The following is a 56,389-nucleotide window of genomic DNA, read 5'->3' on the forward strand; positions in this document are numbered from 1 at the left end:
AACACCCGCAGATCCGGGTTCATCTCCAGCAGCATCTCGGTGGCGGTCAGCCCGCCGATCTCCGGCATGTTGAGATCCATCAGCACCACATCAGGGGCCAGTTCCGCGATCTGATCCACCGCTTCGCGCCCATTGGAGAGCGTGCCCACCACGGTGATGTCATCATAGCTTTCCAGAATGCTCTCGATGCCTTCGGCGACCATCGGGTGATCGTCGACAATCATGACTTTGGTGGCGGGGCTGTCGGAAGGGGCGGTCATGCGCGGGCCTTTCTACTGTTGTCGGTCCCCTCGCTTTCAGGGGGGAGAATGTGACTTAGCGGGACTTCTGCCACAATCACGGTTCCGGTGCGAGATGAGAATATGCGCAGGGTGCCTTCCAGCTGCTCGACCCGCTCCTGCATATTGCGCAGGCCAAGCCCGCCGCGCTCTGAGGGCGGGGCATCCTGAGGCAGGCCGCAGCCATTGTCGGCGATGCGCAGGGTGGCACCGCTTTTGTGGCCGCGCAGATCCATGGTGACTTTGCTGGCGCCGGAGTGGCGCTCCACATTGGTCAGCGCTTCCTGCGCGATGCGATAGAGCGCAATCTTGGATTCCTGATCGAGCCGGTTGCGGAACACCACGGTCTGAAAATCCACCTCAATGCCGGTGCGCGCGGCATATTCATCCGTCAGCACCTTCAGCGCGGGCCCAAGGCCCAGATCATCCAGCACACCGGGGCGCAGATCACGCGAGATGCGGCGCACCTCTTGAATGGCGCCTGACAAATGGTCGATGCCTTTTTCCAGCGATTGTAGGCCCCGTTCATCGCCGGATTTCACCCGTCTGCGGGCGCTGTCGAGCGCATAGCGCACGCCCACCAGCAGCTGGGAAATCCCGTCATGCAGCTCACGCGCCACCCGGCCGCGCTCTTCTTCCTGCGCGTCAAACACCCGCTGGGTCAGGGCCTTCAGCTTAGTGTCTGCCAGCCTGCGCTCGCGCACGGTGATCACAAAGCCGGAGAAGAACACCAAAAGCAGCGCGGCCACGGTGATCACGAGGATATAGAAGGAGGTGCGCTGTACACGCTCTTCCACATCCGCCCGTGCAGCGGCCACGCTTTCCAACACATCGTCAATGAACACCCCGGTGCCGACCACCCATTGCCAGTCCTGCAGGCCCACCGCATAGGTGACCATGCGCGCGGTTTCATTGGTGCTGGGTTTGGTCCAGTCAAAGCTGTGATAGCCGCCGCCAGAGCGCGCGATCTGAATGAGCGGATCCGTGATTTCCGTGCCGTTGAGATCGGTCAGACCCCGCCAGTTTTTGCCAATTAGATAGGTCTGGCGCGGGCTCACCAGATTGGTGCCCTCATAATCAAAGACAAAGAAATAGCCATCCTGACCATAGAGCATGGAAGAGAGGATCTGGGTGACCGCCAGCTTGGCCTGATCGTCATCCGGCGCGGCGCGACCATAGATGTTCACAAAAGCGGTGCGGGCAATCGAGATGTAGTTTTTCAGTTCTGCCTTCTTGGCTTCGATCAGCTGGGATTCCAGCGCGCGGATTTCGCGTTCGGCCAGTTGGCGCGACTGGTTGGCCACCAGCACGGAAATCGCCGCCACCGCCAGCAGAAGCGGCAGGGTCGCCAGCAGGAAGAGCTTTTGCCCATAGGAAGGGCGCAACAGAGACAGGAGGAGGCGCATACCCGATTCGTTACGGAATTTTTGTAGCGAATCAAACCCAAGAATCACGTGATACAACTTATGCGTACAGAGATTCGCAGGCCGTTAACCCCAGACTGGCCAGTATTTTTTACCATTTGCCGCATTTCTACGCGGTAGTGGGTATTTCTTCTACGTAGGGGCAAGGCTAGGCTCTCCCCACTTCAACGATCCGCTCGGACTCTCTGGAGGGAGGGCCGGGCTGAACAAATTCTGGGAGGAATACATAAATGGATCGTCGTTCTTTTCTGAAGACTTCTGCTCTGGGCGGCACCGCAGCCGCGGCAACCACTCTGGCCGCACCTGCATATGCTTCCGGCAAGCGCACTCTGACCATGGTGACCTCTTGGGGTCGTGGCCTGGCAGGCGTGTTTGACGCCGCGCAATACGCTGCAGACACCATCACCGCGATGTCTGACGGTGACCTGACCGTGGAAATCAAAGCCGCTGGCGAACTCGTTGGCGCATTTGAAGTATTTGACGCCGTGACCGCAGGTCAGGCCGACATGTACCACGCCGCTGACTACTACTTCGTCAGCCAGCACCCAGGTTACGCCTATTACACCTCTGTTCCGTTCGGCATGACCGCTCAGGAACTGGTGAACTGGTACTACCACGGTGAAGGCGCGGCTCTGCATGACGAGCTGGGCGAAATCTTCGGTCTGAAATCCTTCCTCGCAGGCAACACCGGCGCGCAGGCAGGTGGCTGGTTCTCCAAAGAGATCAACGGCCCGGAAGACTTCCAAGGCCTCAAGTTCCGTATGCCAGGCCTCGGCGGCCAGGCGCTGGGCAAAATGGGTGCATCTGTTCAGAACCTTCCAGGTTCCGAGGTGTATCAGGCGCTGGCATCCGGTGCGATCGACGGCACCGAGTGGATCGGCCCATGGGCTGACGAAAAAGCCGGTTTCCAGGAAATCACCAAGTTCTACTACACCGCAGGCTTCCACGAGCCAGGCGCGGGTCTGTCCCTGGCGACCAACCGCGAAGTCTTTGACAGCCTGTCCCCTGCGCACCAGAAGATCATTGAGACTGCAGCAGCAGCGTCCCACCAGTGGAACCTCGCTCAGTTCCTCAATAACAACGGTGCCGCGCTTCAGCGTCTGCAGGCCGGTGGCGTGAAAACTCTGGAATTCCCAGACAGCGTTTGGGACGCCATGGGTGCAGCTGCGAAAGAGACTCTGGACAGCTACATGGACGACGATCTCTTCGTGAAAATCCGCAGCTCGGTCGAAGCAAGCATGAAGGCTTCTTCTGGCTGGCTGGTGAAATCTGAAGGTGTGTATCGCGCGCAGCGTGACCGCATCCTGGGCTAAGCCCATCTATCGCTAAAGACATTGACCCCTCGGTACTCACGCCGAGGGGTCTTTTTCTAAAATCTGTCCGGCGGTCTGGCGGTGCCGTCATTTCGAACAATAAGGGGATGAGGGGACAATGCTGGACGGTCTGGTCTGGTTTTTTTCCAACATTGGCCAAGCTTTTGTGAACGCCGTTTACGCGATCACACATCCAAGCAGCTGGCTAAGCTGGATAGGCGGCCTTGAAACCACCGAGGACAAACAGGCGCTGATGCGCTTTGTCTACTACGGTGGCTCGGTCGAGTTTTTCTTTGTGGTGTTTACACTCTTCCTGATCGTGACCGCGGTCGGGTTCTGGCGGAACGGCTTCATGTGGGGCTGTGTGCGCGTGCTGGAAGGTCTTGCCAACTCGGTGGGCCGTTTCTTTGCATGGGCGGGCCTTCTGATGGTGCTGCAGCAGATCGTGATCGTTTTCATGCAACGGATCTTCACCGTGGCGGAAATCTCGCTGATCTGGAAGGCGGACTGGCTGACAGCGGATGTGAGCTGGTGGGCGGAAGAGTTGAAGCTCTATAACGCCATGATCGTTTGCCTCTGTGCGACCTACACCTTTGTGCAGGGCGGCCACGTGCGTGTGGACCTTGTCTACTCCACGATCAGCCACCGCGCCAAACGTGTGATCGACATGCTGGGCTCGCTGATCTTCATGATGCCAGCGGCTGTGCTGACCTGGATGTACGGCTGGTTCTTCATGTGGCGCCACCTTGTGACACCGAAGGTTTCGGCGTCTGACAAGCTGACACTGCTGGAGAAAAAGGCGCGTATCCTGAAATGGAACGTGGAAACCATTGGCTTCTCGCCAAACGGGTTTAACGCCTATTTCCTCTTCAAAGTGCTTCTGGTGCTCTTCGCCGGCATGGTCTTCTTGCAAGCCATCGCCTTCTTCTACCGCTCCTTCCTTGAATTCAAAGAAGGTGCAGGCAGCGCAGGCAAATACCTCGACCGCGACACGCTGGGCGAAGGTGAAGAAGCCTACGAAGGCACACACTGATCTAAGGGGCAGAACTTATGCTATTTGGACTTGATGGGGTCGAGGTCGGCCTGATTATCGTCTTCCTCTGCCTCTTTGGGGGCATTCTTTCCGGCTTCCCGGTGGCCTTTGCCATTGGTGGGGCAGGGGTGATCTCTTTCGGGATCATTGCTGCGCTCGACAGCGCCGGTATTCTCATTCACCAGGCCATTGATACGGGCTCGGCCATGTATGGCGATCTGATCTCGCAAGGGATCAAGGCCGATACAATCTCGATCTTCCGCTACCCGGATTTGCCGCGCATTGCGGAACCGGTGTTCCCGGGCGGTTGGGAACAGGCCATGGACCGCAACCTGAGCTTTATCGTGAACCGGATGAACGAGCGTGTGCTTGCCGGTCAATCGATTGAGACCCTGCTTGCGGTTGTGATGTTTGTTCTGATGGGCATCACGCTGGAACGCTCCAAGATCGCAAACGATCTGCTGACCACAATGGCGCGCGTCTTTGGCCCGCTGCCCGGCGGTCTGGCTGTGTCGGTTGTGGTTGTGGGTGCTTTCCTTGCGGCCTCCACCGGTATTGTGGGCGCAACCGTTGTGACCATGGGCCTGCTGTCGCTGCCAACCATGCTCAAGCACGGCTACAACCCGAAGCTGGCAACAGGTGTGATCGCAGCCTCCGGCACATTGGGACAGATCATTCCGCCCTCCATCGTGATCGTTCTGCTCGGCACGCTGGCAGGCGACCTCTACTCTGCAGCACAGGAAAACCGTGCGCAGGTGGCAGGCTGTTCTGACGCGCTGACCTTTCTGGGCGAACCGGCGGTTGTCTCTGTGGGCACATTGTTCCAAGCGGCGCTGATCCCCGGCATCATGCTGGCGGTGCTCTATGGTCTCTATGCCTTTGGTTATGCCCTGCTGAACCCGAAAGAAGCGCCCGCTGTGGAATTCGGCGAAGCCTCTGGCGAAGCCATCACCCGTGGTGAAAGCCTGACATGGTTTCTCGCGGTGCCTGCGGGTCTGATCGCGGGTGTGATCCTGCTGGGGCAGGTGAACTTCATTGGCGACCAGAACGTCACCGTGGACAGCTTCTCTGATGCGGGCAAAACCGCAAGCTTGCGCACAAACGTGAGCGAGGAGTGCCGCGCCTCCATGATTGATCTGCACGGGCAGCTGGCATGGGATACCGCCGTGGCCGAGCAGGCAGCGATTGATGAGGCCGGTGGTGTGGCAGAAGCCCGTGCGCTGACCGAGGACGAACGCGCCGAGCTGCGTGCCGAGAAGATCGCCGCAGCTGCGCCGATCGGCTCCGGTATCGCGATTGGCTTCCTGCTGCTGGCGTTGGTCATCACCACCGCACGTGGTGTGTCGCCAAGTGCCGACAGAACGCCTCTGATGGTTGGGGCGGCCGGCATCGTGCTGGCGCTGGCTGTGGATACGATCCTGATCTCGCCGGTGACAACACCGGGCTGGACGCTGATCTATCTGGCGATCCCGCTGGCGCTGACGCTGTATGGCGTGCGCTATGCGGCCGGTCTGCTGGGCAAGAATGATCTGTTGCGCGTGGTCTTCCCGCCGCTCGTGCTGATCATTGCGGTGCTTGGCTCGATTCTGGGTGGCATCACCAACCCGACGCCCGCAGCGGCGCTGGGCGCAGGTGGCGCGATCATGCTGGCGGCCTACCGCAAGCTGAAGGATCAGGAACGCTCCGGTGCGATCATCATCTGGGCCACATTTGCGGTGATCATCATGATCCTCGTCGGTGTGAACTTTGATCTGCGCGTGAACCAGGCTGAAGTCGAAGTCGAGAACTACATCGCCTTCTTCGTGGCCAAAGGGACCTACCTCTTTGCCATGTTTGGTCTGCTTTATGGCTGTTGGGTGCTGTTCCGCGGCAAGGTGCTGACACCGATCGTGCGCGAAACGGCCAAGGTGACCTCCATGGTCTTCACCATTCTGATCGGCTCCCAGCTGCTCAATCTGGTGGTGATCAGCTTTGGCGGGGAACACTATATCCAGCAGTTCCTGCAGTCCTTTGACAATGAGTTCAAAGTCTTCCTGATCGTGATGCTGGTGCTGTTTGTGATGGGCTTCGTGCTCGACTTCCTGGAGATCATCTACATCGTGATCCCGATTGTCGGCCCGGTCATCTACGGCGGCACCTTTGATCCGAAATGGGTGACCATCATGATCGCGGTGAACCTGCAGACCTCGTTCCTGACGCCACCCTTTGGCTTCGCGCTCTTCTATCTCAGAGGCGTGGCGCCCAAGGAGGTCACGACCGGGCATATCTACAAGGGCATTATCCCCTTCGTGCTCATCCAGGTCGTGGGTCTGGCGATCCTGTGGTACTTCCCCTCCATCGTGACGATCCTGCCGGATCTGCTCGGCGGCTGAGGGTAAAGCAAAGACACAGAATTTGGGGGGCCTTCGGGCCCCCTTTTTTTGTGGGGGGATTTGTGTGGTGCTTGAAGTGAAGGAGTTTTGGGGGGAAGGTCGGCAACGAGCCCAAAGTGTCGGATGCCGCAGAGCCCTCAAATGACCAAAGAGTGCTGGAAAGCAGCCACTTATATCTTGAGGTGCCGTCCAAACTGTAACGCAGTTAGACGCCCTGGTGCTGGGCACCATCCATCAAATCTGTCATTTGCGAAAGCTGTTGGCACGAGATCTCGACGCACGAGCACCACACATACAAAATCGACACTTCCTGCTAGTCATAGATGCCTCTCATTTTGTTGCGGATGCACGACTGGATGTCGTCCCAAAAAGTTTCATCTTGATATGCCACGAGCCTCAAGATCTGGACCTACGCGCGCCTCAAAGCGGAAATCACTTGCGTGGAAGAAGATACGATGAGAACCTGCTGATAGAAATAGGTATGATGATTGCCGCTTAAGGAGAACGGACATCGCGGGCACGCGATCCGGTTTTGTTCGAGAATGTGCCGTTTTTTTCTTTTTCTATTCTGGCTGGTTTTACTAGTCGGCTGTATCTCGGTTAAGTTCGAAGGCAGTTCTTCCGGCCAAACCAAACGCGCGTTGCAGGAATCGTTTCTGTTCAAGTCGGCAGATATATTTTACCCCAATGGTGTGCCGGACGACCCAGCTGACTTGCCTTTGCTCAAAAAGGCCCAAGTGAGAGAGATTGAAGATTTCCTCAAAGCGGCTCTCAACGCCAACCAATCTGTCTTAGGTGTCATTGGTGAAAATGTGTACAACAGAGAGCCTACAAGGGCCTTGGCTGCCAAGATCCGTGCATCGAACACCGGCTTTCCAGTGGTTTCTGTCAATCGCAACGGTGTGATTACAGTGGACACCAAGATCGTGCAAGCCGCCTATCGTAGTGCTTTGGCAAGCAATCTGCGCGAAGCTCAGGCTTTTGACGATTTTTTTGGAGAGATCGAAGCACGCAGCGACCGAGAAGTCATCGCGGAATTTTTGCGAATAAAGAAGATTGTGGATGAGACACGAGGGCGCTCCTTGATCGGAGATTTGAGCACTGGTCTGGAGGACGACAGTTGGTCAGTCCTAACCGAAGCCGCCTTCCTGACAATCGATTTGGAACAGAGCTTTTTTGGTGTTTTATCTTTTATGCTTGCTCATGAACTGGCCCATGTCGAATTGGGTCATATCGATTTGCTCGATACGGAAGCCCTCACGTGCAAGAGGCTTGTGGAGGTCGAATTGGAGGCAGACGAAAAAGCGTTGGAGACAACTTTTTTCAGTGCGCAGGCTCAGCTCTCACCAGCCGGGGTATTCTTTTTTCCCGATATGTTTGCGTCCAGGCTGGGCGCAAGTGATTTTTTTAATTTAACCTATGAATATGCAAATTTTAGCGGTGCTGGTGTTCGAGGTTGTGAATATCCCTCTCGAGAAGCGCGCATTGCAGCACTGGAAGCGTCATTTGGTCGGCTGACGGAGAAACGCGCTCTAAGCCCCTTAGGGATATTGGAAGAAAACTAGAAGAGAATAAGGATAGACAGCAATGTTTCAGCAAGTCGCTAAAACTAGGGGTGCTTTTTTGATTGCCATAGTTGCAGTCTTGAGCCTGTCTGGATGCACTGTAAACGTGAACGGTAACGTTGAGGGTGCTTCGACTTATGCCAACACTCGTTCCTTTGCAATTTCGATTCAACGGGAAGAGTTAGGCGCCGGAGCCAATCCACTCTTAGCATCCGCCGTTCCAACGGGAGAACGCGGCGATGCTTATGTCTCCGAAGTGCTTATCCAAGCGTTGCAGGATCTCGAACTTGGCATAGAGGTTCCAAATCTAAATGAAACCAAATACATTTTGCCAAACGAGTCTTGGGCGACAAGTGTACGGCTTTTGACACCAGATCTGATTGCCGCACATAATGCTGAGAGTGCCGTTGGAAAGCTGCCAATGGACCGCATTTATGGGCTGCGCTATGTTGGGAGATACTATTCTTCCGAAGACTTTGTGAACTTCCGCATCAGTTCTGAGCTCTATTCGAGAGGGGCCGGCGAATCTGCTTTTACAACTCCCTTTCGAAGCAATGACTACTCGGGAAACTTCTTCCTAGATATTTTTGAATCCAGCGTAACAAATCGCTTCTCCTTGCGGAAAAATATAGATGTTTAACGCGTCTTACTTCACAGCCCAGAGCATTCTCACAGCGCTCTGGTTGATGTGTTTTGCAGCCGCGGTTGTGATCGTTGAATCCTATTTCTATCAGACAGTACAGCTAGAGGGACACCTTGAGCCTGTACGCGTCTTGCTAGAAGAAAAACGGCCGGATGTTCTTGTACCAGTGATTAGCATCTATTCTGCTGTTATCATAGCAATCTTGGCGTTCTGGTTCACCAAACCATTTCCTGCCGCATCGACGGATTCAAGCCGCGCAATCCGTCGCATAATCGCCATTGTCTGCACAATTCTCTTCAACGCTTACATAATTTATTTGCTCTCACGAGGCTATTTCAACGGATTCAACTCAGTGGATACGACATTGGCACAAGCTGTCTCTGCAGCTAAGTGGTTAGCGTTTTTGGTCACCCCTGTGAATATTTATTACTTCGGAAGCAAATAAGACGGCACTTAAACGTACGTGCGCTTGCTTCAGTTGAATTTCTCTGTCCCTTGTATAGCCTCGTGAGATGCGCTCAGTTGCTGACTGAAGCAATTCACCAGATGTGTTCATCAGTATTTGGTTCAATCTAGTGTCGATGGTTGGGTTGTTGTTGTATTGCCTGCCCCCCTAGTTCCGGCTTTGCTAGTTCGTCCTCGCAGTGCATGTCCCAATCCTCTAATGAGTTTTCTTCTGTGGTCGCACAACGCTTTAAGCAGCCTTTCAGAGATTTGCACCGAATGCCTGTTTCTTTCACAGTGCAGACACCTCGGGATCTTCAGCAATCAGACAAGTTAACGAAATTTCTTCAATAGGGCGGGGTAATATACGCCCGTCGGCATATTTTTTGCCTTAGCATTTGATTTAATCTCAAAATCAACCTAGGCTTGAAGTGCCGCGTGTTGATTGCGAGGACTGAGGTTAAGTGGCGATCTCAGCCTTCTGTTTAAAAAGTATTTTGAGTGTGAATTTTGGGGTCTGAGATGGCAACAGTGTTTGAAGCGTTGTCAATGGCCATATCTTGTATTACCGGGCGTGATCACCCCCCTTTGAAAATACAAGTTACGCCAGCGTTTCTGCCTCAAACTCGTGAGGAGACGCACGATGCCGTTGGTTCTGACAAAAGACGACTGGAACGGGATTTTTCCGAGTGCGCCAGATGATGTAATCTCAGCGTTTGCCGACAATCCTGATCCTCTGGATAGGGTCGGCATAACAGAAAACAAGCTACGGCTTGGCTATGCCTTGGCCAATGTGGAGCATGAGTGCGGTGGCTTCACGATTAAAGATCTCACGGAAGATCTATGGTATTCGCATGAGCGCATCGCCGCAGTTTGGCCCAATCGCTATCCTAGTGCCCAATCCGTGCGTGACGCGTTTGGTGTGGAACGGGGATGGCAGCTGAAGGCGTTTGATAAAATCTATGGCGAGCGCATGGGAAATCGCTCGAACACGAACGACGGCTCGCGGTACATTGGTCGTGGCGGCCCGCAGATCACCGGAAGAGATGGTTACAAACAGGTGGGCGAGCGCGCTGGTTTGGACCTTGTGAACCAGCCTGAGCTTGCCACCAAAGCGGAACACCAACCCGCCATTCTCGCCGCGTTCTGGGATTGGAAGGGCTTGAATGGGCCGGCGGACGCAGGCGACTTCGCTAAGTGCGTCAAACTGTGGAATGGCGGTCGGAACGGCATGAAAGACCGCATTACAAAGCTTGAGGGCAACGATCCGATCATCAGTCGTTTGGAGAACGTGTCCAAAGTCATGCCGTTTTTGGACAAAGAGCCTGAGGCAAGGTCTTCAGCGGTTCCGGCGTCGCCTGTCGTGCTTATGACCCACCATCAGCGTTTTGAGGCATTCTTTCTGTCTCTGAACCTCGATCATTTCAGACCAAGTGAATTCGCCTTTCTCGGCAACAGCCATGAAACGGAAGGCGCAAAAGGGTTTAACCTCAACGCTCTGCCGCCAGAGGAGATCTGGCCAAACATGATCCCCACCGCGCAGATCATGGATCGTCTGCGCAAGGTGCTCGACGCGTCGATCCGACTGACCAACGTGTACCGGAACAAGGACTACAACACCGCAATTGGAGGAGCGTCAGGAAGTCAGCATATGAAATTCACCGCCGTGGATTTCTATTGCCAGAACGGACGCGGCCCGGAACATTGGGGGGCACAGCTAAAGGCATTTCGCAGTGCGGGCGATTTCAAAGGTGGCATTGGCATCTATCCCACTAGGCATTTCGTGCATCTCGATACACGCGGCACCAACGTCGATTTTCGGCCATGACCGACCGCACTGAAAAGACGAGTTGATCTGATGAATATTCTTTACGCTCTGATTGCTTTTTCCGTTGTGATGATTGTCATGTCGACGCTTGTTGTGGCTTTGGTCAGCCTGCTTCAGAACGCACGCGGCGTGCGCCAAAGGCATATGCGTTACATGCTGGGCACCTTGTTTGACGAATATCTTTGGCCGGAATTCGGCAAGCTTGTCACCCGCATTGAACAGCGCCATTTCCGTGCCGAAAAAAACCGCCCAAGCGTTCAATCTGAAATGAACCCGAAACGCGCCGCGTTGAACAACGTGGCGGTCGCTTTGGATCTCTGGGCGCTTGCGGGAGACATGCTTGATCCCAGCAGAAAGTACCGAAAACGCCACAATATCGGAATGGCATCGGGTCTTGGTCTGCTCGCCATTGTCGTTTGGATTGCAGTTCTGGGCATCTTTATTCTCTGTCTGCAACTAGAGGTTTTGTATATTTTTGTTGCTCTGGCTGTCGTGGTTTTCTTCTGGGTCGATCACGTACGTGAGATCGACCGCGAGAGCTTCGCCTTGTGGCACAACGTAAACGACGAGATGTATCGCAAACTGTCCGAGATTGACACGCTACAGGCCTTGCGCCGGAAGAAAGCGAATCCGGATGGCTACATGACGCTCGACGAATCCAGAAATCTTAAAGAACTGAGCGAAAACAAAGACCTCCAGGAACAGGAACTCATCGACACACACGAACGCCTCAGTCGACGGCGCCAGTTCATTGACGAAATCCTCAAGGCCTCAAAGTCATTGGCGACCACACGCATGCGCGCGGATCAAACCAAGCGGGATCACATATCCGTCGTGGAATTCGCAGAGCTGATCGGTCGAACAGAATTTGGTGAGGCGATGCGACGCGCCGCTGTAACCCAGCGTGACAAGGCCCGCGAAGCTACAGAAGAGGCGTTGACGACCCTGATCGAGGATATGGCCCGTCGGTTTGACAACGCCGGGCAGCAAACAAGGGAGAACTTTGCAGAGCTGGCACGGCGGTGGTCTATCGGACTTGCTTTTGTGGTCGCTATTTTTGCCAACGTAGACGCGGTTTTGTTGTTCCGAACGTTCTACGAGGACCCCCAGCTTTCGCAACGTGTGGACGCTGCTTATGAGGCCAGGCTAAAGGAGTTTTCTGAGCGTGAGGCGCGCTTGGTGGAACAAGTCGCTGAGAAGCAAGTCGAGGTCGAAAAAGATGATGCTGGCAAGACTGCGGATGAAGAGGTTGAGGAGCTAAGAAAAGCCCTTTCCGCCGTTCGCGAAGAGATGGCGACACAGGTAGATGAGTTGCGAGAGCTTGGTGTTCCGGTCGGCTGGACACTTTTCCCTTTTTGCAAAGATGTTTCGCAAGCCACGGTATCCAACGACGAAGACACCGGCCGCCTGAGCGTGGTGCAGCCCGGTGCCGACGATAGGTGCCTGGCACTCGCTGAACACATGTTATCTGAGCAAAAGGGCGAGCAGAGTATCATCGTCTCATTCGGCGATATCCGCGAAAACATCGCAGCATTGGAACTCGATTGCAAAGAAACGTGGTTCGGGAAGGCAAAAGAGGGCACATCGTTTTGTGAGTTTCGCAATTGGCAAACCTATTGGGTTGCTTCGAAAGAGTGGCTTAACATGCGATCCGAATTTGGCTTGTCAGCATGGGTTTTTGGCGTCCTTTTCGGCGGGGTGCTCATCGGCTTGGGCGGTCCATTCTGGTTCGACATCTACAGACGGCTTTCCTCGATCGCGAGTGTTGCAAGTGCAGTTGGCTTTACCGCTCAGGCCCGTCCCAAAACCACGCCTGATCAGGTGAGAGAACCCATACCGGAAACAGCCCACCGACCAAAAAATGTAAAGGATGCCTTTGAAACCTCGCTCAAAGCGAAACGTCAGATCGACAGGGCATCAGGACAAGAGACCGGGTTTGAGACACTGGCCAAGCTCAGTGAGCTTGCCGATGAGACCAACGAAGTGCCCACTTCCGTGCATCGCGCGCCGTTGCCGCTCAATCCCGATGGCAGTTCATCGTAGGAGAATGTGACATGGCCAGCCCCCTCCTGATTATCTCTGCCGTCCGCGCGGCCTTGCGGCTCTACCAAGCGGGTGACAGCGCTGTCGCCCAAGCCTATCGCGACAAGACGGTCGTTTTCCGATCTGTTCCAACAAAGTTTTACCAAGAAGACATCACGCCAGCGGTTTTAAAAGAGCGCAGGCGCAATGATGAAACGTGGAACGCATGGATCATACGTTTCGATTTGGACGCCACGTTCGACAAAATGATGACTGGAAGCGATGCGGCCTTTGATACAATCATGCAAGCAAGGATTGCCTTCAACGAACAGCAGTTCAGCGGTGTCGATCTGGTGACGGTTATGGAGGAGGTGGAATACGCGCGTCTGACGCAATGGGCGACGGACAAAGACAAACCGCTCCCACCGCTCACAAGATTTGCACTCAGTTTCGTAGATGTCGCCGCCGAATTCATATCTTTTAACCCGGGTCTCTTGGCCAAAGGCGGATCAGCCGAGCAACTGGTCGGATCTTTCGCGGGTCAGATCAGTTCTTTGTTGCCAGACAATGGCGAGTTTGGCCCACGCCACAGGCTTGGCGGGCGTTTGGCAGGGTTGATCTTCCGGGCGGGCTTGGAAAGCTTTTCCAGCAACAAAGAGGTGTTCATCACGAAAGAGCATCAAGCCGAGCTGGTAGATGCGATCAGCACGCCCATTCTGGATGCCTTCCCGGAAAGCGGAGATTTCGCGCAAGAGATCCACTGGGAGCACGTGCTCGATGCGTTCGCAGGTCCGGCGCTCAACGCAGCATTCGAGGTTGTGGCAGACCATCAGACAAAGTTCCTTGGCTCCAAGTTTGCCAAAGACAAATTGCTCGGAAAACTAAACCTCAGTGTGCTCAACCATCTCAGCACACATGGTCTGGAAGATGCATTCACCCAAGACGGCGTGATTGCGCTCTATCGCGGGGCGTTGGAGGTGATTGCAGAGAACCCTGATTTGGTTTTCCCGGATCTCGAAGCGAACGAGGTGTTTGTCACATCTCTCGTGAAGAATTTTGCAACCACGTTGAGCGATGAAACCCTGATCTCGAAAGGTGACATAGATGACTACGGTCTTGCGTTGTCACTGGCTGCCCTGAACGCCGCCAAAGACAACATCGACCACCTGATCCGCCCCGGCAATGACCGGTTGGAGACGGTCGCATCCGAAACGCTTAGGACCGTTTTGGTAGCGCTTACCCAAGGCCTGGGGGACGGCCAAAGACTGGACGAAATCTTTGGTCAGGAACTGGCACTCGATCTGGTTAGGAACGTGTTGGATCGCGTTGCAAGTGCCCCCGACATTCTGGGCGGGAAAGAAGCTCTAAGAATACTCATCGGCTCCATTCATACAACGCTGGCGGGTAACCGCAGACTTGATGAAGTCTTTGGTAAGGAGACCGCGATCACGCTCGTGGAAACGATCCTCAAAGAGGTATCAGACCACCCTGAACTCATTGGCGACAATGACCTGCTGAGTCTTGTGCTGGGTGGCATCACCAAGGGCCTGGCCGGAGACAAACGGCTCGATGAAATCTTCGGCAAGGAAGGCGCGATCGAGCTGGTACAAACGATCTTGTCGGACCTGCCCAAATACCCAGAGCTGCTCGGCAATGCAGACGAGTTGCGCGATACGCTCGTCATTCTGGGTGGAGCACTTTCGGCCGACAACATCCCAAAGGCCTTTGCGGCCGATCTCATGCGACATGCGCTTGCGGAAATCGCCAGCAACTCTGATCTGGTCCAAAGTCACGACGAGCTTGAAGGCATCATCAAGGCGATCGGCGAAGCGATCACAGCCGACAAAGACACCTTCCTGACGCCTGAAGACTGGAAAACCATCATTGCCTCTGCCTTGCGGCAGGCTTCACAGAATCCTGGCCGGCTTTTCAGGCTTGAACCGGGCGATCCCGCTTCAGAACTCGCTGTCATCGCGATTGAGACACTCCTCGAAGGTGCCGCAGACCAGGTTGCAAGCCGCAGCAAAGGTGGCGTTCTGTTTGGAGACACTCTGGTAATAGCAATTGACGCCACGCTTTCGGCCGTAGCATCCAACCCTGCGCGTGCGGCGATGATTTTCTTGCCCAATGAAGACAACGAAGGGACGATAAGCAAAGTTGCCTTCTACATTGAACAGATCTCTGCGGCCGTCGCAGTGAAGTCTGAAACCGGCCACTTTATGATGGGATCCAAGGAGTGGCTGAGAATTTATAGGGCGATACTGATGCGGTTGATGAACGATCAAGACAAGCTCAGTCAAGAGGAGTTACACCTCGTGACAAGTAACGCAAAGCTTCTGACGCCTAACGGAAAAACCTTGATCTCTGAAATCCTAACAACCCACGTTCCGATCAGGAGCTGAATACATGAGCAAACTTACCTTTTTTATTGTGCTGCCGCTCCTTTTCGGGCTTGTCGCTTGCAATCAACCAGAAGGACGCACCAATGTCATTGGCAATCTGTTTAGCGGTTGCAATCTTCCTTCTGCCACGAAGGACCGAGACAAGTTTGTTGATCGCATGCTTGCCACAAGAGCAGCAATCAGTGCGACTGCTTCGGGGCAGGAAATCGTGGCTCAAAGTGCTATAGATCAATTGGCCGCACAGCGCACAAAACTGGCAGAACGCGCGCAAAAAACACTTAGCTGCGCCACTGGCGGCAAGTTTGCCAATGACAAAGAAAGCCAGATTTCCATGCTGGCGCTGGCAGCCGAAATGTCGCGCTATGCTGGTCGCCAAGGTGACGGACAGGTTGCGCGTACGGCGCGTGATCAAGGCAAAGCGCTTTGCGGAGACAACCCGACAAGCTCTATCCGGCCACTGGATTGTTCCAACCTGGCGATGACACCTGATTTCGCCATCCTGCAAAGCGCGGATGACATCATCTTCGACATAGATATCGTGGCCGGGAATAGGCGCGTGAACGAGGTCGACGCAATAACTTCGCGCGAAACGACCCTGTTGGCGAATGCCATTCGAAACCTATCGGACACATCAGGCCGGATCGACACGCAACGTGCATCAGGTCGGTTGGAGAGCCGGGCCTCTGGTGAGGCATTCAAATTCCAGGTGGATACGTGGTGTGGTTCAGTTCTCGGGCAGAAACTACTTTCCAACACCGTTTCGGACGGCCCCAAAGAAACAGCCATTCAGACGCGCCGTCTGGTGCTGACCGGGGAACGGCCAAGCGCCGAGGTGCGTGCGGTATTGACCAACGCAGGTTTGGCAGAAGACGGGTTGTCCAAGCGCTATCGGGTTCATTCCGCTAGCATATTGAAGGAACTGGGCCTGCCGAATGTCGGGGCGACCACCGTCGATAATCATGAAAAGGTCTGCCAACAACGTGGCGGCTCATGATAAACGTGTCGGAAAGATATCAGGACGCTATGGCTTTCAATGTTCCAAGGCATTTTAAAAACGTATGATTGGTATGTGTTGGCCAAAACACCAAGCTAATTTGTAGAAAACCCGCTGCAACACCCACAAAACCCGACCAGTAGCGTGACCAAAACGAATTGCGGTGAAGTACAGAGCACCAAATCGCCCCCGTAGTGTGCAACAAGATGCTGGCGGTAGTGTAACGTGGTATGGGCTTTCAATCCAAACGATCGTCAATGTGTGGTTGGGAGCGGTCCGTCGGGCTGCATCGGCTTCAAGGCAAGGTTGTCGGCACGATCATCGCTTTCTTGGTTTACCTGCTATCAACTCTCTGAAGGCAGTGCTTCGTTTTTCATCCTGCGGCGGTACTCGTTATGGCAACGTGCATCCAAAAGAAGCCATTGGAACAGTCGCAGCAAAAGTCCGTTTTGTCCGCAAAGCGGGCATTCTCAGGTCTAAAGGCGCCGCCATATTCCCAAAGAAATTCGCGCCTGCTCAACCAGCCATTGAGCTACCCAAAGCCCAATTCTCCCCTCACAGCGCCGAGCGCCCTCACACCTCAGCTCAGTACCGCGCCGCCCGGTTGATCAGGACAGACCCCATCACGTGATCGGTCAAACCCTGTTTGCGCGCGGTGGTGATCATCAGCACAATCGAAATGATCTGCAGGATCGGAAAGGCCACCGAAATGGTGAAACCCAGCGTGTGCAGGAAGGCCGCGCCAAGGCCAAAGCGCGCGCCGTCAGACTGGTGCAGTTCAATCGACATCAGGCGCATGCCCCAGGTGGCAGAGCCGGTGGCGATGGTCACCACACGGTAGGCAAACCCAAAGACAAACAGCAGCGCGCCAAAAAACAGGAGCCCGGTGAAGGCGGTGAACGGCAGCACCAGCACACAGAGCACAAAGATCACGGCGGTGTCGATCAACCAGGCCAGAAGCCGTTTGAAGGTCACATCCTCATAAAACTCCGCCTGAGTGTCAGGATCGGGCAGGGCATAGCTGCGGGTGTTGGCGTTGTGTTGTGACATATCGTACTGGGTCATGACCCTCTCTCCGGGGTGAACATCAATAACAGGCTACTTCAAAACAGCAGCGCGGAAGAAGCCTCCCGCGCCACGATTTTTTAGGATTGCCAAAGCGCGCTTACGCGTCTTCGGTTTCCTGCTTGGCATTGGCCGCTTTGGTGGCGCGCTCGTCCATGAACTGGTCAAACTCTGCCTTGTCCTTGGCCGCACGCAGACGCTCAAGGAATTCCTCAAAGCTCTTCTGCTCGTCTTCCAGACGACGCAGGGTCTCGTCCCGGTAGGAGTCAAAGGCGCTGTTGCCGGTTGGGGTCATCACATGCATCCGACGCGAGCAACTGCGGCTGCGGTGAGATTTCTTGAACATATCCTTGCTCCAGATCATGTAAAACAGAAGGGCCAGGCCAATCGGCCAGAAGAACACAAAACCAAGCACCATGGCGGCGATCCAGGCACCTTTGCCTTTGCTGTCAAGCCATGCCTCGCTTTTGCCAAACCAGCCAAGATGGCGCGTGTCAGCGGAATATGCGGTTGCGGCAGGGGTCATTTGGGTCTCCGAAGTTGGTGTTTCTAGCTACGCTGTGGCGGGGTATGTAAATCCCTTTCACATTACCTAGATTGGCACTGCGGGCCTCTAATGCAAGCGCAAATGTGAATAGTTTTTACATTTTCGACTTATGTGGCTGATTTTGGTTGGATTTTTTATCAGAATGAAGTTTGGATCAGCTGCTGAAGGCGCTGATTTCCGCGCCGGTCAGCTCTTGTAACACCTGCGGCGCAAGGCAAAACACATGGTTGGGCGTGCCTGCGGCGGCCCAGATCTCCTCAAATCCCATCAGATGCGCATCCATAAAACTGCGGATCGGGGAGAGATGGCCCAAAGGGCTGACCCCACCGATGGCAAAACCGGTCTGGCTGCGCACCACAGCGGCATCCGCGCGCGCAAGCGGGCCACCGGCCAGCGCTGCGGCGGCCTCAAGATCGACCTGCCGCCCGCCAGCGGTCAGAAACAGCACCACATCGCCGCTGTCTTGCAGCTGAAAGACAATGGATTTGGCAATCTGATCCACATGACACCCTACCGCCGCGGCGGCCATCTCTGCGGTGCGCGCGCCCTCTGTTTCGCGGATGTCGATGGCGGCACCTGCGGCTTCCAGCGCGGCGCGTACCCGTTTCAGACTTTTGCTCATGACAGGCCCCTCTCGTTTGGGTTGATTTCTAGCGCAGCTCGGCGCAGCTTGTCATCATGAGAGCAGAGGATATCCAGAAAGACGCGCTTCTGGCGCTGGAAACCCGCGTGTGGACAGCCCTGGTGCAGGGCGACGCTGCGGCAGATGGCGCGCTTTTGACGGCGGATTTTCTCGGGGTGTACTCCGATGGCTTTGGCGACAAGGCGGATCACACCGGCCAGCTGGCCCATGGCGCCACTGTGGTGGATTTTCGCCTCAGCGACGTCAAGCTGCGCCAGATCTGCGAAGACGCGGCCCTTCTGATCTACCGCGCGGATTATCTGCGCGTGGGCGGCGCGGATTGGGAAGCCATGCTGATCAGCTCGCTTTGGGAGAGGCGTGACGGGGAATGGCGCAACAGCTTCAGCCAGGACACCCCGCTGACCGGCTATACTCATCCTTAAGGCCCGCGCCTAAGCGCTTCTCATTCTTAAAATATCCCGGGGTAGCCACATCGCAGATGTGGCAGGGGCAGCGCCCCTTTTGCCATCACGCCGCATTGACCTTCGCGGCGTGCGGGTTTCAAAGTCCCCCCATGACGTTTGCATCCCAAATCACCCGCCTGCCACATGCTTATGACGCTGACCTCGGGGCGGAGGCCTGCGCCGCTGTGCCGGGCCTGTCCGGCGATCTGGCCAAGCTGATCACCGGCACCGCAGGCTCGAGCCCCTATCTCAAAGGTCTGATCCACAAAGAGGCGGACTGGCTGCCCGAAGCGCTCACGGATGCGGATGCGGCGCTGGCACAGCTGTTTGCCACCTTGAAAGAAAGCGCACCGGATCAGCGGCCAACGGCGCTGCGCGCGGGCAAGCGCAAGGTGGCGCTGCTGACCGCTTTGGCCGATCTCTCCGGAGCGTGGTCTCTGGAAAAGGTCACCGGCACCTTGACCGAGTTTGCCGATCTGGCCAGCCAGTTGGCGATGGAAGCCACCATCGGTGCAGAAATCCGGCGCGGCAAGCTGCCCGGCGCCACCGAAGACGATATTCCCACGGCGGGCGGCATGGTCACCCTGGCGATGGGGAAAATGGGCGCGCATGAGCTGAACTACAGTTCCGACATTGATCTCATCTGCCTGTTTGATGAGACTCGCTTTGATCCAGATGATTATCACGATGCCCGCGCCAGCTTCATCCGCGCGACCCGCAAAATGGCGGCGATGCTGAATGATCTGACCGGCGAAGCCTATGTCTTCCGCACCGATCTGCGCCTGCGGCCCGATCCGGCGGTGACACCGGTCTGCATCGCCATGGAAACGGCAGAGCGCTATTATGAAAGCCTCGGTCGCACATGGGAGCGCGCCGCCTATATCAAGGCGCGCCCCTCCGCTGGCGATCTCGACGCCGGGGCGCGTTTTCTGAAAACCCTCACGCCATTTGTGTGGCGGCGGCATCTGGATTTTGCCGCCATTCAGGACGCCCATGACATGCGCCTGCGCATTCGCGAGCACAAAGGCCTTGGCGGGGAGATCACGCTGGACGGTCATGACATGAAACTGGGCCGCGGCGGCATCCGCGAGATTGAGTTCTTTACCCAGACCCGTCAGCTCATCGCCGGGGGGCGCGATCCTTATCTGCGTGACCGCCATACGGTGCCGGGGCTGCGCAAGCTGGCCTCCAAGGGCTGGGTGCCCGATGAGGTGGCCGAGGGGCTGTCTGATCACTACCGCTTCCACCGCGAGGTCGAGCACCGGGTGCAGATGGTGGCGGATGCCCAGACCCACCGCCTGCCCAAAGGGGCCGAAGGCTGGGGCCGCATTGCCGGGCTTATGGGGCGCGATATCGACGATCTTCAGGCCGAGCTGCGCGCCCGCCTGACCGAAGTGCATGACATGACCGAAGGCTTCTTTGCGCCGGATGCCTGTGCGCCGGAGGCGGTCAGCGATCACAGCTTTGATCCGGATGTCTTGGGCCGCTGGCAGACCTATCCGGCCTTTCGCAGCGCGCGGGCAACGGAGATCTGGGGGCGGTTGCGACCGGAAATCCTGCGGCGTCTGGCGCAGAGCCCACGGCCTGATGAGGCGCTGCTGGCGCTTGATGGTTTTCTGCGCGGCTTGCCGGCTGGCGTGCAGCTGTTCTCGCTGTTTGAGGCCAACCCGCAGCTGATTGATCTGCTGATTGATATCGTCGGCACCGCACCGGCGCTGGCGCAGCACCTGTCGCGCAATTCCGGCGTGTTTGATGCTGTGATCGGCGGCGGCTTCTTTGCGCCCTGGCCGGGCAAGGCGGCGCTGTCAGAGGAGCTGGCAGAGCGGCTGGCGCAGGAAAATGACTATGAAACCCAGCTCGACACCACCCGCCGTTGGGCCAAGGAATGGCAGTTCCGCATCGGTGTGCATCACCTGCGCGGGCTGATCGGGGCCGAGGAGGCCGGACAGCATTATGCCGATCTGGCAGATGCGGTGCTCGCGGCGCTCTGGCAGCCGGTGGCCGATCAATTTGCCGCCAAGCACGGCCCGATGCCGGGACGTGGCGCGATGGTTCTGGGCATGGGCTCGCTTGGCGCGCGCCGTCTCAATGCCACTTCTGATCTGGATCTCATCGTGATCTATGACGCCGATGGGGTGGAGGCCTCTGAGGGGCGCCGTCCGCTGGCAGCGCGGCCTTATTATGCGCGCTTCACGCAGGCGCTGGTGACCGCGCTCAGCGCCCCCATGGCGCAGGGGCGGCTTTATGAGGTCGACATGCGGCTGCGCCCCTCTGGCACCCAAGGGCCTGTGGCCACCTCACTGGCATCGTTTCAGAACTATCAGCAAAATGAGGCCTGGACCTGGGAGCACCTCGCGCTCACCCGCGCGCGGCCAGTGACCGGCGCGCCCGAGCTGATGGTAGAGGTCGAAGCCTTCCGCCAGGAGGTGCTGAGTGCGCCCAAAGTACCGGAGACGGTGGCGCAGGACGTGGCAGACATGCGTGCGCGCATCGCCGCAGCCAAAGCGCCGGATGGACCGTGGGATGCCAAGATCGGGGCAGGTCGCCTGCAGGATATTGAGCTCTTGAGTCAGGCAGGCGCGCTTCTGGCGGGCAGCCCGCGCCGCGCGGTCACGCAGGGCCTGCAGGCCGGTGTCGCAATTGGATGGCTGAACGGCGACATTGTGACAGAGCTGGCCAGCACCTATCGGCTTTGTTGGCAGGTGCAGCTTGCCTCCAAACTGCTGTCTGGCCAGACCATTGATCCGGATCAGATCGGCGAGGGCGGGCGCGCATTCCTGTTGCGCGAAACCGGCGCGGCAGACATAGAGGCGTTGCAGACGCGGCTGAGTGAGGCCTGCGCCCGCGCGGCGGCGGCGATCACAGCGGCGCTGGCGGACACAAGTGAGATCGCCAAAAGGGAGGCGTGAGATGGATCTTTCAGAGTTTGACCCCAAGGGGCTGATCCGGGAAAGCTACCGGATCGAGGGAATCCAGCTGCCTGAATGCCGCTCGATCTTTCTGGATTGGGCGCTGTCTCTGCCGGTGGGCGCAGACACGCAGGTTGCGATTGAAGCGCTGCGCAAGGCCTATGGCACAGATCATCCGGACCACCCGATGACCGAAGTTCTGAAAGACGGTCAGGTGCAGATGAGCGGCACCCCGCGCCGCCGCGGCGGCTGGCGCAGCCGCGAGCGTGGCTGAAGCGCGCCCAGGCAAATCCACCCACATCGCGCGGGGGAAATGCACGGCTCAGAGGGCTTTGACAATTTTATTCAATTCCCTCGAATCGTCCTGAGCGCGCCCCAATCGCGCCCCAATTGCCGCGCATCTTGATTGACATACAGAACAGGCGAAATCCGCCGAAGGAGTCGATCATGTCTATAAAGCGTGTGTTTGCAGCAATGGTTTTGGGACTGGGTGTCAGCGCCTGTGCGTCCGTGGATACCGCGAGCCGGAACGCGCCGTTTGACGTGCCTCCCACCGAGATCGCAGCGCCTGCGCCGTCTTATCAGATGGCCGGCTTTGAGGTTTCCGTGCCGCGCAGCCTGCGGGTGTCTGAGGCCAATATGTATTACCCCGGCGGTGACATTGTCTGGCGCGGGGATGGCTATGGCGACCGCTACAAACAGGTTCAGGCGATCTTTGAAGAAGGGCTGCGCATTGGCGGCGGCCCGCTGGAAGGCGCCCGTCCGGTTTCGGTGCAGATCGAAGTCACCCGCTTTCACGCGCTGACCGAAAAAACCCGCTACACCGTGGGTGGCGTACATTCCATCGAGTTTGTCATGACCATTGTGGACGCCCAGACCGGCACCGTGCTGCGCGGGCCCAAGCCGATCAAGGCAAGCCTTGTGGGCTATGGCGGTCAGAAAGCCGTTGCGGCTGAGGCCCGTGGCCTGACGCAGAAATACCGCATCACCCAGCATCTGGCCTATGTGCTGCGCGAAGAACTGACCAAAGCGGAAGGCTTTGTGCCGCCCTCACGTGGCGCAACCAAGACCATCACGCCGTTGTCCCCGGTTGGCGGAGAGCAGGTGGCACAGCTGAACTGATCCGTCAGGGCTTTTCACATCCCACAGAACACAGTAGGAGGGCGGCATGTCTATGCCGTCCTCTTCTGTTTCCGCCACCGGTGATCTGCCGGTTGTCCGCCTCAAGCCCAAAGCCAATGCGCGCGCAATCCGTCATGGCTTTCCCTGGGTCTATGACAATGAGCTGGTGACCGACCGACGCACCAAAGCGCTGACACCTGGCACCCTGGCCATTCTGGAAGACGACAACCGCGCGCCCATCGGGCTGGTGGCCACCAACAGCCAGAGCAAGATCTTCTGCCGGATGTTGGATCGCGATGTCACAACCGTGGTCGATCAGGCGTGGTTTGAGGCCAAATTTGCCTATGCGTTGGCGATGCGGGAGCGGCTTTACGACACGCCATATTACCGTTTGATCCATGCCGAAGCGGACGGGCTGCCCGGTGTGGTGGTGGACCGTTTTGGCGACACCGCCGTGATCCAGCCCAATGCCGCCTGGGCCGATGCGCGCCTGGACATGATGGTCGCGGCCTTGGCCAAGGTCACTGGCGTCAGCACCATCCTGATGAACGGCTCCGGCCGTGCGCGCAGCCTTGAAGGGCTGGAAGAGCACAGCGCCGTGATGCTGGGCACAGCCCCTGAGGCACCGGTGCCGGTGGTGATGAACGGCGCCACTTATATGGCGGATCTGACCGGCGGGCAGAAAACCGGGCTTTTCTACGATCAACGTCCCAACCACGGATTTGTCGCCGGGCTTTGCAAAGATGCAAAAGTGCTGGATGTGTTTTCCCACGTCGGGGGCTTCTCATTGGCCGCGCTTGCGGGCGGTGCTTCTGAGGCCATGGCGGTGGACGGCTCTGCCGCGGCATTGGAGCTGGCACGGGCCGGAGCCGCGGCCGCGGGCGTGGCAGCGCGTTTCTCCACCCGCAAGGGGGATGCTTTTGAAGTGCTGACCGCTTTGGCAGAAGAAGGCGCGCAGTTTGATGTGGTGATCTGTGATCCACCGGCCTTTGCACCGTCAAAACCTGCGCTGGAAAAAGGTCTGCGGGCCTATGAACGTGTGGCGCGATTGGCCGCGCCTCTGGTGGCAGAAGGCGGCTATCTGGGCCTCTGTTCTTGCTCTCATGCCGCCGATGTGGCGCGCTTCCGTGGGGCAAGCCTGCGCGGGATTGGCCGGGCAGGGCGTCAGGCACAGCTTCTGCACACCGGCTTTGCCGGGCCGGATCACCCGCTGATGCCGCAGCTCGCGGAAAGCGGCTATCTCAAATCCCTGATCTTCCGCCTGTGAGGCGCGCGCAGTGAGGTTCCTACTGTGAAGCGGCTCTTGCTTGACGCCTGCGTGCTTTACCCCACGGTGATGCGCGAGGTGCTGCTTGGCGTGGCCAAAACCGGCGCCTTTGAGCCACAATGGTCAGCCCGCATTTTGGAAGAATGGGCGCGGGCCGCGCGCAAGATCGGCCCCACCGGCGAAGCGCAGGCGCGCAGCGAGATTGCCCTGATCCGCGCCGACTGGCCCAAGGCAGAGGTCGCATGGCCCCAAGGTTTGCAGGACCGTCTCACTCTGCCCGATGAAAACGACACCCATGTGCTGGCCGCAGCGATTGCAGGCTCTGCAGATGCGATTGTGACGATGAACGTGAAAGACTTCCCGCGTCATATTTTGGCCGAGGAAGGCGTCGCGCGTCTCGGGCCGGATGAGCTGCTGCGCAAGTGCTGGGAAGACGATCCCGACGGTGTGGCGCAGGTCTGTGAAACCGTGCGGCAAGAGGCCGAGCGGCTCAGCGGGGAGGCTTGGGAGATGCGCGGGCTTTTGAAGAAAGCGCGGTTGCCCAAATTGGCGAAAGCGGTGAGCCTTTAGGGCAGGCAAGGGCGCTGCCCTCGTCACAACGGAGTTGTGACTTCACCCGGGATATTTGCCGAATGAGAAGCGCGCTCAGGCTTTTGTGAGGCCCCAGTCGGTCTCAAGTTTCTCGATGGCCTTGATGCGCTCTTCGGTCTTTGGGTGGCTCAGCAGCCAGGCGGGCACACTGGCACCGCGCGCGCCGGTCAGGTGGCTGAGCTTTTCAAACAGCGCTTTTTGCGGGGCGGTGCCAATGCCGGATTTCACCAGCAGGGCAGCGGCATAGGCATCGGCCTCAAACTCATCAGAGCGGGACAGCCGCGCCATCAGCAGCGACAGCGCTGCGCCGGAGATCACCGCGCCCAGCCCGGGCAGAAAGCGGTTGAGCACCATGGCGAGCGCGGTGCGCAGGGCGTTCTGGCCGGAAAAGTCGATCATGCGGCGGCGCGAATGGCCCAAGGCCACATGGCCCAGCTCATGGGCGATCACGCTGGCCATCTCCTCCGCGCTGACCGCGCCTTGACGGTAGCGTTCATAAAAACCGCGGGTGAGGTAGATTTTGCCATCCGGTGCCGCAAGGCCGTTGACCGGCTCGATTTCGTAGATGTGCACGCGGATGCGCGAGAGATCGAGCGCCTTGGCCATATCCTTGATCAGCGGCGTCAGACGCGGGTCGGCCAGTTCCGTGGAGCGCGCCTTGAGCTCCTTGGCGGTGCGCCATGCGGAGAACTTGAAGGACACAAGACCCATGATCAGGGCCAGCAGGATGGGCATGAATTTGATCATGCAGAAGATATGGGGCGCAGAGGGCATGCGCGCAAGCGGCAAAGCGCCCCTTACGTCGTCCGGATGTGGCGTTGACGGGGAAAGCGCGGCGCGCTTAAGGTGACGTCATGCAAGAGATCAAGACAAGTTGTGGTTGTGGCGCGGCCGGGGTTTCCATCCGCGTTGCCCCACGTGTGCGCTTTCGCTGCCATTGCAGCAAATGCCAGTCGGTTTACCGCGCGGCCTATGCCGATGCGCTGATGTTTCGCCGGGGGCAGGTGAAGCCTCTTGATCCGGCCAAGCTCAAGTGGATCCGCACAAAATCGCCTTCGCCGCTGGTGCGGGGGGTATGCCGGGCTTGTGAGGCACCTGTGGTCGCGCATCTGTTTGGCGGCGTGAGCATTGTGCCCGCTGCGACTTTACCTGATGCTTCAAGTGGTGCAGGCGCGTCTATCGCGCTGCCTGAGGTGGCCTGTGACATCTACTATGACACGCGGGTGCAGGATCTCTCTGACGCGGCCCCCAAATATGAGGGCGCTTTGGCGGCTTATGTCGGGCTGACCCCCTCTGTCACCAAGGTGCTGGCACTGCCAGGGCGGGCGCTCTCTGCCGCTTGAGGAGGCAGGCTCAGGGGGCGGGTGGTTAGCGTGTAAGTTCCCGCATGCCGCGCTCCAACCCCTCAAGGGTCATGGGCACCATACGGTCTTCAAAGATCTCGCGGATCATGCCGATGGAATGGGTGTATTGCCAATGGCTTTCCGGCACCGGATTGATCCAGAGGTTGTCGCGCCACTGATCGCGCGCGCGCTCAAGCCAGACCTGACCGGCTTCCTGGTTCCAGTGTTCATTGGCCCCACCGGCATAGGCGATCTCGTAAGGTGACATAGAGGCGTCCCCGACAAAGATGCATTTGTAGTCCGGCCCGTAGGTGCGCAGCACCTCATGGGTGGGGGTCTGGTCGTTCCAGCGGCGCTGGTTGTTGCGCCACACGCCTTCATAAAGGCAGTTGTGGAAGTAGTAATATTCCAGATGTTTGAACTCTGCCCGCGCGGCGGAGAACAGCTCTTCCACCACTTTGATATGGGGATCCATTGAGCCGCCCACATCCAGAAACAGCAACACTTTCACAGCGTTGTGCCGCTCGGGGCGGGTTTTCACATCCAGATAGCCATGTTCTGCCGTGGCGCGGATGGTGCCGTTGAGATCCAGCTCATCGGCCGCGCCCTCACGCGCCCAGCGGCGCAGGCGTTTGAGCGCCACCTTGATGTTGCGGGTGCCAAGCTCCACCGTGTCGTCAAAATTGCGGAACTCGCGCTTGTCCCAGACTTTGACAGCGCGGCGATGACGGCTTTCTTTCTGGCCGATGCGCACGCCTTCGGGGTTGTAACCATAGGCGCCAAACGGGCTGGTGCCTGCGGTGCCGATCCATTTGTTGCCCCCCTGATGGCGGCCTTCCTGTTCCTTCAGGCGCTCCTGCAGGGTTTCCATCAGCTTGTCAAAGCCGCCCATGGCCTCGATCTCGGCCATTTCTTCCGCGCTGAGGTGTTTCTCGGCCATCTTGCGCAGCCATTCCTCGGGAATGTCCACGGCCTCCAGCACATCCTGCGCGGAAATCTCCGCCAGCCCGTCAAAGGTCATGGCAAAGGCGCGGTCAAACTTGTCGATGTTGCGCTCGTCTTTCACCATCACCGTGCGGGCGAGGTAGTAAAAGCTCTCCACGTCATAGGTGGCAAGCCCCGCGCGCAGCCCTTCCAGAAAGCCCAGAAATTCGCGCAAAGAGACCGGCACACGGGCCGCACGCAGGTTTTCAAAGAAGGGTAGAAACATGAGGTTTTACAGCGCCATACGGTGGATGATTAAAGTGACGAACAGCCCAAGCATAGCAAAAATCATTGCGTAGACACCGACATATTGCAAGATATCCAGCCGTTTGCCGCCACGTCTTTTGGCGATGGTGCCGCCCAGAATTGCGCCCAGAAGCGCTCCGATAATCACGAACATATGGTCTTATGATCCCCCTCTGATCGGGCTGAGCGTCGCGATCTCGCGCAGTTTTGCGCGCACCGCCCAGTCCGGACCAAAGCCGTAGCGTGCCCAACCCAGACTGTCCAGACGCAGGCTGGCCGCATCGTTGAACTGGCCCTCAAGGTCCAGCGCTTCGGCCTGTAGCAGCATCAGCGTGGACAGCAGGGCGGCGTTTTCATATTGCGCCGCCGGGGTGAGCTGCGGGCCGATGATGTTGAGCGCTTCGCGGCTCTGGCCGGCGCTGATGGCATAGGCCGAAAGCTGGGTGGCGACAAAGGCGCGGTGCGGCCCGAACCCTTCGGTGCTGCGATAAGCGCGGTCTGCTGCGCGGAACTGTGTCAGGGCGGCGCTGATGTCTTGGGATTGCAGCAGGCGCCCCAGCGCGTAGTGGGAAAAGCCCAGCCGGTGATCACGCCAGCCCTCAGCCTGCGCAATCGCCAGCGCCTGACGTGCGGCAACGCGGCGTCCCGCCGGTGTGGTACCCGGCCCAAGCGCGGTTTGCACCGCGTCAATCCAGCTGCGCGGTGTGGCGGGCAGGGGATTGGAGGAAAGCTGATCGCCGCGCGGGTTGATCCGGGTCAGGATCGCAGGCAGGCGGTTGGCCACCTGATTGCGGCTCATGCCATTGACCAGTGTGGGGTCATAAAACGCCCGCAGGATGGTCATGTCAAAGCCGGTCAGAACCGCGTGGATATTGTCGTCGTTAAACACGCTGTCGGGCAGGCGATAGAGATCATTGAGCGGCCCAAGCGCCTGTGCCAGCTCCTCGTGCAGACAGTCGCGGGTTTCCTGCGGGCTGGTGTCATTGGGCAGGAAGATCGCGATTTTTTCGCGTTTCTCCAGCAGGGCCCAATTGGCCGCGCCGGTGCGGCGGGCAGAGCGGTACTGGTTGAGCGAGGAGATATTTGGGACCACAAAGCAGGCCGCCTGAGGCAGGGCTTTGCGAATGTCGCGGCGGGACACGGCCTGAATGGTGATATTGGCTGTGGGCGCGCTGGTCAGGCTGATGTCGATGCGCGCCTCATTGCGCAGGCGCGACAGCAGCGCGCGCAGATCGGTCATCATCCCGGGCGGTGGCGCACCGGTGACGCGCACGGTGATCGGCCCTTCAAACCGGGTCAGCCGGTCCAGATTGCGCCCGCTCTCAAGCTCAAAGGTCAGATCCAGAAAGTCCCGTGCAATATCGCGGTTGGAGCGAGCCGGTGGCTGTGGGCGCGGGGTGGCAAAGCCTTTGACCGGGGGCAGGGTGGTGTCTGCCACCGCAGCGCGGGTGGAGGTGCCGCTCTCGCCAATCGGCGCGCAGGCCCCCAAAGCCAGGGCGCCCAAAACCGAGGCGACAGGAAGCAAAAATCGAAACATCAGGGCCTTTGATACTTAATAAACGGGGTGACCTTGCCAATGCGATCATAAAGCTGGCGGGCCGTTGTGTTAAACTCTTGGGTCAACCAATACACCGCGGGCGCGTCTTTTGCATCTGCAGCGGCATAAACCGCTTCAATCAATTTGCGCCCGACGCCGGTGCCACGCACCTCAGGGTCGGCATAGAGGTCCTGCAAATAGCAGACATTTTCGACGCGCCATGCGTGCCGATGAAACAGATAATGGGTGAGGCCGACCAGAACGCCGTCTTTCTCGGCCACCAGACAGGAGAAATCCTGCGGGTCGTCCCCCAGCAGCCGCGCGAAGGTCGAGACATAGACCTCTTCCGCCACAGAGCTTTCATAAAACGCGAGATAGGCGGTCCAGAGCCTGCGCCAGTCGTCGTGATCTGAGCGCTCAAGCGGACGAATGCGCACATCATCGGTCGCGGGGGCAGTGGTCATGGGCCTCGTTTGCTCCTTGTGGTCCGCACCTTGTGGTCTGCGCCGGTGGCGCGGTTTGGACAAGTGGTCTGCTCAGACTACGGCAAGAATAGGGACAAGGGACGTGAAATTCTGGGCCAAGCCGAAATTTTTTGAGGTCTTGCGCCTGAGGGTGTGGCTCTCAGGCGCTTTTTTGTCGTTCGCGCGCTTTGCAGCGGGCATATGCCCACGGCAATGTGCCGAGGGGCAGGTGCTTACCGTCCGGAGCGCGCCATAAAGGCCAGACGCTCAAACAAATGCACATCCTGTTCGTTTTTCAAAAGCGCGCCATGCAGCTTGGGCAGGGCGTTTGCACCGTCGCGCTTGAGGTCTTCCGGAGAGAGATCTCCCGCCAGCAGCAGCTTCAGCCAGTCAATCACCTCGGATGTGGAGGGTTTTTTCTTCAATCCGGCGGTTTCGCGGATTTCAAAAAACTGTGTCAGCGCGGTGGTCAGCAGGGACTCTTTGATGCCCGGATGGTGCACTTCAACGATCTTTTTCAGGGTCTCCACGTCCGGGAAGCGGATGTAGTGGAAAAAGCAGCGGCGCAGGAAGGCGTCAGGCAGTTCTTTTTCGTTGTTGGAGGTGATGATGATGATCGGGCGGTGCTTGGCGGTGACGGTTTCCCCGGTCTCATAGACGTGGAAAGCCATCTTATCGAGTTCTTGCAGCAGGTCGTTGGGGAATTCGATGTCGGCTTTGTCGATCTCATCAATCAACAGCACAACTTTCTCATCGCTCTCAAAGGCTTCCCAGAGTTTGCCGCGCTTGATGTAGTTGGAGATGTCGTGCACCCGTTCATCTCCAAGTTGACTGTCGCGCAGGCGGGACACGGCGTCATATTCGTAGAGACCCTGCTGCGCCTTGGTGGTGGATTTCACGTTCCACTCGATCATTTTCAGACCCAGTCCACGGGCCACCTGCAGCGCCAGTTCGGTCTTGCCGGTGCCTGGCTCACCCTTAACGAGCAAAGGGCGCTCGAGCGCGACCGCAGCATTTACCGCCACGGTCAGATCGTCGGTGGCCACATAGTCTTTGGTGCCTGAAAACTGCATAAAATTTCTCCGCCCGTTCGCCAATTTTTCGCTGAACCCTATCGTGAACATATTTTGTCCGCAATGTGCCATTATGAGGTAGTGACATTCCCGCTCCAAGGGAGTATTTGCAGGCATTAGAGAAGGGGGTGGCATGTCTGACTTGAATAGCACCACGGACGTTGACCACGGTAAGGGAGCACAAATGAAAGCAGAAACTTTCCTGCCGGATGACTATCGTCCCGCAGAGGATGAGCCGTTCATGAATGACCGGCAGACTGAGTACTTCCGTCGTAAATTGCTGAACTGGAAAGAAGAGCTTCTGGCCGGCAGCCGCGACACCATTGAGGGCCTGCAAGACAGCACACGCAACATTCCTGATGTTGCCGACCGCGCAAGCGAAGAAACCGACCGCGCCTTGGAATTGCGCACCCGGGACCGCCAGCGCAAACTTGTTCTGAAAATCGACAGCGCCCTGCGCCGCATTGATGAAGGCGAATACGGCTACTGCGAAGTGACCGGCGAGCCGATTTCCCTGCGTCGTCTGGATGCCCGTCCGATTGCGACCATGAGCCTTGAGGCGCAAGAACGGCACGAGCGCCGCGAAAAAGTACACCGCGACGACTGATTTTTTTTGAATTGCGGAAAAAAAACAGCACGTCGGGGCTTTTGCCCCGGCGTTTTTTTGTAGATACCGCCGCAATGAATTTGAGTGAACAGAAAGTTTGCGTCATTGGCGCCGGGATTGGCGGGCTGACGGCGGCTCTGGTTTTGCGTCAGCTTGGCGCCCGCGTGTGCGTGCTGGAGCAGGCCGAGGCGATCAAAGAGGTCGGCGCCGGTTTGCAGATCAGCCCCAATGGTCTGGCGGTGCTGCGCGCCCTGGGGCTCGACAAACATCTTGAGGCACGCGCCGTGCAGGCGCAGGCGGTGGAGCTGCGGGATTACGCCGCCGGACGTCTGGTTGCCAATCTGGATCTGTCGCTGATCAAAGCAGGCTCGCCGTATCATTTCGTTCACCGCGCCGATCTGATTGATCTGCTGGCACAGGCGGTGCGGGCGGCAGGCGTGAAGGTGCTGCTGCTGCAAAAGGTCGACACGGTGCATCCCGGTGCAAACGGGGAGCGCGCCCGTGTGGTGATGGCCAATGGCTCTGAAATGCGCGCAGACCTTGTTGTTGGCGGCGACGGGCTGCATTCGCGGCTGCGCGGCGTGATCAACGGCACGATTGCGCCCTTCTTCACCCGTCAGGTCGCCTGGCGCGCCACGGTGCCCAACACCATGGGACATGGCAATCTGGTGCAGGTCCACATGGGCCCACACCGCCATGTGGTCAGCTATCCGCTGCGCGGCGGCACCATGGTCAATCTGGTGGCGGTGCAGGAACAGATGGGCTGGGCCGAGGAAGGCTGGCACCATGTGGATGCGCCGGACAATCTGCGCAGCGCCTTTGCTGATTTTGGTGGAGATGTGCCGCGGATCATGGCCGAGGTGAAAGAGGTTGGCCGCTGGGGCCTGTTCCGCCATCCGGTTGCGCCCCGCTGGCATCAGGACAACTGCGCCCTTCTGGGGGATGCGGCCCATCCAACGCTGCCCTTCATGGCGCAGGGCGCGGTGATGGCGATGGAAGATGCCTGGGTGCTGGGCGATGCCATCCAGAAAGCCGACACTATTCCCGAAGCGCTCACCGCCTATCAGAGCCGTCGTGAAGCGCGGGTGAAGCGGATTGTCGACACCGCCAGCGGCAATGCGTGGAAATACCACCTCGCCAACCGGCCACTGCGAATGGCAGCGCATATGGGCATGCGCATGGCAACCCGTTTTGCGTCGCAAAAGCTGATGGGACAGTTTGACTGGATCTACAGCCATGATGTGACCAAGGGCTAGAGCTGCTGACCCTTCCCATCTGATCTGCCGCAACTGTCTACGAAAAAAATAGTAGGTTGACGCGGCGCGGGTTATCTTGCTGATTGCGGTAACAGAATGCGCGGCCTAATGTGCCCGCCAAGACCAGCAGGGAGGCCGTCATGACACATATTCTCGCCATCGATCAGGGCACCACATCCAGCCGTGCGATCGTCTTTGACGGCGACATCCGCCCCGGCGCCAGTGCGCAGGTGGAATTCACCCAGCACTTCCCGCAATCGGGCTGGGTGGAGCATGATCCGTCCGACATCTGGACCACCACGCTCAGCACCTGCAAAGAGGCGCTCAGTTCTGCGGGCCTCAACGCCGCAGATGTGGCCGCCATCGGCATCACCAACCAGCGCGAAACCACGCTTGTGTGGAACAAACACACCGGCGAGGCGGTCTATAACGCCATCGTCTGGCAAGACCGCCGCACCGCCGCCATCTGCGACGAGTTGAAAGCCGCAGGCCATGCCGATCTGGTGCAGCGCACCACCGGCCTGCTGCTCGATCCCTATTTCTCCGGCACTAAGATCAAATGGATTCTGGACACCGTCGAAGGCGCGCGCGCGGCTGCAGAGGCGGGCGATCTGCTCTTTGGCACCGTGGACAGCTACCTGATCTGGAAGCTCACCGGCGGCAAGGTCCATGCGACAGACGCCACCAACGCCGCCCGCACCCTGATCTATGACATTCACCAAGGCGCATGGAGCGCGGAGATCTGCGAGATCCTTGGCATTCCCATGTCCATGCTGCCAGAGGTCAAAGACTGCGCCGCCGATTTTGGCGCAACCGATGCCGAGATCTTTGGCGCGCCCATCCCGATCCGGGGTGTTGCGGGCGATCAACAGGCCGCCACTATCGGGCAGGCCTGTTTTGAGGCTGGCATGTTGAAATCCACCTATGGCACCGGCTGTTTTGCCCTGCTGAACACTGGCGACACGCCCGTGACCTCGCAAAACCGCCTGCTGACCACCGTGGCCTATCAGCTCGACGGCAAGCCCACCTATGCGCTGGAAGGCGCGATCTTCATCGCCGGTGCTGTGGTGCAATGGCTGCGCGACGGGCTGGGTATCATCGAGGATGCCGCCGCCACCTCCGGTCTGGCCGAAGCCGCAGATCCGGGGCAGGAGCTCATCATGGTGCCCGCCTTCACCGGCCTAGGCGCGCCTTACTGGAGCCCGCAGGCCCGCGGCGCGGTCTTTGGTCTCACCCGTGGCTCCGGCCCGGCAGAATTCTCCCGCGCCGCTCTGGAAAGCGTCGGCTTTCAGACCCGCGACCTGCTCGAAGCCATGCAGGCGGATTTTGACTTCTCCGGCGACACCGTGCTGCGCGTCGATGGCGGCATGACCGCCTCGGACTGGACCATGCAGTTCCTCTCTGACGTGCTGGGCGCGCCGGTGGACCGCCCCGTGGTGGCCGAAAGCACCGCCAAAGGCGTGGCTTGGCTCGCGGGCATGCAGGTTGGCGTCTATCCCGATATGGCAGGCTTTGCCGCCACTTGGGAAAAAGAGCGCGAATTCACCCCGGCCAAAGATCAGGATTGGCGCGACGGGCGTTATGCAGGCTGGAAGAAAGCGATTGACGCCACCTTGTCGATGACCGATTGAGCGGGCCTCACACACCGATCCGCACGGCCCCGTCTGTGCCCCGCCTTTGACCTGTCAGGAGGCCCCAAATGTCAGAAACCTGTGTGCTCTGCGGAGCCTCCGAAACCCTCGCGCCCATCGCTGTTGCGCCGGAAGACACCACTGTCACCCTCTGCGCCACCTGCGCAGACGGCGTTCAGAACGGCCCCAAAGACGCGCCCCACTGGCAATGCCTGCATGACACGATCTGGAGCGAGACCCCGGCTGTACAAGTCGTCGCGTGGCGTCTGCTCAACGGCCTCACCGAAGCCCCATGGGCCCGCGATCTGCTGGACATCGCCTATCTTGCGCCCGAGGTGCAGGCCTGGGCGGAGGCTGGTCTTGCCGCTGAGGACGGGGAAACGGTCATTCACCGCGACAGCAACGGCACAGTGCTGGCCGCCGGAGACACGGTGGTGCTGATCAAGGATCTTCCGGTCAAAGGCGCAGGCTTCACCGCCAAACGCGGCACCGCCGTGCGCAATATCTCACTCGTGGCCGACAACGCCGAGCACATCGAAGGCCGCGTCGAAAGCCAACGCATCGTGATCCTGACAAAATTCGTGAAAAAGAGCTGAGGGCAGGCGGGGGCAGGCTTCGGCTGCATAAAGTTCCGTCTTGACGGAGTGGAACAAAGTGTGAACACTTGAGGGCGTGCCGTTTAAACAGGAGACCTGGATGCCCCTCAATCTGAAAATGGACTATGTCGAATTTTACAGCGCAGAGCTGGAGGCCACCGAAGATTTCTTTGCCAAAGCCTTCGACTGGAATTTTGTGGAATACGGCCCCGACTATCGCGACATTCAAAACGCAGGGATCGGCGGCGGGATCGCGCGCAGCGCGCCTCAAGCGCCTTTGATTGTGCTGAAGGCAGTTGATCTTGAAGCTGCCTACAGCCAGATTTCCGACACAGGCGCGGAGATCACCAAAGAGATTTTTGAGTTCCCCGGGGGCAAACGGTTTGAGTTCCGCGAACCGGGTGGCACAGCCATGGCGGTCTGGTGCCCGGCGTAAGCCACCGAAAAAAAGGCGTCTTGTCAGATCTCCATCGGGATCGTCACCGGCCCATCGTTGATCAGCGAGACCTTCATATCCGCCCCAAACCGCCCGGTTTCAACCGGCACATAGGCGGCAAGCTCCTTGGCAAAGAGCTCATAAAGCCGCTTGCCCTCTTCAGGCGCGGCGGCTGTGGAAAACCCGGGCCGGTTGCCGCTGCGCGTGTCCGCAGACAGGGTGAACTGGCTCACCACCAACGCGCTGCCGCCAATATCCACCACGGATTTGTTCATCTTGCCGGCCTCATCCTGAAAGATCCGGCATTTCGCCACTTTTCCCGCCAGCTTGATCACCTGCGCCTCGGTGTCGCCCTGCATCGCACAGACCAGCACCATCACACCCGCGCCACAGGCTCCGATGACTTCTCCGTCCACGCGCACCTGCGCCTCGCTCACCCGCTGTATCACTGCTCGCATCTTTTGCCCCTTTTTGACGCCTTATTGATCCACGCAAAATGCGCCAGCGGGCAGGGCGCTGCAAGCCGCGCTTCTCATTCGCAAAATATCCCGGGTGAAGTCCCAACTTGCTTGGGACGAGGGCAGCGCCCTCCCGCGCCAAGCCGCCGTTAGCGCTTCGGCCCCGCCATCACGATACAGGTGGTGGAGCCGGTGGCATAGAGCTTGCCATCCTCAATGCCGCGGATCTCGCCATTGGCAATGCCGGTGGAGCGCCCCACATGCTGCACCTTGCCCACCGCGCGCACTTTCATGCCCACAGGGATCGAACGCAGAATGTTGATCTTATATTCCAGCGTTGTGTAGATCTGCCCCACCGCCAACGTGCTCTGCACAGCGCAGGCCATGCAGCTGTCCAGCACCGTGCCGTACCAGCCGCCATGCACCGTGCGGATCGGGTTGAGCACGCCAAACTCCGGCGCGCCTTCAAAGGTCACGCTGCCATGTTCCGCATGTGTCGGCAGAAACCCCATGGTGTCGCCAATCGGCGCACCGGGCAGAGCGCCGTCGATGATCGCCTGCATGAACTCCAGCCCGCTCATCGACAGGATGTCGTCAAAATTGGCCATCTCTTCAAGCGACTGGGCGTAGCGATGTTCCGGCATTGGGGCCTCCTCTGTGTTACTCAAAGAAGGCCGCAAGCTTTGGCTTGGCGCAAGAGCGCAGGGGCGCGGGTTACGCGACGTTTTGCAGCTTCACTTCCGGCACCACCCCAAGCGCATGACAGACATCGCGGGTCAGCTCGGGCCGGTTCAGCGTGTAAAAATGCAGCGCATCCACACCCTCATCCAACAGCTCAGAGCACATCTCGGTGCAGACCGCCGTGGCCAGCAGATCCTCACGGTCATCGCGCACCGCCTTCTCAAAGGCATTGGCCAGCCATGTGGGCACCGAGGTGCCGCAGCGCGCGGCAAATTTCTGCACGCCTTTCCAGTTCTCGATCGGCAAAACGCCTGGCAGGATCGGTGCGTCAATACCGGCTTTCACACAGGCATCGCGGAAGCGCAGGAAGGTCTCGCTTTCAAAAAAGAATTGCGTGATCGCCTCACTGGCTCCGGCATCAATCTTGCGCTTGAGCCACTCCACATTGGCGGCCATATCGGCGGCCTCCGGGTGGCTCTCAGGATAGGCGCCCACACGGATGGTGAATTTGCCGGTGGTGGCCAGCGCTTCAATCAGCTCCACGGAGGAAGTGAAGCCTTCTGGATGCGGCGTAAAGCCCGCGCTGCCTTTGGCGGGATCCCCGCGCAGCGCCACAATCTCGCGCACCCCTGCGGCGGCAAACTCTTCGGCAATGCGCAGGGTCTCGGCCTTTGAGGCCTCCACACAGGTCAGATGCGCCGCCACATTCAGGCCAGAGGATTTGTGCAGCGTCGCCACAGCGTCCCGTGTCAGATCCCGCGTGGTGCCACCGGCGCCATAGGTGACCGACACAAAGCGCGGATCCAGAGGTGCCAGGGTCTGCACCGTGTCCCACAGGCGAAAGGAAGCTTCCAAAGACTGCGGCGGGAAGAATTCAAAAGAAACTTGAGGCGTGGTCATAACGGGCATCCTGTAACTTGCTGTTGTCCTCATGTCCCATGCGTGCGATCATTACGCAAATTCATAATACTCAAGAAGGTCATGAGCTTCATATGAAGATGCACATTGAATTCCGCCACCTGCGCACCGTGCGGGCGATCCATGAATGTGGCGGATTGGCGCGCGCGGCAGATCAGCTCAATATCACGCAATCGGCATTGTCACACCAGATCAAAGGCTTGGAGGAGCAAGCTGGCGTAGAGCTCTTTGTGCGCCGCTCCAAACCGATGAAGCTCTCCGCCGCGGGCCTGCGCCTGCTGCGGCTGGCCAATCAGGTTTTGCCGGAGGTGGAAAAGCTTGAGGCGGAATTTAACGGTTTGCGCGACGGCAGCTCCGGACGGCTGCACATCGCCATTGAATGCCACGCCTGTTTTGAATGGCTCTTTCCGGTGCTGGAACAATTCCGCAAGAACTGGCCGGATGTGGATGTGGACATTCGCCCCGGATTGGCCTTTGACGCCATGCCTGCGCTGCAGAAAGAAGAGGTGGATCTTGTCGTGAGCTCTGACCCGGAAAATCTGCCCGGCGTCTCCTTCAGCCATCTCTTTGACTATGCGCCGGTCTTTGTCGCGTCCTCCCAGCATCCGCTGGCCCAGAAAGACTATGTGGAGGCCACTGATTTTCGCGGGGAAACGCTGATCACCTATCCGGTGGAGCGTTCCCGTCTGGATGTGTTCTCCCAGCTCCTGATCCCGGCGAAGGTGGAGCCCGGTGCCGTGCGTCAGGCGGAGCTGACCGCTGTGATCCTGCTGCTGGTCGCCTCAAACCGCGGTGTCTCTGTGCTACCCGACTGGGTGGTGCGCGAGGTCAAATATTCCTCCGATTATGTGACCCGCCCGCTGACCGCCGAAGGGCTCACACGCCAGCTTTTTGCCGCCACCCGTGATGAGGATTTGAGCAAGCCCTATATGCAGGACCTGATCCAAATGGCGGGCAAAGAGGCCCGCAGGTTGCAAGAAACTTAAAAAAGAGTTGATAATACATCTAAGATTTTCCCCTTTAAGAATCGCGTAAGGGGGATCAAAGAAGCGCGCACTACGTTCATCTGTGACTGGGAGGGGGCTCTGAGATCATAGGTTGGTCATGTTGCCTGGCAGCTGATTGGATCTTGGTTCGGCCCTCATATGTAAGTATGCCGACCACCTTTAATGCGCTCTCGATTGGCCAGCTGGCCGAGATTGATACGTTCGAAGGCAATTCCTTTGCCGAAAACGCCTCCGCTCTGGTGGGGCTGACTTTTGGCGGCCCCGGTGCGGCTTTGCTGAACAATTTTGTCGAAGTCTCCGCCACCGGCGGCGTTGGCGCGTTTTACGCGATGAACAACAATCCAAACGACCGCTTCCGGATTGACGGTGGCGCGCCGCAGCAGTTTGACGGCGTGGCAGTCTATAACGCCACCATCACTTATCTGGATGGCAGCACGGCGACATATTCAGCAGTGTTGTTTCAGGATGTGGACGGCAACAGCTATCTCGCACCGGAACTGACCAACAACACGGATCAGGCCACGCTGGAAGCAGGCCCGATCCAATCCATCTCGCTGGACAGTCTCGCGGCCAATCGTGCGCAGGGTCTGGCGGCCAACCGTCAGGAGTGGGATTTTGTGCCCTGCTTTGCGGCAGGTACGCCGATTGTCACCCAACAGGGCGAGCGCGCGGTGGAGACGCTGCAAGCGGGCGATATGATTTTGACACTGGATCACGGCTTTCAGCCGCTGCGCTGGATCGGTCAGCGCACGGTGGCGGCGCAAGGCGCGGTGGCCCCGGTACGTTTTGCCGCCGGAGCGCTGGGCAATGACGCGCCTTTGATGGTCTCGCCACATCACCGGATGATGCTGCGCGGCTGGCGGGTGGAAATGCACTTTGGCGAAGCCGAAGCGCTGGTGCCTGCGATCAGTCTGGTCAATGGCGACACCATCTGTCAGGTCGAGGGTGGGGAGATCACCTATGTCCACCTGATGTTTGACTGCCATGAAATTGTCTATGGCGGCGGCGTGCCAAGCGAGAGCTTCCTGCCGGGGGCGCAGGGGCTGAACGCTCTGGAGCGTTCGGTGCAGGAAGAGATCTTTGCCTTGTTCCCGGAATTGCGGGACGAGGGATTGCAGGCTTACGGCGCCGAGGCGCGGCCTTCTTTGCGGGTGCAGGAAGCGCGTCTGCTGGTGGCCTGAACGGGCGGCCTGATTGGCGCAGTACCCGCAGCCAAACATATCAAAAATCAAATGAAAAACCCCGCGCAACGCACGCAGGGTTAAGATGTTGCGGCGCTGAAAAACGCACCTACGCAATACCACCGCGATACAGACGCGATACCGACGTTCCAACACGGCGGCTTTTGGCGTTAACCAATTGCCGCCGCCACGCAACAGCGCGCGTGATTTTGGGGGCGGATCAGATCAGTTTGACGATCTGTTTGCCCTTGTTGCCGCCGGTCAGCATGGAGCGGAAGGCGGCAGGTGCATTTTCCAGCCCTTCGGCAATATCCTCCTGATAGGCGATTTTGCCAGCGGCCAGTTGCGGGCCGACTTCGCGCAGGAAATCGCCATAGCGGTCGTAGTGGTTTGAGATGATAAAACCGTTTACGGACAACTGACTAACCAGAATGGTGCGCCACAGGCGCGGGCCGGTCAGGGCCTCCATCGCCGCATCCGCCCCGAGGCCACCAGCGTTGTACCAGGAGATCATGCCACACAGCGGAATGCGCCCGGCCCGGTTCATCATCGGGAGCACCGCATCCAGCACCTTGCCGCCCACGTTTTCAAAATAGATATCAATGCCTTGCGGGCAGTGCTCCTTTAGGGCGTTGCGCAGGTCTCGGGCGGTCTCATAGGCGTGGTGGTCCAGACAGGCGTCAAAGCCGTAAGTCTCTGTTGCGGTTTGACATTTCGCCGCACCACCGGCGATGCCGACCACGCGCAGGCCGTGCAGTTTGGCGATTTGCCCAACCATGGAGCCCACAGGGCCGGTGGCGGCTGCCACAACCAGCGTTTCACCGGCCTTGGGTTTGCCGTGTTCCGTCAGGCCAAACCATCCGGTAAAGCCCGGCATGCCCATCACGCCAAGCGCTGTGGTGATCGGGGCGAGGTCGGGGTTAAGCTTTTGCATTTCCTCGCCTTTTGCCTTGCCATGGCTGGCCCAGCCAAACATTCCAAAGGCAAAATCACCCACACTGAAGTTAGGGTGGTTGGAGGCGATCACCTCGCCCACGGCACCGCCTTCCATGGTGCCGCCAATTGGCACTGGATCCGCGTAGGATTTCGCATCATCCATCCGGCCGCGCATATAGGGATCAAGCGACATATAGTGGCTGCGCACCAGCACTTCGCCGTCGCCGATTTCCGGCAAGTCTGCTGTTTCCAAACGAAAATTCTCGTCCAGCGGCGCGCCGGTCGGGCGGCTGGCCAGCACCATGCGTTGCATTTTCTCTGTCATCTGGGGTGTCCTCCGAAGCTCTGCTGTCAGCTTGCGCCCAGTGCCCTGCTCTTGCAAGCAATGGCCCCTGGCAGGCGATTTTCGTGACGCGGCGTTTCAAAAGGGGCTGCTATGCGCCCATTGGCCCTTGGCAAAAAGGGTTTGGCGGCGTATACGCCCGCTCTGAGCCAAAAGGAGCCGTGCCATGCCGGGCAGCGCAAATCTGAACATCATGATGAAGGCCGCTCGCAAAGCGGGGCGGTCACTGGTCAAAGACTTCCGCGAGGTTGAGAACCTTCAGGTGTCGATGAAAGGGGCAGGGGACTTTGTCAGCCGCGCCGACATCGCTGCCGAAAAAATCCTGAAAGAAGAGTTGCTTGGTGCGCGTCCGACCTATGGTTGGATCGCTGAGGAAGGTGGCGAGATTGCGGGCAAAGATCCGACCCGCCGCTGGATCGTGGACCCGCTGGATGGCACCACCAACTTCCTGCACGGCCTGCCGCACTGGGCGATTTCCATCGCGCTGGAGCATAAGGGCGAGATCGTTGCAGGCGTGGTGTTTGATGCCGCCAAAGACGAGATGTTTTATGCCGAGCGCGGCGAAGGTGCTTGGCTGAACGACAGCCTGCGCCTGCGTGTGTCCGGCCGTCACCGCATGATTGAATCGATCTTTGCCACTGGTTTGCCGTTTGGCGGCCGGGCTGATCTGCCGGAAACCCTGCAGGATCTGGCGCGCCTTCTGCCCGCCACCGCAGGTGTGCGCCGCTTTGGTGCTGCCTCTCTGGACCTCGCCTATGTGGCCGCTGGCCGCTACGAGGGCTTCTGGGAACGTGGTCTGCAGCCATGGGACGTCGCCGCAGGTCTGCTGATCGCCAAAGAAGCCGGTGCGCTGGTCGAGCCGGTCAATCCGGATGGCGATATGGTCGAGGACGGTGAAGTGATCGTGGCCAACGAGCCGATCTTCTCGCAGTTTGCAAAGGTCATCCGCAAGGACTGATCCACGCAACGCACGCTGCCCTAAGGCAGCTTTGATGCGCTTGAGATAATTTGAAACCTGGCCCGATTGGGTCAGGTTTTTTGTTTTGTGTCCTCATCAAGAGCGAAATTGACGCCATCAACCCAGTCAAACGGGGCATAATCGGCAGGATTCACGCCTTCGAGTGCCCCGATGTTGACGCCATAGACGTTGGGGTTTGAGCGGCGCTGGTGGTGGGTGTAAATCCCGCAGTGGCGACAGAAGTAATGCTGCGCAGTCTTTGTGCCCCAAGTGTAGTGCGACAGGCTGTCCGCGCCCTTGATGATGGCGAGATCCTCAAGCGCCACATCAACGTTTGGGGCAGCGCGGCGGCGGCAAAACGAGCAATCGCAGGAGCGTGCTTCGCTCAGGTCTTGTGCGAGGGTCACCTGTATTTCGACAGCCCCGCAATGGCAGGTCAGTTTGTGGCTCATCGGCGTCTCCTGACACGTGGAATGGAACTCTGGCTGAGACGATAGCGGGTCTCAGGGTGGGGCGGATGTCCGTGGGTGCGCTGCCAATATCGGGTGCCGCCAAGGCGGAGCCAGACCGGAATGGCCAGCACGACACCGATCACAAACCCGCCCGCATGAGCCCAATGGGCCACGCCGCCGGTTTCCGGATCACTCAGCACCCCGTTGAACAGTTGAAGGCCAAACCAGAAACACAGCATGATCCAGGCAGGAATGGTGAAGATGCGGAAAATAATGATGAGAATCAGCAGGATGTCGACGCGCGCTTTGGGGAACAGCAGGAGATAGCCACCCATCACACCGGCGATGGCACCTGAGGCCCCCACCATGGGGATGATGCTGCCAGGGTCCGCTGCGATCTGGGCGAAGCCTGCACCAAGGCCAGATAGGATGTAGAAGACGAGAAAGCCAACATGGCCCATTTCATCTTCGAGGTTGTCGCCAAAGATCCATAGAAACAGCATGTTGCCAAGCAGATGCATCCAGCCGCCGTGCAGGAACATGGAACTGAAAAGTCCATGCAGGCGCTGGCCCTCCGTGACAGCGGCGGGGATCAGCGCCCATTGATCAAAGAACAGCGCGAGACGGTAATCATCGCCCACAATTGGCTGATAACTCAGGAAGATCCCGATATTGAAGATGAGCAGCGCATAGACGACAAACGGCGTGCGGCCTGACGGATTGTGATCGCGGATAGGAAACATGCGGCCAAGCTGCGGTGAATTGCGGGGGAGGTCAACCGCCCCCGCTCAAAAGCGCTGCGTTGCCGCCGGCGGCGGTGGTGTCCACGCAGACGTGGCGCTCACCCAGAACCCGTGCGGCATCCGGCAGGCCGGTGATCAGCGGCAGGATCGGGCCTTCGCGCTTGGCCAAAGCCTGCTCCATCTGCCGACCGGTTTCGTCATTCCCCCACCAAATCGCGCCCGAGAAGCCCGCGATATCACTCAGAGCCTCTGGCCGCAGCAGGCCATCGGAGACAACCGCCTGTCCGCCCAAATTGATGACAGCCTGCGCTTGGGCTTGCGCGGTTTCTGCACCGGGGCCAAGACATAGGACCGGTGATTTGGCAAATGTTGTCAGTCGGTTGGACTCGCCTGTTGGTCCGGGGAGGGATGTTGCGTGAGGCGCGACCGCTTCGCCTGCTTGATCCAGCTGTGCCTGCACATGTTCGCGCGCGACCTCTGTGTGCCATTGGCCTGAAGGCTGGCTTTGCGGTTTGGTAAAGCGGGACAGATAATGCGGCCCACCTGCCTTGGGGCCGGTGCCGGAAAGGCCCTCTCCGCCAAAGGGTTGAGAGCCGACGATTGCGCCAATCTGGTTGCGGTTCACATAAATGTTGCCTGCTTTGATACGATCAGAGACATGCTGCACACGGTCATCAATCCGAGTTTGCAGACCGAAGGTCAGCCCGTAGCCGGTGGCGTTGATGTCGTCGATCACCTGATCCAATTCACTGGCTTTGAAGGTTGCCACATGGAGGACTGGGCCGAAGATCTCCCGCGTGAGATCGGCAATGCCTTGCACGCGGATCAATGTGGGGGCAATGAATGTGCCGGTTTGCGGCGTTGGCAGTTGATAAAGAACGCGTTTTTCCGCCTCAGCCTGCGCAATATGTGCGGCGATGGTGCGATGCGCGGCGGTGTCGATCACAGGGCCACTGTCCGTGGACAGCTCCCAGGGATCGCCCAGTGAAAGCTCCTTCATCGCGCCTTTGAGCATGTCGAGCAGAGTGTCGGCGATGTCTTCCTGAACATAGAGGCAGCGCAGGGCCGAACATCGCTGACCAGCCGATTGGAAGGCGCTTTCGACAATTGCGGTCACAGCCTGCTCAGGCAGAGCGGTGGAGTCTACGATCATCGCGTTCAGGCCGCCCGTTTCCGCAATGAGCGGGGTGCCGGGCGCGAGGTTGGCGGCCATGGTCCGGCGAATGCGCAGCGCTGTGGCCGTGGAGCCTGTGAAGGCCACGCCGTTGATGCGCGGGTCCGAAGTGAGCGCTGTGCCAACAGTCGCGCCTGCGCCCGGGAGCAATTGCAGCGCACTGCGCGGCACTCCGGCCTTATGCAGCAGCTTGACGGCTTCATGTGCAATCAGCGGCGTCTGGTCAGCCGGTTTGGCCAAAACCGCATTGCCCGCCGCCAACGCGGCTGCGATCTGGCCGGTGAAAATGGCCAGCGGGAAGTTCCAGGGAGAGATGCAGGTGAAGAGGCCTGCGGGCGGGGTTTTCGGCGCGTTGGCCCCGTAATAGCGCAGGAAATCAACCGCTTCGCGCAGCTCGGCCACAGCATCCTTCGGCGTTTTTCCGGCCTCCCGCGCAAGCAAGGCAAAGAACATGCCGAAGTTTTCTTCATAAAGATCCGCCGCGCGGGCCAAGATGGCGCCACGCTCCTCACTTGAGGCATCCCAAGGCGCGGCAGCGCTGAGTGCAGTGTCGATGTCCGTCTGGCTGGCATGGGCGACGGTGCCCGGGCTGTCGGTCGGCAGGGTTGGGTTTTCAACGGCGACTGCGGGCTCGGGCTGCGTTGGACCATCAATGAGCGGCGCTGCGGCCCATGTGGTTTTGCGATAAGGTTCGCGCGCCGTGTCGATGGCGACCAATGTGGGCAGATCGGTCAGATCAAAGCCTTTGGAGTTTGGCCGTTCAGGGGCAAACAGCGCGGGGCCTGTGAGCAGCTTGGCGGTTGGTTTGAGCGCTTCGGGGAACGGGTCACGAGCAACCACCTCTGCCGGCACGTCTTCGTCTACGATCTGATTGACGAACGAGCTGTTTGCCCCGTTTTCCAGAAGGCGGCGCACAAGGTAGGCAAGCAGATCGCGATGCGCCCCAACGGGTGCGTAGATACGGCAACGGGTGCCTTCATCTTTGAGCACAAGGTCATGCAAAGCTTCACCCATGCCGTGCAAGCGTTGGAACTCAAAGGAAGATTTGTCCTCTGCCATATGCAGAATAGCGGCAACCGTATGGGCGTTGTGGGTGGCAAACTGCGGGTAGATGAGATCGGTCATGCCCAGCAGTTTACGGGCGTTGGAGATGTAGGAGATATCGGTGGCGGCTTTGTTGGTGAAGACCGGAAAGCTCTCCAGCCCCTCAACCTGTGCGCGCTTGATCTCTGTGTCCCAATAGGCGCCTTTCACCAGCCGCACCATGATCTTGCGCTCACATTTTTGGGCAAACTCATAGAGGTAATCAAGCGTCGCGCCCGCGCGTTTGCCGTAGGCTTGGACCACGACGCCAAAGCCGTCCCAGCCTGCCAGCGCTGGCTCTGCCAGAACCGCGCTGATCACATCCATGGAGAGTGACAGCCGGTCGGCCTCCTCAGCGTCGATGTTCAGGCCCATACCTGCGGATTTGGCCAACAGGGCGAGGGAGCGCAGGCGGGGGACAAGCTGTTCCATGACACGCGCGGATTGCGCCACCTCATAGCGGGGATGAAGGGCCGAGAGCTTGACCGAGATGCCGGGATTTTGGCGGATGTCGTCATGAATACAGGCGGTTGCAATGGCAGAAATCGCGCGGGAGTAGGCGAGGTGATAGCGCATGGCGTCCGCGTCGGTTTTTGCCGCTTCACCGAGCATGTCATAAGAATATGTGTAGCCTTTGGCCTCCATATGCGCGGCGCGCTCCATGGCAGAGGTGATGGTTTCCCCAAGCACGAATTGGCGACCCATCTCTTTCATGGCGCGGCCAACGGCGGTGCGGATCACCGGTTCGCCCAGACGTTTCACCGCGCCGCGCAGGGTGCCGATCAGGCCGGGATTGCTGTCTTCCATCACCTTGCCTGTCAGCAGCAGCGCCCATGTGGAGGCGTTGACCAGAGGCGATGTGGATTGCCCCAGATGTTTGCCCCAATCTGAGGGGGCGACCTTGTCCTCGATCAGCGCGTCGATGGTTTCGGCGTCGGGCACGCGCAGCAAGGCCTCGGCCAGACACATCAAAGCGACGCCTTCATCTGTGGACAGACCATATTCCGCGAGAAAGACCTCCATCAGGCCGGGGCGTGTTTCTTCGCGGATTTTTGTCACCAGCTGTGCGCCGCTCCGGCAAATGGCGGCGCGGTCGCTATCAGACAGCGCAGCCTGTTGCGTCAGCTCTGCAATCAAGGCGGTTTCGTCCCGGTAAGTCGTGGTGTCGATCAAATCGCGCGTATTGGTCATGTCGCCTCCTGTCTTTTATGTAGTATATCGTGGTGTAGAAGGTCATATTCTCTTAAAGGGGGTGTTTAGGTAGTCTAAGTGTGCTCAAATTTGGGAACTAAATATGCAAAGTGACAATGTCGCTCTTGATGGCTATGACCGGGCGATTCTCGATGTGCTGTCGCGTGATGGGCGCATTTCGATCACTGACCTGGCGCGCGAGATCGGCCTTTCCAAGACCCCGACCCAAGCACGGTTGCGGCGTATGGAGCACGAAGGGGTAATCACGGGTTATCGCGCGTTGTTGGATCCGATACGGTTGGGGCTCGATCATGTTGCCTTTGTCGAGGTGAAGCTTTCAGAAACCCGAGAGCGTGCTCTGCAGGCTTTCAATGAAGCCGTTGCCGAGGTGCCGGAGATCGAACAGGTGCATATGATCGCCAGCCATTTTGACTATCTGCTCAAGGTGCGCACGGCGAGCATGTCAGCCTATCGGCGGGTGCTGGGAGAGAAGATTTCCGCTTTGCCCTATGTGGCCAGCACCTCGACCTATGTGGCCATGCAGGCGGTGAAAGAGACCGGCCTCGCAGAGATGTGACTTGGCGCAATGCGCGATGCTGTGTCAGCCTTTGCGGATGTTGAGATATCTTGCCGCGATTTGCCTCTGTCACCCCGCATTTGCTGCGGATTGTCCCGCGCCACCTGATCATACTGTGGCCTTGGATGCCCTGATTGAGCGGGTTCAAAGGGCACCGGATCAGGCTTCAGCACAGATACTTTCCGGGGAGATGTGGCAATATTGGGCGGATGCGCCGGATGACACCGCGCAGGAGATTTTGAACCGGGGGATGCGCAAGCGTGAGTCCTGGGATTTGCTGGGCGCGCGGTCAGATTTTGATGCGTTGATTGCGTACTGCCCGGATTATGCGGAAGGATACAATCAGCGGGCGTTTGTGAATTTTCTGAGCCAGAATTTTGAGGCGGCTTTGCCGGATCTGGAGCGGGCGCTTGATCTGTCGCCGCGCCATGTGGCGGCGCAGTCCGGACTGGCGTTAACGTTGATTGGCCTGGGACGGGAGGCTGAAGCGCAGGATGCTTTGGCTGCGGCTTTGGAGCTTAATCCATGGCTGCCAGAGCGCTCGCTTTATCGGGCGCCGGGTGTGTCAGACAAGCCGGGAGAAGACCTGTAGCCTGTGCGCGGCGTTTGGCGTCAGCCGGCTTTGGAGATGTGCAAAAAACTTTGCATTTTGGCGGGCAAACCCTCTTCACACTGACGGCCAACACGCTATTGTCGCGCCGCTGACGTTATGTTCGCGCTGCGTGCCCGCGTGGTGGAATGGTAGACACAGGAGACTTAAAATCTCTAGGCCGTATAGGCCGTGCCGGTTCGAGTCCGGCCGCGGGTACCAGATAAATCTCTGATAATTCGAAGTTTTGCAGGCGGTGCTCCTAAGCGTGCGACTGCTGAAAGGCGATGTCAGTTCGCCTTATTTTCGCGGCGCATGGCCAGCACAGCGACGAAGAGGCAAAGGAGCGCACCTGCAAAGGCGCTGATGCCCAACATCATGATGGATGCCGTGATGACGGGTGGGATGATCTCAATGATATTCCAGATCACGTTCAGGATGGCTTCCATTTCTTGGTCTCCTTTTGCGTCGGTCAAACATCACACCAGAGCGCACATCGCGCGCGGTCGACATCAGCTTACTATGAAATACCTCAAGGTCGCGCTTTGATCTTGGTCAGATTTGCAGGGCAACCAGCGAGGGGCCACAACGTTTGCGGTAGATGCCACAAAAGCAAAGGGCCACACCAACGTTCAAGAAGGTGCAGCCCCAAGGATTTCAGCTTACGTGCGGTTTAGCTTTCGCGCTTGCCCGCGAACTTTTCCTGCCACTCTTCGCGCTCTTCATCAGAGACTTTGCGGAAGGTCACATCCGGCACTGTGAAGGCGTGACCGGCGGCGAGGGTGTCCAGCGCTGCGGCCACATCTTCGGGCCAGCTTGTGTCCTCAGTTTGCATCGCCGCCATCAGTTGGGCTGAGGCATCCGGGATGAAGGGCGCAGACACAACAGCGTAGAGGCGGATCAGATTGAGCGCGAGGCGAATTTGCGCTGCGGCTTTTTCCGGATCCTCTTTGAAGGTGGACCAAGGTGCAGCCGTTTGCAGGTACTCGTTGCCCGCAACCCAGATGGCGCGCAGTTCTTGAGCGGATTTACGCACTTCCATGTCCGCCATATGGCCCTCATAGGCGCGCAGACGGGTGGTGAGTTCGTTGATCAGCGCGGTCTCGGTTTCGCCGAGTTCGCCACCAGCAGGGATCTCTTCGCCAAATTTGGAACGGCAGAATTTGGTGACGCGGCTGACAAAGTTTCCAAGCACGTCAGCGAGGTCTTTGTTCACCGACTGCTGGAAATTCTCCCAGGTGAATTCGCTGTCAGAGCTTTCCGGCGCATGGCTCAGCAGCCACCAGCGCCAGTAGTCGGACGGCAGGATTTCCAACGCCTGATCCATGAATACGCCGCGCCCGCGCGAGGTGGAGAACTGGCCGCCGTCATAGTTCAAGTAGTTGAAAGATTTGATGTAATCCACGGCTTTCCATGGCTCCTCAGAACCGAGAATGGTGGCGGGGAAGGACAGCGTGTGGAAAGGCACGTTATCCTTGCCCATGAACTGGGTGTAGGTCACATCCTCCGCGCCTTTGTCGGTGCGCCACCAGCGTTCCCAATCGTCGCCCTTACCGGCGTCGACCCATTCCTGGGCGCAGGCGATGTATTCGATGGGGGCGTCAAACCAGACGTAGAAGACTTTGCCTTCCATGCCGGGCCAGTCTTCGCCGCCTTTCTTAACGGGCACACCCCAGTCCAGATCACGGGTGATGCCGCGGTCTTGCAGGCCGTCACCGTCGTTTAGCCATTTGTTGGCAATTGAGGTGGTCAGCACTGGCCAGTCGGTCTTGCTGTCAATCCAGGCCTGCAGCTTGTCGCGCATTTGCGACTGACAGAGGAAGAGGTGTTTGGTCTCCCGCTCTTCCAGATCGGTGGAGCCGGAAATGGTGGAATAAGGGTTGATCAGATCGGTTGGGTCGAGCTGCTTTGTGCAGTTGTCACACTGATCGCCGCGCGCGCTGTCAAAGCCGCAGTTGGGGCAGGTGCCCTCAATATAGCGGTCCGGCAGGAAGCGCCCGTCCGCGTTGGAATAGACCATCTTTTCAGTGACTTCACGGATCAAGCCCATGTCGGCAAGTCGGCCTGCGAAGTGCTGGGTCAGCGCATGGTTCTGCGGGCTGGACGAGCGGCCGTAGTGGTCAAAGCTGAGGCGGAACCCTTCGGCGATTTTGGTTTGAACCTCATGCATTTCGGCGCAGTAATCTGCGACGTCTTTGCCCGCCTTGGCAGCCGCGAGTTCAGCCGGGGTGCCGTGCTCGTCGGTGGCGCAAAGGAACAGAACTTCATGGCCGCGCGCGCGCATGTAGCGGGCAAACAGATCGGCGGGCAGCTGGCTGCCAACGAGGTTGCCGAGGTGTTTGATGCCGTTGATATACGGCAAGGCCGAGGTGATCAGATGGCGCGCCATTTTGGGTGTCCCTTAACTGTTTCGACCCCAATTAGCTCAAAGGGCGGAGCAATTCCACAGGGGAAATCGCACGTCGGTAACACGTCGGTATTGCATCTGTATCGCGGTGGTATCGCGGGAGTGCATTGTCGGTGCATTTTGGGGAGGTTTTTTGCGCCTCAATTGTTGGTTTCGTCAGACTTGGTTGGCTGTTCGCGCTGCCGCTTGGTGATGCGCCCAACGGTGAACGATGTGCGGGGGGCATATACGTAGCGCGTGCGATCAGCGACGGTTGGGCGGGCGAGCATCCGGGCGAGGCCAAAGACGATCAGGAGCAGATGGCCTGCGGCGATCATGATGAAAAGTGCGGAGGGGCCAAAGCGCTCAATCAGGCCAGAGGCAAAGAGCGGTGTGCCAATGGCGCCAACGGCAAAGAAAAACATCAGCGCGGCAGAAAGCTCGACCCGTTCCTCAGACGTGGCGAAGTCATTGGCGTGGGCGGCGGCCACCGAATAGATCGGGAAGGAGGTAAAGCCGAAGAAGCCTGCGTTCAGCATGACCATGGCGGTGCTGCCTCCGCCGAGGGTTACGGTGGTGGCGCAGCTGAGCACGGCGGCCGCAGAGAGCCAGATCAGCACCCAGCGGCGGTCATATTTGTCCGCAAGCCAGCCCACGGGATATTGCGCAATCGCGCCGCCAAGCACAAAGGCGGCCAGAAACCATGCGATCTGGCTGACCTGCAGGCCGACCTCGGTGCCATAAACCGGGCCGACCATACGGAAAGAGGCGGAGCTGAGTGCGGCGACAATCACGCCCGCCACGGCGAGGGGTGAGCGCTCATAGGCGAGCTTGGGGCGCAGGCGCGGGGCCGCAGGGGTTTTGGGTTGTGGCGAGGTTGTGAGGGTGATCGGCAGAAGGGCGACACAGCACAGCAAGGCCAGCAGATTGTAGGAGACATAAGAGGCAGGCTCCAAAACGCTGATCACCAGCTGCGCGGCGAGGGAGGCGACCATATCCACCACACGGTAGGTGCCCATGGCGCGCCCGCGGGTTTCATTGGTGACTTTGGATTGCAGCCAAGCCTCCACCACGGTGAAACAGCCTGCCACACAGAGGCCGGATGCGATCCGCATGATCGCCCAAGCGGTGGGGTCAACAATGATGAAATGGCCCAGAAGGCCCATGGCCCCAAGCGCGGTGAAGGTGGCAAAGGCGCGGGAATGCCCGACGCTGCCCATGAGGCGCGGCGACCACCAGCAGCCGATAAAAAAGCCGAGGAAGTGGGCCGAGCCTAAGAGGCCGATTTGTTCGGTGGAGAAGCCGAGCGCAATGCCTGAGAGCGCATCCAATGGCCCCACGCCGCCGGAGCTCAGCTGCAGGAGGATGACGGAGAGGAAGAGGGCCGAGAAGGTCAGGATCATACGCATGAGGGCAGAATGCCGCAAAGCGTTGGGAATGCTAGGGGAAAATTGGGGAGGTCGTTGTTGCTGTGTTTGTTTGGCGCACCATGAGCAAAGCTATTCGCATCCGTTCCAATCTTTGCGAGTAATCTGACCTTGATCTTCTTCAAGCGCTCCCGCGGCTAGCAATACTTCTACATAACTTCGAAATTCGTATGGCCCGATATCAGTAGAGCTGAAGTGGTTTACTATTTGCTTGTTTGTTGTGATGCAGCTGCGCTCTAGAAAGAACTTCTGAACATTGTGAAACCGTTGTTCGCTCGCCACCAAGATGCTCGATGGATTTCCGCAATCTTGCGTATTTGCATGGAGTTGACGTTCCGATATTGAAAGAGCTCCCGATTGAGTGCGCAATCTCCAGATGAGATCAATGCGCTCCTGCGCGGAGTTAAACCCAGCCGCGGTAAAAACTTCTCGCGTCTCGTTCAGGGGAATCGAACAGCCGTTTTGAGTCTCTACTACAGCTAGCAAATTGGCTGCCTGTGTGCTTGCCGACTGAGTTGAGCTGGACTGACAAGCCATAAGTGAGAGGGCGCTGATAGAAGCAACAATCGCGCTTAGTGAATTCATTTTGCTTGATTTCTTTCAGAAGTGTTTTGCACCGAGCATTGATGAGCGGCGTGAGACTTGCAACGGTTGATTGCCTTACTTTTCCGCAGCCTTTGCGATTTCAGCCGTTACGCGCCGCCGCACTTGTCTGAACCGAATACCCAATCCTTTGCAGCTGCGGCGCAAGCGGGCTGCTTTTGCGCCAGATCATGCCGATTTTGCGGTTGGGCTCGACGCCTTTGAAGCGCGCGACGGTGACCTCTGCGGAAGGGGTTTCGACCGGGACCGCCATTTCCGGGATCAGGGTCACGCCCAGACCTGCGCCGACCATTTGCACCAAGGTCGAGAGCGAGGAGCCGTCCAGCCCTTCATGGGCGCGGGCGGTGGGCATGCCGCAGAACGAGAGTGCCTGATCGCGAAAGCAATGGCCTTCTTCCAAAAGAAGCAGACGTTCGCGCTCCAGATTTTCCGGTGCGGGGACGGGGGCGTCGGCCTCGGACTTGGGGCGCACCAAGACGAAGTTTTCCGACAGAAGCGGCATTTCCTCAAAGGTCGGTTCTGAGACGGGCAGGGCGACAATCGCTGTGTCGATGCGGCCTTGGCGCAGCTCTTCGATCAGCGTGGCGGTCATGGTCTCGCGCACGTGCAAGGTGAGATCGGGAAAATCGGTCTTCAGCCGGCGCAGCAGATTGGGAAGCAAATAGGGCGCGATGGTGGGGATCACACCAAGCCGCAAACGCCCTACGAGACCCGATTGCGCCATCCGCGCCATTTCGCCGATTTCCTCCACGCTGCGAAGCACGTTCCGGGCACGTTCTGCCATGTCTTCCCCAAAAGGCGTGAGGCGGATTTGGCGGCTGGAGCGCTCAAACAGAGGGAGGCCAAGATCTTCCTCCAACTCTTTGATTTGCAGGGACAAAGCCGGTTGGGAGATGGCGCAGGCATCAGCGGCCCGGCCGAAGTGGCGGTGCAGGGCAAGGGCTTCGAAGTAGCGCAATTGGCGGAGCGTGAGATTTGTCATTTGTTTTACTTATTAAACCGATTGGAAAATGCAACTTCTTTAAATACCCGCCCTGGGCTTAGACTGCTGGCAGAGAATCGATAAACCCATCTATCCGACAGGAGACCGATATGGACGGTGATATGAAAACAGGTGGTTGCCCGGTGATGCATGGCGCCACCAGCAACAAGACACGTGGCAACCGCGACTGGTGGCCAAACCAGCTTAACCTGCGGATTTTGCACCAGAACTCTGCCAAGTCTGACCCGATGGGCACCGCGTTTGACTATGCGGAAGAATTTAAGAAACTGGACTACAAGGCGCTGAAGGCAGATCTGACGGCGCTGATGACAGACAGTCAGGACTGGTGGCCTGCGGACTATGGTCACTATGGCGGTCTGTTTATCCGTATGGCGTGGCACTCTGCCGGGACCTACCGGACCGCGGACGGCCGTGGCGGTGGTGGTACCGGACAGCAGCGTTTTGCGCCGCTGAACTCCTGGCCTGACAACGGCAACCTCGATAAGGCGCGTCGTCTGTTGTGGCCGATCAAGCAGAAATACGGCAACCAGATCAGCTGGGCGGACCTCTATATCCTCGCGGGCAACGTGGCGATTGAGAGCATGGGTGGCACCACCTTCGGTTTTGCCGGTGGCCGTGCAGATGTGTGGGAGCCGGAAGAAGACGTTTATTGGGGTGCGGAAGTGGAATGGCTTGCGAGCTCTGATGCGGACAACTCCCGCTACTCCGGTGAGCGTGATCTGGAGAACCCGCTGGCCGCAGTGCAGATGGGTCTGATCTATGTGAACCCGGAAGGGCCTGATGGGCAGCCGGACGTGCTGGCCTCCGGTCGAGACATTCGCGAGACCTTTGCGCGGATGGCGATGAATGACGAGGAGACCGTGGCGCTGGTGGCTGGTGGCCACACCTTTGGTAAGGCGCATGGTGCTGGCGACCCTGAGCTGGTTGGCCCGGAGCCGGAAGCGGCCCCGATCGAAGCCATGGGCTTTGGCTGGATCAATAAGCACGGCAGCGGCAAGGGCGGTGACACCACCACCTCCGGCATCGAAGGCGCGTGGACAGCAAACCCGATCCAGTGGGACAACGGCTACTTTGATCTTCTGTTTGGCTATGAGTGGAACCTGACCAAGAGCCCGGCGGGTGCGTGGATCTGGGAACCAATCGACGTCAAAGAAGAAGACATGGCACCAGCGGCGCATGACGCGAGCCAGAAGGTGAAGACCATGATGACCACCGCCGATATGGCGATGCGTTTGGATCCGATCTATGGCCCGATCTCCAAGCGGTTCCATGAGAACCCGGAAGAGTTCGCCGATGCCTTTGCGCGCGCCTGGTTCAAGCTGACCCACCGCGATATGGGCCCACGTGCCCGGTATCTGGGGGAAGAAGTGCCAGCGGAAGAGCTGATCTGGCAGGATGTGGTTCCGGCCAGCGAAACCGACCTGTCTGACGATGATGTGGCCGCACTGAAGGCGGCTGTGATCGGCTCCGGTCTGTCGGTGAGCGATCTGGTGAAAACCGCCTGGGCCTCTGCCTCCACGTTCCGTGGCAGTGACATGCGCGGCGGGGCCAATGGCGCCCGTGTGCGTCTGGCGCCGCAGAAGGACTGGGCGGCCAACGAGCCTGAAGAGCTGGCGCGGGTTCTGGACAAGCTGGAAGAGATCAAAGCCGCGTTTGGCAAGCCTGTCAGCACAGCAGATTTGATCGTGATCGCGGGTGCCGCGGCAGTGGAGAAGGCTGCTCTGGATGCAGGGCATGACGTCTCCGTGCCGGTCTCCCTGGGTCGTGGGGATGCGACCCAGGAGATGACCGACGTGGAAAGCGTTGGCATGCTGGAGCCACAGGCAGACGGGTTCCGCAACTATCAGCGGGCGCAGTTCACGATCTCTCCGGAAGAGCTGCTTGTGGACAAAGCACAGCTGCTGACCCTGACCGCACCGGAAATGACCGCATTGGTAGGTGGCCTGCGTGTGCTGGGTGCCAACCACGGCGGCAGCAAGCACGGTGTCTTCACCGACCGCGTTGGCCAGCTCAGCAACGACTTCTTTGTGAACGTGCTGGACATGGGCACCGAGTGGTCTGAAGGCGAAGACGGCGTCTATGAGGGCAAAGACCGCGCCAGCGGCGACGTGAAATGGACCGCCACCCGTGTGGATCTGGTGTTCGGCTCCAACTCACAACTGCGCGCAGTGGCCGAGGTCTATGGCCAGAGCGACGGTGAGGCCAAGCTGGTCAGTGACTTCGCCGCGGCTTGGACCAAAGTCATGGACGCGGATCGCTTTGATCTGAAGTGATCTGAGCGGATAAAACATGAGAGAGGCGCAGCTTAGGCTGCGCCTTTTTTGTTTGGGGTGGGGCGACGCTGCTGATGTGTTGACGCAGTCACTGCGCTCTATCAACGCGAAAATAGGTTTCTGACCGGCGCGACAAACATAATCAGAAGGCAGGTCTTGTGAGCATGAGCCAGAAGATGGCTATGACAGCGAAGAATGCCGGAAAACCGAAGGCGAACCACCAACGGTATAGCTGAAAGTAGCGCTCCGGCAGCGGAGCGTTCGCATCGCGAGCTACGATAGCAAGATCACGCATTTTCAATTGCATCCAAACGACAGGCAGCCAGAAGAGACCCACAAACACATAGAGTGCCAGAGACAGCATGATCCACGGCTCGCTCAACGACCAGCCAAGTGACATGGCAAGGAGGCTGCCGGTGATGGGCTGTGCCACAGCGGCAGTGGCGGTGAAGATCGTATCTGCGATAACGACGATACCTGCCACATGAGCGATGAGTGCGGGATCGCGGCTGCGGTGCGACATCACCATGAAAAAGGCGATGCCGGCACCGGTTCCAAACAGCACAGTGGCGCCGATGACATGGGCGAAACGGAGCAGTTCTTCGATCATCGGTCTTCCATCAGTAAGGCTACAAGGGCGGCAAGAGTGATGCCGGGTAGTACCTTCACCATCGGGCCAAGCGGATCGGCAAAGAGCGCGGGGGTGAGGACGGCAGCGCCGGCAAGATAGCTCAGGGAGAGGGCGATCATGCCGAGGGCGGCCAAGCGCGTGTGGCGCCTAAAGAGTATACCGATGCCAAGAAGAATGTCGGCGATGCCACCGCCAATGACAGCGCACATTGCGAGGGCTTGGGGCGTGCCGGTATGTGTGAGCACTTCGGCTGCTTGTTGGAGTTGCAGAAGACCAATGATGCCAGAGAGCAGCCAGAAGAGTGAAAGCGTGGCAATCGCCAAAGGGATTGCTAGGTAGACGCGGGCGGCAATGCGATCCTGCGCCGTGGCAGGGGTGCTTTGCAGGGTGGTTTTGAGAGGCGCACAGGTTTGACCCGACAGCTTCTGCCATGGCTCCGGGTTGCCTTGAATGCCGCCCGCTAAAACCTTGAGCGATGTGCTGCGCAAAGGGGCCCGCCAGCCGAACCGGCCGAGGATGTCAGCGATTTTTGCTGTCATCGTGAGGGTGGCCTTTGGGAGCTGGGGACGCCATTTAGGACAGGGCAGGCCCAACCATGCGCGCATAGAAAGTGCAAGCGAGTCAAAGCTTTGGCTCTCGGCTTCTGTCAGATCAGCCACAGTGCCCGAGGGGATATCTTCTCGCGTTGCGCGGACGA

The 56,389-nt window shown here is 58.7% G+C and carries 53 protein-coding genes and 1 tRNA gene (2 of these 54 cut by a window edge); 29 read left to right on the plus strand and 25 right to left on the minus strand.

Translation table 11 applies throughout. The features are described from left to right. On the minus strand, positions 1–260 hold the beginning of the coding sequence (locus J7399_RS14430; protein WP_209063486.1) for a response regulator transcription factor. 400 nt of this gene lie to the left of the window's left edge; only the first 260 of its 660 coding nucleotides appear in the window; it begins with the start codon at positions 258–260; the stop codon falls past the left edge of the window. Continuing rightward, entirely contained in the window at positions 257–1,684 is a 1,428-nt protein-coding gene (locus J7399_RS14435) for a cache domain-containing protein (protein ID WP_209079282.1), read from the minus strand. The genes J7399_RS14430 and J7399_RS14435 overlap by 4 nt, the downstream gene beginning before the upstream one ends. A gap of 248 nt (positions 1,685–1,932) precedes the next feature. On the opposite strand from J7399_RS14435, the gene J7399_RS14440 reads away from it, so the two are divergent. From J7399_RS14440 to J7399_RS14485, 10 genes are all read left to right on the plus strand, one after another. After that, positions 1,933–3,015, plus strand: coding sequence for a TRAP transporter substrate-binding protein (locus J7399_RS14440; protein WP_209063482.1), 1,083 nt, complete (start codon positions 1,933–1,935; stop codon positions 3,013–3,015). A gap of 118 nt (positions 3,016–3,133) precedes the next feature. Then, positions 3,134–4,048: a TRAP transporter small permease subunit gene (locus tag J7399_RS14445; protein WP_209087073.1), complete on the plus strand. Its 915-nt coding sequence runs from the start codon at positions 3,134–3,136 to the stop codon at positions 4,046–4,048. 17 nt (positions 4,049–4,065) lie between these two features. Further along, positions 4,066–6,420 (plus strand): TRAP transporter large permease subunit, encoded by a 2,355-nt coding sequence (locus J7399_RS14450; RefSeq protein WP_209087075.1) that lies wholly within the window; start codon positions 4,066–4,068, stop codon positions 6,418–6,420. A 542-nt stretch (positions 6,421–6,962) separates the two neighbouring features. Continuing rightward, positions 6,963–7,985 carry a hypothetical protein gene (locus tag J7399_RS14455; protein ID WP_209087077.1) on the plus strand — a complete coding sequence of 341 codons (1,023 nt, stop codon included), beginning with the start codon at positions 6,963–6,965 and terminating at the stop codon, positions 7,983–7,985. A gap of 22 nt (positions 7,986–8,007) precedes the next feature. Continuing rightward, positions 8,008–8,625, plus strand: a complete 618-nt coding sequence (locus J7399_RS14460; protein ID WP_209087079.1) for a hypothetical protein — start codon at positions 8,008–8,010, stop codon at positions 8,623–8,625. Beyond that, positions 8,618–9,073 carry a hypothetical protein gene (locus tag J7399_RS14465; RefSeq protein WP_209087081.1) on the plus strand — a complete coding sequence of 152 codons (456 nt, stop codon included), beginning with the start codon at positions 8,618–8,620 and terminating at the stop codon, positions 9,071–9,073. The genes J7399_RS14460 and J7399_RS14465 overlap by 8 nt, the downstream gene beginning before the upstream one ends. Before the next feature lie 642 nt (positions 9,074–9,715). After that, positions 9,716–10,900, plus strand: a complete 1,185-nt coding sequence (locus J7399_RS14470) for a D-Ala-D-Ala carboxypeptidase family metallohydrolase (protein WP_209087083.1) — start codon at positions 9,716–9,718, stop codon at positions 10,898–10,900. Positions 10,901–10,930: 30 nt separating this feature from the next. Next, a complete protein-coding gene (locus tag J7399_RS14475) occupies positions 10,931–12,943 on the plus strand; it encodes a hypothetical protein (RefSeq protein WP_209087085.1) in 2,013 nt (670 codons plus the stop codon). A gap of 11 nt (positions 12,944–12,954) precedes the next feature. Continuing rightward, positions 12,955–15,324 carry a hypothetical protein gene (locus J7399_RS14480; protein ID WP_209087087.1) on the plus strand — a complete coding sequence of 790 codons (2,370 nt, stop codon included), beginning with the start codon at positions 12,955–12,957 and terminating at the stop codon, positions 15,322–15,324. 4 nt (positions 15,325–15,328) lie between these two features. After that, positions 15,329–16,318 (plus strand): hypothetical protein, encoded by a 990-nt coding sequence (locus J7399_RS14485; RefSeq protein WP_209087088.1) that lies wholly within the window; start codon positions 15,329–15,331, stop codon positions 16,316–16,318. Between the two features lie 585 nt (positions 16,319–16,903). On the opposite strand, the gene J7399_RS14490 is transcribed toward J7399_RS14485, so the two are convergent. The 3 genes from J7399_RS14490 to J7399_RS14500 form a co-directional block, all read right to left on the minus strand. After that, the gene (locus tag J7399_RS14490; protein WP_247742902.1) at positions 16,904–17,383 is read right to left on the minus strand and encodes an RDD family protein; all 480 of its coding nucleotides are present in this window, start codon (positions 17,381–17,383) and stop codon (positions 16,904–16,906) included. A 100-nt stretch (positions 17,384–17,483) separates the two neighbouring features. Beyond that, a complete protein-coding gene (locus J7399_RS14495) occupies positions 17,484–17,909 on the minus strand; it encodes a DUF2852 domain-containing protein (protein WP_209063475.1) in 426 nt (141 codons plus the stop codon). A 175-nt stretch (positions 17,910–18,084) separates the two neighbouring features. Then, positions 18,085–18,552, minus strand: a complete 468-nt coding sequence (locus J7399_RS14500; RefSeq protein ID WP_209087089.1) for a YbaK/EbsC family protein — start codon at positions 18,550–18,552, stop codon at positions 18,085–18,087. A 56-nt stretch (positions 18,553–18,608) separates the two neighbouring features. On the opposite strand from J7399_RS14500, the gene J7399_RS14505 reads away from it, so the two are divergent. The 6 genes from J7399_RS14505 to J7399_RS14530 all read left to right on the plus strand — a co-directional run bounded on the left by J7399_RS14505 (position 18,609) and on the right by J7399_RS14530 (position 24,884). Beyond that, positions 18,609–18,995 (plus strand): nuclear transport factor 2 family protein, encoded by a 387-nt coding sequence (locus J7399_RS14505; protein WP_209079278.1) that lies wholly within the window; start codon positions 18,609–18,611, stop codon positions 18,993–18,995. 131 nt (positions 18,996–19,126) lie between these two features. After that, the gene (locus J7399_RS14510) at positions 19,127–21,925 is read left to right on the plus strand and encodes a glutamine-synthetase adenylyltransferase (RefSeq protein WP_209087090.1); all 2,799 of its coding nucleotides are present in this window, start codon (positions 19,127–19,129) and stop codon (positions 21,923–21,925) included. A gap of 1 nt (position 21,926) precedes the next feature. Next, entirely contained in the window at positions 21,927–22,199 is a 273-nt protein-coding gene (locus tag J7399_RS14515) for a hypothetical protein (RefSeq protein WP_209079276.1), read from the plus strand. Positions 22,200–22,372: 173 nt separating this feature from the next. Then, a complete protein-coding gene (locus J7399_RS14520) occupies positions 22,373–23,047 on the plus strand; it encodes a DUF6778 family protein (RefSeq protein ID WP_247742903.1) in 675 nt (224 codons plus the stop codon). 46 nt (positions 23,048–23,093) lie between these two features. Continuing rightward, positions 23,094–24,314: a class I SAM-dependent rRNA methyltransferase gene (locus J7399_RS14525; protein WP_209087091.1), complete on the plus strand. Its 1,221-nt coding sequence runs from the start codon at positions 23,094–23,096 to the stop codon at positions 24,312–24,314. 24 nt (positions 24,315–24,338) lie between these two features. Continuing rightward, positions 24,339–24,884 (plus strand): PIN domain-containing protein, encoded by a 546-nt coding sequence (locus J7399_RS14530; protein WP_348539472.1) that lies wholly within the window; start codon positions 24,339–24,341, stop codon positions 24,882–24,884. 75 nt (positions 24,885–24,959) lie between these two features. On the opposite strand, the gene J7399_RS14535 is transcribed toward J7399_RS14530, so the two are convergent. After that, positions 24,960–25,652 (minus strand): M48 family metallopeptidase, encoded by a 693-nt coding sequence (locus J7399_RS14535; protein ID WP_209087327.1) that lies wholly within the window; start codon positions 25,650–25,652, stop codon positions 24,960–24,962. A gap of 107 nt (positions 25,653–25,759) precedes the next feature. Here J7399_RS14535 and J7399_RS14540 point away from each other — a divergent pair, with 107 nt between their 5' ends. Beyond that, entirely contained in the window at positions 25,760–26,248 is a 489-nt protein-coding gene (locus tag J7399_RS14540; protein ID WP_209087092.1) for a GFA family protein, read from the plus strand. 25 nt (positions 26,249–26,273) lie between these two features. On the opposite strand, the gene J7399_RS14545 is transcribed toward J7399_RS14540, so the two are convergent. The 5 genes from J7399_RS14545 to J7399_RS14565 all read right to left on the minus strand — a co-directional run bounded on the left by J7399_RS14545 (position 26,274) and on the right by J7399_RS14565 (position 30,552). Continuing rightward, positions 26,274–27,458 (minus strand): VWA domain-containing protein, encoded by a 1,185-nt coding sequence (locus tag J7399_RS14545; protein ID WP_209063461.1) that lies wholly within the window; start codon positions 27,456–27,458, stop codon positions 26,274–26,276. Positions 27,459–27,464: 6 nt separating this feature from the next. Further along, on the minus strand, positions 27,465–27,632 hold the full coding sequence (locus J7399_RS14550) for a hypothetical protein (RefSeq protein WP_209063459.1): 168 nt from the start codon (positions 27,630–27,632) through the stop codon (positions 27,465–27,467). Between the two features lie 6 nt (positions 27,633–27,638). Continuing rightward, a complete protein-coding gene (locus J7399_RS14555; RefSeq protein ID WP_209087094.1) occupies positions 27,639–29,015 on the minus strand; it encodes a DUF2927 domain-containing protein in 1,377 nt (458 codons plus the stop codon). Then, positions 29,015–29,479 (minus strand): GNAT family N-acetyltransferase, encoded by a 465-nt coding sequence (locus tag J7399_RS14560; RefSeq protein ID WP_209079271.1) that lies wholly within the window; start codon positions 29,477–29,479, stop codon positions 29,015–29,017. The genes J7399_RS14555 and J7399_RS14560 overlap by 1 nt, the downstream gene beginning before the upstream one ends. 233 nt (positions 29,480–29,712) lie before the next feature. Then, complete coding sequence (locus J7399_RS14565; RefSeq protein WP_209087097.1) at positions 29,713–30,552, minus strand: MoxR family ATPase; 840 nt, start codon at positions 30,550–30,552, stop codon at positions 29,713–29,715. Positions 30,553–30,736: 184 nt separating this feature from the next. Here J7399_RS14565 and dksA point away from each other — a divergent pair, with 184 nt between their 5' ends. From dksA to J7399_RS14590, 5 genes are all read left to right on the plus strand, one after another. After that, positions 30,737–31,159 carry an RNA polymerase-binding protein DksA gene (dksA, locus tag J7399_RS14570; RefSeq protein ID WP_209063450.1) on the plus strand — a complete coding sequence of 141 codons (423 nt, stop codon included), beginning with the start codon at positions 30,737–30,739 and terminating at the stop codon, positions 31,157–31,159. A 74-nt stretch (positions 31,160–31,233) separates the two neighbouring features. Continuing rightward, positions 31,234–32,415, plus strand: a complete 1,182-nt coding sequence (locus J7399_RS14575; RefSeq protein WP_209087099.1) for an FAD-dependent monooxygenase — start codon at positions 31,234–31,236, stop codon at positions 32,413–32,415. Positions 32,416–32,555: 140 nt separating this feature from the next. Continuing rightward, entirely contained in the window at positions 32,556–34,046 is a 1,491-nt protein-coding gene (gene glpK, locus J7399_RS14580; protein ID WP_209087101.1) for a glycerol kinase GlpK, read from the plus strand. A gap of 68 nt (positions 34,047–34,114) precedes the next feature. Next, on the plus strand, positions 34,115–34,642 hold the full coding sequence (locus tag J7399_RS14585; protein ID WP_209087104.1) for an alkylphosphonate utilization protein: 528 nt from the start codon (positions 34,115–34,117) through the stop codon (positions 34,640–34,642). Positions 34,643–34,742: 100 nt separating this feature from the next. Further along, a complete protein-coding gene (locus J7399_RS14590; protein WP_209087105.1) occupies positions 34,743–35,078 on the plus strand; it encodes a VOC family protein in 336 nt (111 codons plus the stop codon). A gap of 23 nt (positions 35,079–35,101) precedes the next feature. Here the strand turns inward: J7399_RS14590 and dtd are convergent, their stop codons facing one another. The 3 genes from dtd to metF form a co-directional block, all read right to left on the minus strand. Further along, positions 35,102–35,536, minus strand: coding sequence for a D-aminoacyl-tRNA deacylase (gene dtd, locus J7399_RS14595; protein WP_209079265.1), 435 nt, complete (start codon positions 35,534–35,536; stop codon positions 35,102–35,104). 149 nt (positions 35,537–35,685) lie between these two features. Next, entirely contained in the window at positions 35,686–36,180 is a 495-nt protein-coding gene (locus tag J7399_RS14600) for a PaaI family thioesterase (protein ID WP_209079264.1), read from the minus strand. Positions 36,181–36,250: 70 nt separating this feature from the next. Further along, a complete protein-coding gene (gene metF / locus J7399_RS14605; RefSeq protein WP_209087106.1) occupies positions 36,251–37,117 on the minus strand; it encodes a methylenetetrahydrofolate reductase [NAD(P)H] in 867 nt (288 codons plus the stop codon). A 98-nt stretch (positions 37,118–37,215) separates the two neighbouring features. Here metF and J7399_RS14610 point away from each other — a divergent pair, with 98 nt between their 5' ends. Next, complete coding sequence (locus J7399_RS14610; protein ID WP_209079417.1) at positions 37,216–38,121, plus strand: LysR family transcriptional regulator; 906 nt, start codon at positions 37,216–37,218, stop codon at positions 38,119–38,121. Between the two features lie 167 nt (positions 38,122–38,288). Next, complete coding sequence (locus J7399_RS14615; RefSeq protein WP_209087107.1) at positions 38,289–39,323, plus strand: Hint domain-containing protein; 1,035 nt, start codon at positions 38,289–38,291, stop codon at positions 39,321–39,323. Positions 39,324–39,543: 220 nt separating this feature from the next. On the opposite strand, the gene J7399_RS14620 is transcribed toward J7399_RS14615, so the two are convergent. Next, positions 39,544–40,584, minus strand: a complete 1,041-nt coding sequence (locus tag J7399_RS14620; RefSeq protein ID WP_209087108.1) for an NADP-dependent oxidoreductase — start codon at positions 40,582–40,584, stop codon at positions 39,544–39,546. 184 nt (positions 40,585–40,768) lie between these two features. Between J7399_RS14620 and J7399_RS14625 the strand changes: the two genes are divergently transcribed. After that, on the plus strand, positions 40,769–41,560 hold the full coding sequence (locus J7399_RS14625; protein WP_209063431.1) for an inositol monophosphatase family protein: 792 nt from the start codon (positions 40,769–40,771) through the stop codon (positions 41,558–41,560). 71 nt (positions 41,561–41,631) lie between these two features. On the opposite strand, the gene J7399_RS14630 is transcribed toward J7399_RS14625, so the two are convergent. Genes J7399_RS14630 through putA form a run of 3 tightly spaced genes read right to left on the minus strand, consistent with a single transcriptional unit; the run spans position 41,632 to position 46,203 of the window. Further along, positions 41,632–42,012 carry a GFA family protein gene (locus tag J7399_RS14630; RefSeq protein ID WP_209087109.1) on the minus strand — a complete coding sequence of 127 codons (381 nt, stop codon included), beginning with the start codon at positions 42,010–42,012 and terminating at the stop codon, positions 41,632–41,634. Beyond that, positions 42,009–42,755: a rhomboid family intramembrane serine protease gene (locus J7399_RS14635; protein WP_209087110.1), complete on the minus strand. Its 747-nt coding sequence runs from the start codon at positions 42,753–42,755 to the stop codon at positions 42,009–42,011. Before J7399_RS14635 ends, J7399_RS14630 begins: the two co-directional genes overlap by 4 nt. A gap of 31 nt (positions 42,756–42,786) precedes the next feature. Continuing rightward, positions 42,787–46,203 (minus strand): bifunctional proline dehydrogenase/L-glutamate gamma-semialdehyde dehydrogenase PutA, encoded by a 3,417-nt coding sequence (gene putA, locus J7399_RS14640; protein ID WP_209087112.1) that lies wholly within the window; start codon positions 46,201–46,203, stop codon positions 42,787–42,789. 103 nt (positions 46,204–46,306) lie between these two features. Here putA and J7399_RS14645 point away from each other — a divergent pair, with 103 nt between their 5' ends. From J7399_RS14645 to J7399_RS14655, 3 genes are all read left to right on the plus strand, one after another. Next, on the plus strand, positions 46,307–46,780 hold the full coding sequence (locus J7399_RS14645) for an Lrp/AsnC ligand binding domain-containing protein (protein WP_209087113.1): 474 nt from the start codon (positions 46,307–46,309) through the stop codon (positions 46,778–46,780). Between the two features lie 37 nt (positions 46,781–46,817). Further along, a complete protein-coding gene (locus J7399_RS14650) occupies positions 46,818–47,372 on the plus strand; it encodes a tetratricopeptide repeat protein (RefSeq protein WP_247738769.1) in 555 nt (184 codons plus the stop codon). A 132-nt stretch (positions 47,373–47,504) separates the two neighbouring features. Then, positions 47,505–47,591, plus strand: a tRNA-Leu gene (locus tag J7399_RS14655). Positions 47,592–47,659: 68 nt separating this feature from the next. Here J7399_RS14655 and J7399_RS14660 read toward each other — a convergent pair. The 5 genes from J7399_RS14660 to J7399_RS14680 form a co-directional block, all read right to left on the minus strand. Then, a complete protein-coding gene (locus tag J7399_RS14660) occupies positions 47,660–47,818 on the minus strand; it encodes a hypothetical protein (protein WP_209063413.1) in 159 nt (52 codons plus the stop codon). Positions 47,819–48,042: 224 nt separating this feature from the next. After that, on the minus strand, positions 48,043–49,758 hold the full coding sequence (metG, locus tag J7399_RS14665) for a methionine--tRNA ligase (RefSeq protein WP_209079256.1): 1,716 nt from the start codon (positions 49,756–49,758) through the stop codon (positions 48,043–48,045). A 158-nt stretch (positions 49,759–49,916) separates the two neighbouring features. Next, complete coding sequence (locus J7399_RS14670; protein ID WP_209079255.1) at positions 49,917–51,164, minus strand: MFS transporter; 1,248 nt, start codon at positions 51,162–51,164, stop codon at positions 49,917–49,919. Between the two features lie 90 nt (positions 51,165–51,254). Then, the gene (locus tag J7399_RS14675) at positions 51,255–51,767 is read right to left on the minus strand and encodes a hypothetical protein (RefSeq protein WP_209087115.1); all 513 of its coding nucleotides are present in this window, start codon (positions 51,765–51,767) and stop codon (positions 51,255–51,257) included. A gap of 100 nt (positions 51,768–51,867) precedes the next feature. Then, a complete protein-coding gene (locus J7399_RS14680; RefSeq protein ID WP_209087117.1) occupies positions 51,868–52,767 on the minus strand; it encodes a hydrogen peroxide-inducible genes activator in 900 nt (299 codons plus the stop codon). Positions 52,768–52,877: 110 nt separating this feature from the next. Between J7399_RS14680 and katG the strand changes: the two genes are divergently transcribed. After that, entirely contained in the window at positions 52,878–55,061 is a 2,184-nt protein-coding gene (katG, locus tag J7399_RS14685; protein ID WP_209087120.1) for a catalase/peroxidase HPI, read from the plus strand. Between the two features lie 142 nt (positions 55,062–55,203). Here katG and J7399_RS14690 read toward each other — a convergent pair whose 3' ends face one another. Together J7399_RS14690 and J7399_RS14695 are read right to left on the minus strand one after the other, a co-directional pair. Next, positions 55,204–55,671, minus strand: a complete 468-nt coding sequence (locus J7399_RS14690) for a DUF2269 domain-containing protein (RefSeq protein WP_209087122.1) — start codon at positions 55,669–55,671, stop codon at positions 55,204–55,206. Beyond that, positions 55,668–56,389 carry the 3' portion of an SDR family oxidoreductase gene (locus J7399_RS14695; RefSeq protein WP_209087124.1) on the minus strand. The gene runs 571 nt beyond the window's last position, so only the last 722 of its 1,293 coding nucleotides appear in the window; its start codon lies beyond the right edge, outside the window; its stop codon occupies positions 55,668–55,670. The genes J7399_RS14690 and J7399_RS14695 overlap by 4 nt, the downstream gene beginning before the upstream one ends.

The sequence above is a fragment of the Shimia sp. R9_1 genome (assembly GCF_017743775.1).
In the GTDB taxonomy this organism is placed as follows: domain Bacteria; phylum Pseudomonadota; class Alphaproteobacteria; order Rhodobacterales; family Rhodobacteraceae; genus Shimia.

What these genes read in the sequence shown, in the direction of transcription:
- dtd (WP_209079265.1), bottom strand. Translation starts at nt 35,536, where the DNA reads ATGCGAGCAGTGATACAGCGGGTGAGCGAGGCGCAGGTGCGCGTGGAC.
- J7399_RS14475 (WP_209087085.1), top strand. Translation starts at nt 10,931, where the DNA reads ATGAATATTCTTTACGCTCTGATTGCTTTTTCCGTTGTGATGATTGTC.
- glpK (WP_209087101.1), top strand. Translation starts at nt 32,556, where the DNA reads ATGACACATATTCTCGCCATCGATCAGGGCACCACATCCAGCCGTGCG.
- J7399_RS14575 (WP_209087099.1), top strand. Translation starts at nt 31,234, where the DNA reads ATGAATTTGAGTGAACAGAAAGTTTGCGTCATTGGCGCCGGGATTGGC.
- J7399_RS14560 (WP_209079271.1), bottom strand. Translation starts at nt 29,479, where the DNA reads ATGACCACTGCCCCCGCGACCGATGATGTGCGCATTCGTCCGCTTGAG.
- J7399_RS14680 (WP_209087117.1), bottom strand. Translation starts at nt 52,767, where the DNA reads ATGACAAATCTCACGCTCCGCCAATTGCGCTACTTCGAAGCCCTTGCC.
- J7399_RS14480 (WP_209087087.1), top strand. Translation starts at nt 12,955, where the DNA reads ATGGCCAGCCCCCTCCTGATTATCTCTGCCGTCCGCGCGGCCTTGCGG.
- J7399_RS14505 (WP_209079278.1), top strand. Translation starts at nt 18,609, where the DNA reads ATGAGAGCAGAGGATATCCAGAAAGACGCGCTTCTGGCGCTGGAAACC.
- metF (WP_209087106.1), bottom strand. Translation starts at nt 37,117, where the DNA reads ATGACCACGCCTCAAGTTTCTTTTGAATTCTTCCCGCCGCAGTCTTTG.
- J7399_RS14585 (WP_209087104.1), top strand. Translation starts at nt 34,115, where the DNA reads ATGTCAGAAACCTGTGTGCTCTGCGGAGCCTCCGAAACCCTCGCGCCC.
- J7399_RS14550 (WP_209063459.1), bottom strand. Translation starts at nt 27,632, where the DNA reads ATGTTCGTGATTATCGGAGCGCTTCTGGGCGCAATTCTGGGCGGCACC.
- J7399_RS14645 (WP_209087113.1), top strand. Translation starts at nt 46,307, where the DNA reads ATGCAAAGTGACAATGTCGCTCTTGATGGCTATGACCGGGCGATTCTC.
- J7399_RS14690 (WP_209087122.1), bottom strand. Translation starts at nt 55,671, where the DNA reads ATGATCGAAGAACTGCTCCGTTTCGCCCATGTCATCGGCGCCACTGTG.
- J7399_RS14510 (WP_209087090.1), top strand. Translation starts at nt 19,127, where the DNA reads ATGACGTTTGCATCCCAAATCACCCGCCTGCCACATGCTTATGACGCT.
- J7399_RS14515 (WP_209079276.1), top strand. Translation starts at nt 21,927, where the DNA reads ATGGATCTTTCAGAGTTTGACCCCAAGGGGCTGATCCGGGAAAGCTAC.
- metG (WP_209079256.1), bottom strand. Translation starts at nt 49,758, where the DNA reads ATGGCGCGCCATCTGATCACCTCGGCCTTGCCGTATATCAACGGCATC.
- J7399_RS14445 (WP_209087073.1), top strand. Translation starts at nt 3,134, where the DNA reads ATGCTGGACGGTCTGGTCTGGTTTTTTTCCAACATTGGCCAAGCTTTT.
- putA (WP_209087112.1), bottom strand. Translation starts at nt 46,203, where the DNA reads ATGACCAATACGCGCGATTTGATCGACACCACGACTTACCGGGACGAA.
- J7399_RS14455 (WP_209087077.1), top strand. Translation starts at nt 6,963, where the DNA reads ATGTGCCGTTTTTTTCTTTTTCTATTCTGGCTGGTTTTACTAGTCGGC.
- J7399_RS14460 (WP_209087079.1), top strand. Translation starts at nt 8,008, where the DNA reads ATGTTTCAGCAAGTCGCTAAAACTAGGGGTGCTTTTTTGATTGCCATA.
- J7399_RS14610 (WP_209079417.1), top strand. Translation starts at nt 37,216, where the DNA reads ATGCACATTGAATTCCGCCACCTGCGCACCGTGCGGGCGATCCATGAA.
- J7399_RS14535 (WP_209087327.1), bottom strand. Translation starts at nt 25,652, where the DNA reads ATGATCAAATTCATGCCCATCCTGCTGGCCCTGATCATGGGTCTTGTG.
- J7399_RS14440 (WP_209063482.1), top strand. Translation starts at nt 1,933, where the DNA reads ATGGATCGTCGTTCTTTTCTGAAGACTTCTGCTCTGGGCGGCACCGCA.
- dksA (WP_209063450.1), top strand. Translation starts at nt 30,737, where the DNA reads ATGAAAGCAGAAACTTTCCTGCCGGATGACTATCGTCCCGCAGAGGAT.
- J7399_RS14625 (WP_209063431.1), top strand. Translation starts at nt 40,769, where the DNA reads ATGCCGGGCAGCGCAAATCTGAACATCATGATGAAGGCCGCTCGCAAA.
- J7399_RS14650 (WP_247738769.1), top strand. Translation starts at nt 46,818, where the DNA reads ATGTTGAGATATCTTGCCGCGATTTGCCTCTGTCACCCCGCATTTGCT.
- J7399_RS14540 (WP_209087092.1), top strand. Translation starts at nt 25,760, where the DNA reads ATGCAAGAGATCAAGACAAGTTGTGGTTGTGGCGCGGCCGGGGTTTCC.
- J7399_RS14435 (WP_209079282.1), bottom strand. Translation starts at nt 1,684, where the DNA reads ATGCGCCTCCTCCTGTCTCTGTTGCGCCCTTCCTATGGGCAAAAGCTC.
- J7399_RS14520 (WP_247742903.1), top strand. Translation starts at nt 22,373, where the DNA reads ATGTCTATAAAGCGTGTGTTTGCAGCAATGGTTTTGGGACTGGGTGTC.
- J7399_RS14620 (WP_209087108.1), bottom strand. Translation starts at nt 40,584, where the DNA reads ATGACAGAGAAAATGCAACGCATGGTGCTGGCCAGCCGCCCGACCGGC.
- J7399_RS14670 (WP_209079255.1), bottom strand. Translation starts at nt 51,164, where the DNA reads ATGCGTATGATCCTGACCTTCTCGGCCCTCTTCCTCTCCGTCATCCTC.
- katG (WP_209087120.1), top strand. Translation starts at nt 52,878, where the DNA reads ATGGACGGTGATATGAAAACAGGTGGTTGCCCGGTGATGCATGGCGCC.
- J7399_RS14630 (WP_209087109.1), bottom strand. Translation starts at nt 42,012, where the DNA reads ATGAGCCACAAACTGACCTGCCATTGCGGGGCTGTCGAAATACAGGTG.
- J7399_RS14465 (WP_209087081.1), top strand. Translation starts at nt 8,618, where the DNA reads ATGTTTAACGCGTCTTACTTCACAGCCCAGAGCATTCTCACAGCGCTC.
- J7399_RS14635 (WP_209087110.1), bottom strand. Translation starts at nt 42,755, where the DNA reads ATGTTTCCTATCCGCGATCACAATCCGTCAGGCCGCACGCCGTTTGTC.
- J7399_RS14615 (WP_209087107.1), top strand. Translation starts at nt 38,289, where the DNA reads ATGCCGACCACCTTTAATGCGCTCTCGATTGGCCAGCTGGCCGAGATT.
- J7399_RS14495 (WP_209063475.1), bottom strand. Translation starts at nt 17,909, where the DNA reads ATGACCCCTGCCGCAACCGCATATTCCGCTGACACGCGCCATCTTGGC.
- J7399_RS14565 (WP_209087097.1), bottom strand. Translation starts at nt 30,552, where the DNA reads ATGCAGTTTTCAGGCACCAAAGACTATGTGGCCACCGACGATCTGACC.
- J7399_RS14660 (WP_209063413.1), bottom strand. Translation starts at nt 47,818, where the DNA reads ATGGAAGCCATCCTGAACGTGATCTGGAATATCATTGAGATCATCCCA.
- J7399_RS14470 (WP_209087083.1), top strand. Translation starts at nt 9,716, where the DNA reads ATGCCGTTGGTTCTGACAAAAGACGACTGGAACGGGATTTTTCCGAGT.
- J7399_RS14555 (WP_209087094.1), bottom strand. Translation starts at nt 29,015, where the DNA reads ATGTTTCGATTTTTGCTTCCTGTCGCCTCGGTTTTGGGCGCCCTGGCT.
- J7399_RS14600 (WP_209079264.1), bottom strand. Translation starts at nt 36,180, where the DNA reads ATGCCGGAACATCGCTACGCCCAGTCGCTTGAAGAGATGGCCAATTTT.
- J7399_RS14500 (WP_209087089.1), bottom strand. Translation starts at nt 18,552, where the DNA reads ATGAGCAAAAGTCTGAAACGGGTACGCGCCGCGCTGGAAGCCGCAGGT.
- J7399_RS14545 (WP_209063461.1), bottom strand. Translation starts at nt 27,458, where the DNA reads ATGTTTCTACCCTTCTTTGAAAACCTGCGTGCGGCCCGTGTGCCGGTC.
- J7399_RS14675 (WP_209087115.1), bottom strand. Translation starts at nt 51,767, where the DNA reads ATGAATTCACTAAGCGCGATTGTTGCTTCTATCAGCGCCCTCTCACTT.
- J7399_RS14490 (WP_247742902.1), bottom strand. Translation starts at nt 17,383, where the DNA reads ATGACCCAGTACGATATGTCACAACACAACGCCAACACCCGCAGCTAT.
- J7399_RS14590 (WP_209087105.1), top strand. Translation starts at nt 34,743, where the DNA reads ATGCCCCTCAATCTGAAAATGGACTATGTCGAATTTTACAGCGCAGAG.
- J7399_RS14450 (WP_209087075.1), top strand. Translation starts at nt 4,066, where the DNA reads ATGCTATTTGGACTTGATGGGGTCGAGGTCGGCCTGATTATCGTCTTC.
- J7399_RS14525 (WP_209087091.1), top strand. Translation starts at nt 23,094, where the DNA reads ATGTCTATGCCGTCCTCTTCTGTTTCCGCCACCGGTGATCTGCCGGTT.
- J7399_RS14485 (WP_209087088.1), top strand. Translation starts at nt 15,329, where the DNA reads ATGAGCAAACTTACCTTTTTTATTGTGCTGCCGCTCCTTTTCGGGCTT.